Genomic DNA, 48,296 nt, shown 5'->3' with positions numbered 1-48,296 from the left:
GCCACGGCCCGCTCGGCCGCCGCGCGCTCCGCCTCGGCCCGCTCCGCCGCGAGCCGCTCGCCCTCGGCCAGCGCGTCCTCGACGAGGTCGGCCACGCGCCCGGCCGCGTCGGGCACGCCGACCCGCGCGGCCGCCTCGCCCATCTCCCGGCGCCGGCCGGCAGCCTCGGGCGCGAGCAGCGGCAGCAGGTTCTCGGCGATCCACTCCCCCGTCAGCGCCTCGTCCGCCACCAGCACGCCGCCGCCCTCGGCGACGACCGGCTGGGCGTTGAGCCGCTGCTCGCCGTTGCCGACAGGGAGCGGCACGTACACCGCGGGGATGCCGAGCGCGGCGAGCTCGCTCACCGTGCCCGCGCCCGACCGGCAGACCACGAGGTCCGCGACCGCCAGCGCCTGCTCCATCTCGGCGAGGTACTCGCGCACGTGGTACCGCTCGGCGCCGGGGACCCCGCGGACCGCGGAACGGACGTCCTCGGCCTTGCCCGCGCCGGTGAGGTGCAGCACCTCGGCGCCGGTGGCGAGGATCGCGCGGGCCTGCGCGGCGACCGCGCGGTTCACCGACAGCGCGCCCAGCGAGCCGCCGGTGACCAGCAGCGTGACCCGCTCGGGGTCGAAGCCCAGCTCCGCCGCCGCGCGCCGCCGGGTCGCGCCCGCGTCCGCCGCGCGCTCCGCCAGCAGGTCCACGATCTCCGGGCGCAGCGGCAGGCCGGTGACCTGCGCGCGCGGCAGCCGGGTCCCCGGGAAGGTCACCGCGACGGCGGCGGCGCGCCGGGCGCCCAGCCGGTTGGCGAGCCCCGCGCGGGCGTTCTGCTCGTGCACGACGACCGGCACGCCCCGCGACCGGGCGGCGAGGTAGGCGGGCGTGGAGACGTAGCCGCCGAAGCCGACCACGGCGCCCGCGCCGAGCTCGTCGATCGCAGCGCCCGCGGCGTCCACCGCCTCGCGCAGCAGCCGGGGCAGCCGCACCCAGTCGACGGTGGGCCGCCGCGGCAGCGGCACCTTCGGGACCACGAACATCTCGAGCCCGCGCTCCGGCACCAGCCGCGCCTCGAGCCCCTCGGCGGTGCCCAGGGCGGCGACCCGCAGCTCGGGGTCGCGGGCGCGCAGCTCCTCCGCCACGGCGAGCAGCGGGTTCACGTGCCCGGCCGTGCCCCCGCCGGCGAGGAGGACCGCGCGCGGACGGGGCTCGGCGCCCTCCGCCGGGCCGGTGGGGGCGTCGGGTGCGGTCACGGTGTCCTCCGGGGTCACGGGCAGGCGGGTCGGGCGCGGCGGTGGCCGCTCAGGTCGGGATGGGGCGCGCGCGGTGCCGGGTCGCGGCGGCGCGGCGGCGGTCAGGCACGGGTCCGGCCGATCACGGCGAGCGACCGGCGGACCACGCTGGGCCGCGCGGCGAGCGCCTCCGCGGCGCCCGGTTCGGTGCGGGCGAACGAGATGACGACGCCGAGCGCGACCAGCGTGGTGATCAGGGCCGAGCCGCCCGCGGACACCAGCGGCAGCGGCACGCCGATGACCGGCAGCAGGCCGACGACCACGCCCATGTTCACCAGCGCCTGGCCGATGATCCACGCCGCGACGCCGCCGGTGACGATCTGGGCGAACGGGTCGCGGTGCCGGGCGATCACCCGGAACATCGCGAACGCCAGCACGCCGAACAGCGCGAGCACCAGGAGCGTGCCGATCAGGCCCAGCTCCTCGCCGATGATCGCGAAGATGAAGTCGTTGTGCGCCTCGGGCAGGTACGACCACTTCTCCCGGCTCTGGCCCAGGCCGAGCCCGAACCAGCCGCCGGTGGCGAGCGCCTGCAGGCCGTGCTTGGTCTGGTAGCAGCCTGCGGTGACGTCGCACGTGCCGCTGAAGAAGTTGAGGATGCGGCCGACCCGGTTCGCGCTGCCGATCGCCAGGGCCGCGACCACGACGCCCGCGAGCACGCCGGCGCCGACGAAGATCCGCATCGGGACGCCGGCGACGAACAGCGCACCGGCCACGAGCAGGATCATGATCATCGCCGTGCCGAGGTCGTGCCCGAGCAGCACCAGCCCGATCGCGCCGCCCGCGATCGGGATCGCCGGGACCGCCGCGTGCTTCCAGTCGTCGAACATCGGCTGCTTCCGGACGAGGATCATCCCGAGCCACACCACCAGGGCGAGCTTGAGCGCCTCGGACGGCTGGGCGGAGAACCCCGGCAGGTAGATCCAGCCCTGGTTGCCGCCCTTGCTCCGGCCCAGCGGGGAGAAGACCAGCAGCTGGGCGACGACACCCAGGCCGAGCAGCGGCCACGCCAGCCTCTTGTAGGTGGCGGGTCGGATGCGCGAGGCGAGCCACATGAGCGGCAGCCCGATCATCGCGTACTGCGCCTGCCCGAAGAAGACGGTGTACGGGGACTTGCCCGACGCCAGCGAGTCCACGGACGACGACGACAGCACCATGACCAGCCCGAGGACGAGCAGCAGCAGGCTGGCGCCGACGAGCAGGTAGTAGCTCGTCACCGCGCTGTTCCACTGCCCGAGGCGGGAGGGGCGCCGCTCGGCGGCGCGCGGGGCCGGGGCGTCCGTCGTCTGTGCCATCGGCGCCGGGGTCACCCCCTCGGGTGCAGGGCGCGCACCTCGACGGCGAACGCCTCGCCGCGGGCGGCGTACGAGGCGAACTGGTCCATCGAGGCGGACGCGGGTGCGAGCAGGACCGTGGTGCCCGCTGCCGCGCGGGTCTCCGCCAGGCGGCGGGCCTCGGTCACGGCGCGGGACATCACGGACCCAGTGTCACCGGGATCCACGCGGACGACGGGGACCTGCGGCGCGTGTCGGGCGAGCGCGTCGGCGAGCGGCGCCGCGTCCACCCCGATGAGCACGACGGCGTGCAGCCGGTCGGCGCGGCGGGCGACGAGCTCGTCGAACGTCGCGCCCTTGGCGAGACCGCCGGCGACCCACACGACGCTGCCCTCGGCGAACGAGGCGAGCGAGGCGGCCGCGGCGTGCGCGTTGGTGGCCTTGGAGTCGTCGACGTACCGGATCCCGTCGACCTCGGCGACGGTGGCGATCCGGTGGGCCCCGGGCGCGTAGGCGCGCAGGCCCGCGCCGACGGCCTCGGGCGGCACGCCGTGCGCGAGGGCCAGCGCCGCGGCGGCCAGGGCGTTCTGCACCACGTGCGGCGCCAGCCCGTCCGGTCCCGCCAGGTGCGCCAGGTCGTCGAACGTCGCGAGCTCGGCCGCGTGCGTGTGGCGCAGCGTCGCGAACCCGCGGTCGACGAGCATCCGGTCGACCAGCCCGACCTGCCCGACCCCGGGCGAGCCGAGCGTGAACCCGACCGCCACCGCGCCGTCGGCGACCTCGGCCTCGCGGACGAGGTCCTCGGTCGTGCGGTCGGCCGCGTTGTACACGCAGGCGACCTCGACGCCGGAGTAGATCCGGCCCTTGTCGGCCGCGTACGCGTCCAGGGAGCCGTGCCAGTCGAGGTGGTCGGCGGCGACGTTGAGCACCGCGGCCGCCTGCGCGGCCATCGACTCGGTGTGGTGCAGCTGGAACGACGACAGCTCGACCGCCAGCACGTCGAGCGCCGGGTCGGTCGCCGCCAGGACCACGGGGGTGCCGACGTTGCCGACCGCGGCGGTGCGCCGCCCCGCCGCCTGCAGCACGGACGCGAGCATCTCGACCGTCGTGGTCTTGCCGTTCGTGCCCGTGACGGCGAGCCAGGGCGCCGGGCCGTCGCCGGTGTCCCGGTCGACGCGCAGCCGCCAGGCCAGCTCGACCTCGCTCCACACCGGCACGCCGGCCGCGCGCGCGGCGGCGAGCAGCGGGTGCGCCGGCGGCCAGCCGGGCGAGGCGACGACCACGTCGACCCCCGCGAGGCCGTCCCCCGCGAGGAACGCGGCCACGTCCCGGACGTCGGCGTCCTCCGCCCGGTCGTCGACGGTCGTCACCCGCGCGCCGAGGCCGGCGAGCACGTCGCGCGCGGCGCGCCCGGACACGCCGAGCCCCGCGACGACGACCCGCGCCCGGCCCAGACCCTCGGCCCCACTCAGGTCGGCAGCCACGGTCAGCCCGTCACCCACTCCGCGTAGAAGATCCCGATGCCCAGCGAGACGAACAGCCCGGCGATCAGCCAGAACCGGATGACGATCGTGACCTCGCCCCACCCCGACAGCTCGAAGTGGTGGTGCAGCGGGGCCATCTTGAACACCCGCTTGCCGGTCATCTTGAAGAAGCCGATCTGGATGACGTCCGACAGCACGATGATGACGAACAGGCCGCCGATGATCGCGGCCAGCACCTCGGTGCGGGTCACGATCGAGATGCCGGCGAGCGCGCCGCCGAGGGCGAGCGACCCGGTGTCGCCCATGAAGATCTTGGCCGGGCTGGCGTTCCACCACAGGAAGCCGAAGCACGCGCCCGTGACGGCCGCGGCGACCACGGCCATGTCCAGCGGGTCGCGGGTGGCGTAGCACTTGAGGTTCTCCGCGAGCCCGCAGCGCTGGTTGAACTGCCAGACGCAGACGATGACGTACGCGCCGAACACGATCAGCGACGAGCCCGTGGCCAGGCCGTCGAGCCCGTCCGTGAGGTTCACGGCGTTCGACCAGGCGGTGATGAGGAAGTTCGCCCAGATCACGAACAGGATGGCGCCGATCGTGGCCCCGGCGAACGCCAGGTCCAGGCCGGTGTCCCGGATGAACGAGATGCTGGTGGACGCGGGCGTGCGCAGCGTGGCGTCGGGGAACTGCAGCGCCAGCACCGCGAACGTGATGCCGACGAAGCCCTGGCCCACGATCTTCCACCGGGCGGACAGCCCGAGGCTGCGCTGCCGGGAGATCTTGATGTAGTCGTCGAGGAACCCGACGACGCCCAGGCCGGTCATGAGGAACAGCACGAGCAGCGCGGACGCGCTCGGCAGGTTCCCGGTGACCAGGGCCGCGACGCCGAAGCCGATCAGCGTGGCCCCGATGATGACCACGCCGCCCATCGTCGGCGTGCCGCGCTTCGTGTAGTGCGCGGTCGGGCCGTCCTGGCGGATGAACTGGCCGTACTGCTTGGTGACCAGGAAGTTGATGAACAGCGGGGTGGCGAGCAGCGCGACGACCATCGCGACGCCGCCGGCGACGAGGACGGAGATCATGCCCGCACCCCCGTGTCCGTCAGCAGGTCGCCCAGGCGCCACAGGCCGGCGCCGTTCGACGCCTTGAGCAGCACGACGTCGCCCGCGCGGAGCTCGCGCTCGAGGAACGCGGTCGCCGCGTCGACGTCGTCGACCATGACCACCTCGTCGCCCCAGGAGCCCTCGCGCTGGGCGCCGGCGAAGATGCCGAGCGCGCCGGACCCGACCACGACGGTCAGGCCGACGTTCAGCCGGACCACCTGGAGGCCGATCGCCTCGTGCTCGCGGCGCGCGTCCTCGCCGAGCTCCATCATCTCGCCGAGCACGGCCACCGACCGGCGCTCGCGCCCCGCGACCACGGCGAGCGCGCGCAGGGCGGCCCGCATCGAGTCGGGGTTGGCGTTGTAGGAGTCGTCGATGACCGTGATCCCGTCGGGGCGGTCGACGACGTGCATCCGGTGCGGGCTGATCGCGTCGGCGGCAGAGAGGCCGGCCGCGACGTCCGCGAGCGGCAGCCCGACCGCCAGCGCGGCCGCGGCCGCGCCCAGCGCGTTGTGCACGTGGTGCTCCCCCACCAGCCGCAGGGTGACCTCGGCGGTCTCTCGCGAGCCGTCGCCCTCGACCGGCGGCACCCGCCCGGCGTCCAGCGTGAAGCCGGCGCGCCCGGCGCGGTCCACCCGCAGGCCCACCGCGCGCACGTCGGCGTCCGTGGTCGTGCCGAAGGTGGCGACCGCCGCCGGTGCCTGGGTGGCCATCGCGAGCACCCGCGGGTCGTCCGCGTTGAGCACCGCGACGCCGTCCGGGGCCAGCCCGGCGACCAGCTCGGCCTTGGCGCGCGCCACGGCCTCGATCCCGCCAAAGCCCTCGAGGTGCGCGTGGCCGACGACCAGCACCACCGCGACGTCGGGCGGCGCGATGTCCGTCAGGTACGTCAGGTGCCCGATCCCGGACGCGCCCATCTCGAGCACCAGGAACCGGGTCCGCTCGTCGGCGCGCAGCACCGTCAGCGGCAGGCCGATCTCGTTGTTGAACGACTTCTCCGGGGCGACCGTCGGGCCCGCCGCCGCGCACAGCTGCGCCAGCAGGTCCTTGGTGGTGGTCTTGCCGACCGAGCCGGTGACGCCGATGACCCGCAGGTCCGTGCCGCCGGGCTCGACCGCCGCCTCGCGCAGCCGCTCGAGCACCACGCGGGCCAGGTCGCCGAGCGCCTTCTCGACGTCGTCGACCACGACCACCGGCAGCGCCGTCGGGCCGCCGTCGTCGGGGCCGTCCTGCGTCACCGGGCGGGAGCCGAGCACCAGGGTCGCGCCCGCGCGCACCGCGGCGGCCGCGAAGTCGTGGCCGTCCGCGTGCTCGCCGGGCAGCGCCACGAACAGCGAGCCGGGCTCGACCTGCCGGGAGTCGACCACGACCGGGCCGGTCACGACCGTCGCCGGGTCCAGGTCCTCGGGGTGCAGGCGCCCGCCGGTCGCCGCGGCCACCTCGGCCGCCGTCATCGCGATCACGCGGTCTGCTCCTGCGCCTCGCGCGCCGTCAGGGCGGCGTCCGCCGCCCGCAGCACGTCGCGGTCGTTGTACCGGTGGAAGACCCCGGCGATCTCCTGGGTCGGCTCGTGGCCCTTGCCCGTGATGATGATGGTGTCCAGCTCCGTCGCGAGGTCGAGGGCGTCGTGGATGGCCTGGGTGCGGCTGACGGCCTCGTGCACGTCGGCCAGCGCGGGGCGCTCCTCGCGCACCCCGTCCAGGATGGCGGCCCGGATGGACGCGGGGTCCTCCGAGCGCGGGTTCTCGTCGGTCACGACCAGCACGTCCGCGAGGCGGGCGGCGATCCGGCCCATGAGGGGCCGCTTGCCGCGGTCGCGGTCGCCGTCGGACCCGAAGACGATGATCAGCCGGCCCGGCGTGATCGGCCGCACGGCCTCCAGCGCCAGGACCAGCGCGTCCGGGGTGTGCGCGTAGTCGACCAGGCACAGCGGACGCGGGCTCGCGCCGCCGCGGCGCTCGATCACGCGCTCCATCCGGCCGGGCACGCCCGACGCGGTGCCGACGGCGTCGATCGCGACGTCCAGCGGCACGCCGGCGCGGTGCGCGAGCACGATCGCCAGCGCGGCGTTCGACACGTTGACCAGGCCCGGCAGCGGGCTCGCGGCCCGGTGCCCCGCGCCGTCCGGGCCGCGCAGCGTGAAGGTGGAGCCCACGCCGTCCAGGCCGACGTCGGCCTCGGTCACGGCCCAGTCGGCCGTCTCCCCCTCCGGGGCGCCGACGTGCGTCGCGACGGTGTCGACGGGGATCTCGGCCTCGTCGGCCAGCCGGCGGCCCCACTCGTCGTCGACCACGACGACGCCGCGGCGCGCGTGGCCGGCGCGGAACAGCTGGGCCTTCGCGCGGAAGTAGCCCTCCATGTCGCCGTGGAAGTCCAGGTGGTCGCGCTGCAGGTTCGTGAACCCCGCGACGTCGAGCTCCAGGCCGTTCATCCGGCCGAGCGCGAGCGCGTGCGAGGACACCTCCATGGCGGCGGCGGTCGCGCCGCGCTCCAGGCCGCGGGACAGGATCGACTGCACGACCGGCGCCTCGACCGTGGTGCGGGGGCTCTCGATGGCCTCGTCGCCGATCTTCAGCTCGACGGTGCCCATGACGATCGTCCGCTCGTGCTGCCGGCGCAGCGCGGCCTCGACGAAGTACATGGTCGTGGTCTTGCCGTTGGTGCCGGTGACGCCGACGGTGGTCAGCCTGCGGCCCGGGTGGTCGTGCAGCTCGGCGGCGAGGACACCGGCGATCGCGCGCGGGTCGTCGGTGACCAGCACCGGCAGCGCGCGCACGGCGTCGTCCGCGGACGCGGCCAGCACCTCGGCGCCGGCCCGGTCCGTGACGACCGCCACGGCGCCGGCGGCGGCGGCCTGCGCCGCGTGGGTCGCGCCGTGGGTGTGCGCGCCGGGCACGGCGACGAACAGGTCACCCGGGAGGGCGTCGCCGCTCGCCACGGTGACCCCCGAGGTCGCGAGGTCCGCCGGCAGCGCGGCACCGGCCCTGACGAGCCCGAACGCGTCGGCGAGGTCGGCGACCCGGCGGCTGTGGGGGTGCTCCGGCCGCAGCCGGCCCTGCGGGGACGTCATAGGGAGAATCTACCGCGCGGGCCACGGACCCCCGCGACCGGGGCGGACGGGCGGGCGCCCGCGGGCGCGGCGGTGCTGGTGGCGCGCACGGTGCTCACCACGTCGTCGGGAAGAGCTGCGGCTGCGTCCCGCTGGGGGCGATGCCGAGCTCGGTCAGCGCGTAGCCGGCCACGTCGGAGAACACGGGCGCGGCGACGGTGCCGCCCCACTCGGACGTCCGCGGGTTGTGCAGGATCACGCTGACGGCGATCGCCGGGTCGTCCGCGGGGGCGACGCCGATGAACGACGCGGTGATGCCCTGGGTGCCGTCGGCGGCCCAGGCCTGCGCGGTACCGGTCTTGCCGGCCACCCGGTAGCCCGGGATCGCCGCGGCGGAGCCCGTGCCCTCGTCGACCGCGCTCTCCATCATGGTGAGCACCGTCTGGGCGGTCTCGGGCGAGACCACCTGGGTCGTCTCGGCGGCCTGCGACGGGGTGAACGTGCCGTCGGGCTCGGTCCACCCCTTGACCAGGTGCGGGGTGACCCGGACGCCGCCGTTGGCGATCGTCGCGAACACGTCCGTCGCCTGCAGCGCGGTCACCGACAGGCCCTGGCCGAACAGGACGGCGTACTTGGTGCGGCCGTCCCACTTGTCGGCGTCCCGCAGCACGCCGGACTGCTCGGCCGGCAGCTCGATCCCGGTCTTGGTGCCGAAGCCGAACTTCGCCAGGTAGTCGTGCCGCACCTGCTCGGGCAGGTCCTGGCCGATCATCACGGTGCCGGTGTTCGAGGACTCGGCGAGGATGCCGGTCGTCGTCAGCTGCATCCCGGAGTGCTCGTGCGAGTCCTTGAACGTCTGCCCGTTGGCCGTCGTGTAGTTGTACGGGACCGTGTACTGCTCGAGCGGGTCGGTGATGCCGGTCTCGATCGCCGCGGCCATCGTGATGATCTTCGCGGTCGAGCCAGGCTCGAACACGTCGGACACCGCGCTGGACCCGCCCCAGAGCGTGTCGTCCGCGCCGGGGTCGTTGGGGTCGACGGTGCGGGACTCGGCCATCGCGAGCACCTCGCCGGTCTTGATCGCGGTCATCACGATCGTGCCGGAGTCCGAGCCGGTCTTCGCGACCTGCTGCTCGATCGCCTGCTGGGCCTTCCACTGGATGTCCGAGTTGATCGTCAGCTGCACGCTGCGGCCGTCGGTCGCGGCGGTCGACTCCTCGAAGCCGCCCGGGATCTGCTGGCCGCCGCGGCCGCGCTCGTACGTCGTCTCCCCCGGCGTCCCGGACAGCTCGGAGTCGAGCGTCGACTCCAGGCCCTGGGCGCCGCTCCCCTCGGAGTTGACCCAGCCCAGCAGGTTGCCCGCCAGGTTGCCGTTCGGGTAGACGCGCTCGGCCACCTGCTCGGACGTGATGCCGTTGATCCGCAGCTCGCGGACCGCCTGCCACACCTCGGGCAGCACGTTCTTCGCGACGTACTTGTAGCCGGCGTCGCCGTCCAGCGTCGCGCCGAGCTCGGCCGCGTTCACGCCGAGGATCGGGGCCATCAGCTGCGCGGCGCCGGCCGCGCCCGAGTAGGTGGTGCCGTCCTCCGTCGTCGACCAGGTCTTCACGAGGCGCTGGTTCACCACGATGTCGTAGCGGTCGACCGAGGTGGCGAGCACCTCGCCCTCGCTGTCGGTGATCGTGCCGCGCGCCGCCACGAGCTGGGAGGTGGTCAGCCGGCTCGTCAGCGCCTCCGCCGCGATCGCGTCGCCGCCGACGCCCTGCAGCCAGAGCAGCCGGCCGGAGAACACGGTGAGCAGGAGCGCGACGACCACGACCAGCACCGTGCGGCGCCGGTCGAGCATCGCGACGCTCGGGCCGCCGGGGCGGGGCGTCCACGGGCCGCGGGGGCCGCGCTGGGTCGGGACCCCGGGGGCCGGTCGCCGGGCGGGGGTCCGCACCGGGCGGGCGGGCGCGGCGGTGCGCCGGGTGGTGGGCGTGCTCACTGCCCGGCCCCGACGTCGCCCTGCACCGTCCCGTCCGACAGCCGCAGCCAGCCGGTCGACCCGGCGGGCACCATGCCGAGGCCGGTGGCGGCCTCGGCGAGCTTCGCGGGCGCCTTGTTCGCGTCCAGCTCGGCGGACAGCGACTGCTCGTCGCGCGCCAGCTGGGCGAGCTCGACGTCCATCGAGCGCTGCTCGTACGCACCGGCCGCGAGCTGCGTGTTCAGCAGCAGCGCCGCGAGCAGCGCGCCGGCCAGGATCGCCATGCAGGTGACGACGAACGGCACGTGCGTGCGCGCCTGCGCCGGCGGCCGGACCAGCCGGAGCCGCGGCCGCTCCGGGGCGGACCGGGGCGCGTCGGACGGCCGCGGGCGGACGCGCGGTGCGCGGGCGACCTGCTCAGCGCTCATGCGGTTCTCCTCGGTCCGTTCGGGGTGCGGGGCGTGCGGGGGCTGCGGCTGCGGTCCGGGCGGCGGGCGCCCGGACCGCCGGTACTGCCGGCGTCGCCCGGGGTGGGCCGCAGGTGCTCGGGGGTGGGGCGCAGCCGCTCGGCGGCGCGCAGCCGCACGGACTGCGAGCGCGGGTTGCGGGCGAGCTCGGCGGCGTCCGCCTCCTCCGCGCCGCGGGTGAGCAGCCGCAGGTACGGCGCGTGCGTGTCGGGGACCACCGGGAGCCCGGGCGGGGCGCTGATCTCCGCGCCCGCGGCGAACGCGCGCTTGACCAGGCGGTCCTCGAGCGACTGGTACGCCTCGACGACGATCCGGCCGCCGACCACCAGCGACTCGACGGCCGCCGGGATCGCGCGGGCCAGCACCGCGAGCTCGTCGTTCACCTCGATCCGCAGCGCCTGGAACGTGCGCTTGGCCGGGTTGCCGCCGGTCTGCCGGGCCGCCGCGGGGATGCCCGCCCGGACCAGGTCGACCAGCTCGGAGGTCCGCTCCAGCGGGGCCTTCTCGCGGGCCTGCACGATGCGGCGGGCGATCCGGCCGGCGAACCGCTCCTCGCCGTACTCGCGCAGCACCCGGACGAGGTCGGCCTCGTCGTAGGTGTTGAGCACCTCGGCGGCCGTGCGGCCGCGCGTCGGGTCCATCCGCATGTCCAGCGGTGCGTCCTGCGCGTAGGCGAAGCCGCGCTCGGCCTCGTCCAGCTGCAGCGAGGACACGCCGAGGTCCATCAGCACGCCCTGCACGCCGGGCAGGCCGAGACGCTCCACGACCTCGGGGATCTCGTCGTAGACCGCGTGCACCGGGGTGAACCGGTCGCCGAACGGCGCGAGCCGCGCCGAGGCCAGGCGCAGCGCCTGCGGGTCGCGGTCGATGCCGACGACCCGCACGTGCGGCAGCGCGGCGAGGACGCCCTCGGTGTGGCCGCCCATGCCGAGCGTCGCGTCGACCAGGACCGAGCCGGGCTCCGCCAGGGCGGGGGCGAGCAGGTCGATGCAGCGCTGCAGCAGCACCGGGAGGTGGCGGGAGGCGGCGTCGCGCTCCGGGCGGGCGGGCTGGTCGGGCAGCTCGGGCGCGTCGGGCACGGGGGTCTCCTTCCTCCGGGTGGTGCGGCTGCGTGGTGCGGGTGCGTGGTGCGGCTGCGTGGTGCGGGTGGTGCTTCGCGGGGCACGGGGGTGGTCGGGCGGCCCCTCCGCCGTCCGACCAGATCCCCCACCGGCCCTCTGACGCCGGGGAAGTGCGTCAGAGCTGCCGGGGGGAGGTCTCGCCGGGCGGTGGTGCTGGGTGGTGCGGGTGGTGCTGGGTGGTGCGGGTGGTGCTGAGTGGTGCGGGTGGTGCGGGTCAGAAGGCGCCGGGGAAGACCTCCTCCGCCGTCTCGGCGTAGCCGGCCTCCTGCTCCGCCAGGTACGTCTCCCACGCCTGCAGGTCCCAGACCTCGACCCGGGTGCCGGCGCCGATGACGGCGACGTCCCGGTCGAGCCCCGCGTAGGAGCGCAGCATCGGGGGGATCGAGATGCGTCCCTGCTTGTCGGGCGTCTCGTCCGAGGCGCCCGACAGGAACACGCGGAGGTAGTCGCGGGCCTGCTTGCTGGTCACGGGGGCCTGGCGCAGCTTGTCGTGCATCCGCGCGAACTCGTCGAGCGGCAGCAGGAACAGGCAGCGGTCCTGGCCCCGGGTCATGACCAGGCCCTGGGCGAGCTGGGGGCGGAACTTGGCCGGGAGGATCAGCCGCCCCTTCTCGTCCAGCTTCGGGGTGTGCGTCCCGAGGAAGGGCACGGAGGAGCCGAGCCCGGCCAGCGCCTGCTCGAACCCCACGTCGTCCACCTCCCCCGGACCGCGCGCACGGGCACCCCTCGGCACCCGATGGCTCCACGGTACTCCACTTCGCTCCACCCGCACGGGAGGAATTCGCGGCAGGCGGGTGAAGTTCCTGCGTCGTCGCAGGTCAGCGCCGGTGGAGCGGGGTGGAGGGTCACAAGGGCGCGGCGGGGCGTGGCACCCGGTCCGGGCCGATCCGCCGAACGCGGCGTCACCGCTCCTGCTGCGGCGTCTTCGCAGGTCAACGGGGTTGCGCGACCGGCGGAGCGCGGCGGGCGCCCTCGTCCGGGGAGGACGGTGGAGAGCCGCGGGGTGGTCCGGGTGGGGGGAAGTGGGGATTCCGGGTGCACGTTCACCTCCCGCCCGGAGTCGCCGCCGCTTAGGCTTCCCCCAGTCGACCGAGGGGGTCCCCATGCCCGTAGCAGTGCCCGGCGCGTCCGAGATGGACGAGCTCATCACCGTGACGGACCGGATGCGCGGGAGCATCGCCCGCGTCGTCACCGGCCGCCCGGAGCTGGTCCGCACCGCCGTCGCGGTCCTGCTCGCCGAGGGGCACCTGCTGCTCGAGGACGTGCCCGGCGTCGGCAAGACGACGCTGGCCAAGGCGCTCGCCCGCACGATCGACTGCACCGTCGGCCGCGTGCAGTTCACGCCCGACCTGCTGCCGAGCGACCTGACCGGCGTCACGATCTACCGCGCCGCGACCCAGGAGTTCGAGTTCCGGCCCGGCCCGGTGTTCTCGAACATCGTGATCGGCGACGAGATCAACCGCGCCTCCCCCAAGACCCAGTCGGCGCTGCTGGAGTCGATGCAGGAGGCGCAGGTCACCGTCGACGGCACCTCGTACCCGCTCCCCCGGCCGTTCCTCGTCGTCGCGACGCAGAACCCGGTCGAGATGGAGGGCACCTACCCGCTGCCCGAGGCGCAGCGCGACCGGTTCATGGCCCGGCTCACCGTCGGCTACCCGAGCGCCGAGGCCGAGCTCGCCATGCTCGACACCCAGGAGACCTCGGACCCGCTGGCGCACGTCACTCCGGTCACCGACGCCGACCAGGTCACCCGCCTCATCGACACCACCCGGCACCTGTACGCCTCGCCCGCGGTGAAGCAGTACGTGGTCGACCTCGTCTCCGGCACCCGCGACGACCCGGCCCTGCGGCTCGGCGCCTCCCCGCGCGCGGCGATCCAGCTGCTCCGCGCGGCCAAGGGCCTCGCCGCGGTCGACGGCCGGGACCACGTGCTCCCCGACGACGTGCAGCAGCTCGCCGAGCCGGTGCTGGCGCACCGCGTCATCCTCAGCGCCGAGTCGCGGCTGTCCGGGCGCAGCGGCCAGGACGTGATCGGCGACCTCGTCGCCCGCGTGGCCGTCCCCGCGCCGGCCCGCACAGCGGTGCGCGACCGGACCGCGGCGGGCTGATGCGCCTGCGCCCGACCCGACGCGGCGTGGGCCTCGTGGTCCTCGGCCTGGCCGTGGGCGCGACCGGCACCGCCTTCGGGTCGACGGACCTGCTGACGATCGGCACGCTCCCGGTGCTGCTGGTGGTGCTCGGGATGCTCGCGGTCGGCGTCGTCGACCCCGGCCGCGGCCAGGGCCTGCGCACCCGGCGCACCGTCCAGCCGGACCCGGTGCACGTCGGCCGCACCGCCGACGTCCAGGTCGAGGTGGGGCTCGCCCGCGGCGCGTCCCGCGCGCGGCTCACCGACCTCCAGCTGCGCGAGCAGGCCGCCGTCGAGCTGTCCGGCGGCCGGCCGCTGCGCGCGACGGTCGCTCGCGAGCCCCGCGCCGTCCGGCTGCGCTACCCCGTGCAGGCGACCCGCCGCGGCCGGTGGGCGCTCGGCCCGCTCGTCGTGACCCGCACCGACCCGTTCGGCGTCGCCCGGGTCCGCGCCACCCTCGGCGTGCGGGAGACCGTCACCGTGTGGCCCTCGGTCGTCGACCTGCCGGTCCCGCGCGAGCTGCTGGTCGCCGAGCCCGAGCGGTCCGTCGTCGGCGCCCGGTCCCCCGCCCCCGACGACGCCGCGCTCCGCGACTACCGGGTCGGCGACGACCTGCGCCGCGTGCACTGGCCGAGCAGCGCCCGCCGCGGCGAGCTGGTCGTCCGGTCCGACGAGCGCGCCGGCATGCGCCCGGTCACCGTGCTGCTCGACCAGCCCGCGCCCGGCGACGCCCTCGAGTGGTGCATCTCGCTGGCCGCCTCGGTCGCGCTCGCGACCCACGCCGCGGGCCACCCCACCCACCTGCTGACCGGCACCGCCGCCGACGACCCGCACGCCGCCCGGCTCGAGGCGCCCGGCCGCCAGCAGCTGCTGGACTCGACCGTCGACCTGGCCGGGCAGCCCGACGCCGCGGCCGCGGAGGCCGCGCTGCTCGCGGAGATCCGCGGGCTGGACGACGCGGACGGCGGCTCGGGTCTGGTGATCGCCGTGCTCGGCCCGCAGGGCCCCGCCGGCCGCGCCGCGCTCGCCGGGGTGAGCCAGACCCGCCCGGGCTGGGCGCTCGTCCGCGGCGCGGACGACGACGAGCGGGCGACCGCGACCGCCCGCCAGCTGCGCCGCGCGGGGTGGCGCGTCGTGCAGGCCGAGCCCGGCGCCGACCTCGAGGCCACCTGGTGGCGGCTGACGGGTGGTGCGGCGTGAGCGGCGGGGCCGCCCTGCGCCGCGGGTGGCGCTCCCCCGCCGCCACCGCGCTGACCGCCGTCGCGACCTGCACCGCGCTCGGCTCGCTGTCCGGGCTGCTCGCCGGCGGGACCTGGGTGCTGCACGCGGTGCTCGCCGTCGCCGGCGCCGCGCTCGTCGTGGGCGGCACCCGCAGCCTCACCCGCTCCACCTGGCTGCCGTCGCTCGTCGGGCTCGTGGTCTCCGCGTACGCGCTGCTGGCCTTCTACGCCACGCCACCGGGCGGCAACCCGCTCCTGGTCGGGCCCGGCACGATCCAGCACACCGGTCAGCTCGTGCAGCAGGCGGCCCAGCTCATCGAGACCTCGGTCGTGCCGATGGCGGTGTGGCCGCCCGTCGAGCTCATCCTCGTCGGCGCCGCGGTCCTGGTGTTCCTCGCGGCGGACCTGCTCGCGGTCGGGTGCGGCATGCCCGCGCTCACCGGCATCGCGTACGTCGCCATGTGGACCCCGGCCGTCGTCCTCGGGTTCCCCGGCAGCACCTGGGCGCTCGCCGCGACCGGGTTCTGCTACCTGCTGCTCCTGGCGCTCGCGCAGCCGCCGGTGTCGCGCGACCGCACCGGACGGCGCGCCGGCGTCGTGCTGGCCGGCGCCGCGGGGCTCGTCGCCGTGACGCTCGCCGCCGGCCCGGCGGTGTCCGCCGTGCCCGCGTGGTCGTGGGTCGACCTGCCGGACGTCGGGACCGGCGCGGTCGGCCCGGTCCGGCTCGCCGACGACCTCGACCTGCGCGAGAGCCTCCGCGACCAGTCGTCGCAGGTCGTGCTCAGCTACACCGTCGACCGCGTCGACGAGGAGGCCGAGGGGCCCGCCGCCACCGCGTCGCTGATCGGGCCGCTGCGGTCGTTCACCCTGCGCGACTTCGACGGCCGGTCCTGGCAGCGCGAGCCCGCCGACGACCTGGCCGAGTGGGACCCGGACGGGCTGCTCGCCTCCGACCCGTCGCTGGTCGGCGCGGCCCCGGACGGCGCCCGCGGCACCCTCACCGACGTCCAGGTCCGGATCGGCGCCCTCCGCGAGCAGCGCCTGCCCGTGAGCACCTTCCCGCGCACGGTGCGGATCGACGGGCCGTGGACCTACGACGCCGCCCGGGACGAGGTGGTCAGCCGCAGCCGCACCGAGGCGGGCAGCGGCTACGAGATGCTGGTCGAGGTCCCCGACCTCGGCCCGGACCTGCTGCGCGCCGCGACCGGCGACGTGCCCGAGGACGTGCAGACCTACCTCGAGGTGCCGGAGACCGAGCACGCGGACGACCTGCGCGCCCTCGCCGTCGAGCTCACCGCCGACGCGGCCACCCCCTACGACCAGGCGCTCGCCCTGCAGACCTACTTCCGGGACGGCACCCAGTTCCGGTACGACACCTCGATCGAGCCGGGCGACAGCGACGACGCCGTGTGGGACTTCCTGCAGAGCCGCCGCGGGTACTGCGTCCAGTTCGCGACCTCGATGACGGTCCTCGCGCGCACCCTCGGCATCCCGGCTCGGCTCGGGGTCGGCTTCCTGCCCGGCGAGCTCGGCACCGACCGCACCTACCGGGTCACCGGCGCCGACGCGCACGCCTGGCCCGAGCTGTACTTCCCCGGCACCGGCTGGGTCCGGTTCGAGCCGACCCCCGCGGTGCAGACGGGGCCGCCGCCGTCCTGGAGCAACCCGTTCAGCGCCGCCGCCCCGACGACCGCCCCGACCGCCGGCGCCCCGCAGACCACGAGCACACCGAGCGCCGCCGCCACCACCGCCGCCCCGCAGGACCAGGGCGGGCTGCCGGGTGTGGTCGCGAACCCGCGCACCCGGGGTCCGCTGATCGCCGTGGTCGCCCTGCTGGTCGTGGCGACCGCCCTCGCCGCCGTGCTGGCGCTGCGTCGACGTCGCCGGCCCGCGCTCCGGCTCGCACCCGAGGTCGCCTGGCGACGGCTCCGCGACCGGCTCCGGCGCGCCGGCATCACGTGGCCGGACTCCCGCACGCCACGGCAGGCGGTCGCGGCGATCCGGTCCCAGGTCCAGGCGCGCCGCGGCCGCCCGCTCGGCCCGGAGGCCGACCGCGCGCTGGTGGCGCTGGCGGCCGCGCTCGAGCGCGAGCGCTACGCCCCCGACCCGGTGGACGACGACCCGGAGGAGCTCCAGGCGTGGGTCGCGGCCGTGCTGACCGACGTGAGCACCCGCGCCCCGGGCGACCGCCCCGCCGCGGGCCCGCGCCCGGCCGAGGCCTGAGGCGGGCGAGCCGGCCGCCCTCACGCGCCGCGCCGCCACCCGCGGACCCGCGCCGCTCCAGGCCCGCCCCTCCACCTGCGGACCCGCGCCGCTCCAGGCCCGCCCCGCGCCGAGACCCGCGCCGCGCCCAGCCCGCATCTTCACGCGCCGCGCCCACGACGACCGCGCCGGCGCCTGAGACAGGTCCGCCCGCCGAGATCAGCGGTTTGGCGCGAGATCGGTGGTTCAACGCACCGATCTCGGGTCGGAGTACCGATCTCGCGGCCGACGGCGTCGCGGGCGAGCGCGTCCTGAGCGTCGGGGGCGGCGCGCGACGTGCGCCCGACGGCGCGTTCGGTGGCTGCCGCCGAGTTCGGTGCCCGCAGCCACCGAACCCGGCGGGTACCACCGAACCGGCGACCATGAGCGTCCGGGGCGCGGCGGAGACGACGCGGGCGTTCCCGTGCGCGAGCGGACCGCGCGAGCGGACCGCGCGGCAGGAGAGCGCCCACGCGCGGACCGTGCAGCAGAAGACCAGGCACGCGCGGACCGCGCACGAGAAGACCGCCCACGTGCGGACCACGCGCGGCGGCACGCCGCGGGCCCGCCCCTCGCGGAGCGGGCCCGGGTGCGGCGGTACCGCGGGATCAGGCGGGCGTGCCCAGGGTCGTCAGCGACCCTGGTCGCGCCGCTTGTCCCAGCGGTCCTCCATCCGGGACATGAAGCCCTTCTTGGCCTTGGGGGCCGCAGGGCGCGGTGCGGTGCTGCCGTCGGCCCGGACGACGCCGACCGGCCCGCCACCGCGACGCGGGCGCGTGAACGCGATCGCGACGGAGGCGAACATGACGACGAAGCCCAGCACGCCGAGCCACACCTCGGACGCCGCAGCGCCCACCACCAGGAGCAGCAGCCCTACGACGGCACCGATGCCGCCCAGGACGTACCGCAGGACCGGCTTTCGCCCACGCGATGTCAGCGTGTTCGCGAGCCGGGGATCATCAGACGTGAGCTGACGCTCCATCTGCTCCAGTACACGTTGTTCGTACTCGGAGAGAGGCATTCCAACCCCCGTGCTCCGCCGTCGGGACTTCTTCACCTCAGGATAGATGGCCGGTGGCGAAGTCGGAAGTCGAGCGCTCCCCCGCGGCGGGTGACCCTGCCGACACCTCGCGCGCGGACCGTCCCACGGTGGGCGTCCCGGCGCCGATCGCGGCCCGTCCGAACCGGGCGCGGACGAGGTCCATCGCCCGCTCCGCCTCGCGCCGGGCGTCCGGGTCGGAGCCGGTCACCTCGTCGAGCGTGGGCTGCCGGATGACGTCCGCGGCCGGCATCAGGCCCTCCGCGCGGACGCCGACCAGCCGCACCGGGAGCCCGCCGAGGTCCGCGGCGGCGAGGAGGTCGCGCGCCACGAGGTAGAGCTCGCGCCCGACGTCGGTCGGCTGCGCGAGGGTGCGGGACCTGCTGAGCGTCCGGAAGTCCGAGGTGCGGATCTTCACGGCGACGGTCCGGGCGACGAGCCGCTGCGCCCGCAGCCGCCCCGCGCACCGGTCGGCGAGCTCGAGCGCCTTGCTCTCCACGACCCGCATGTCCCGGACGTCCACGGCGAAGGTCTCCTCCGCGCCGATGCTCTTCTCCTCGCGGCCCGGCGTCACGGGACGGGGGTCCCGTCCCCAGGAGAGGTCGTGGAGGTGCGCGCCGGCGACCTTGCCGACCGCGCGCTGCACGACGGCCACGTCGCTGTCGGCGAGCTCGGCCACGGTGCGGATGCCCCAGCGCTCGAGCGCCGCGGCCGTCCGCTCGCCCACGCCCCACAGCGCGCCGACCGGCAGCACCCGGAGGAAGTCGACGGTCGCGGCCTTGGGCACGAGCAGCACGCCGTCCGGCTTGGCGTGCCCGGACGCGAGCTTGGCCACGAACTTGGTGGCCCCGATGCCGACGGAGCACGTGATGCCGTGCCGCGCCTGCACCCGCTCGCGGATGAGCGCGGCGATCCGGGTCGGGCTGCCGAGCCGGCGCCGCGCCCCGCTCACGTCCAGGAACGCCTCGTCGACGCTGACCTGCTCGACGATCGAGGTCACGTCGTGCAGCACCTGCATCACGCTGCGCGACACCTCGGTGTAGGCGGCGTGGTCCGGCGGGACGACGATCGCCTGCGGGCACCGGCGCAGGGCCACCGCCATCGGCATGGCCGAGTGCACCCCGAACGCGCGCGCCTCGTACGTCGCGGCGAGCACGACGGACCGCTCGGAGCCGCCGACGATCACCGGCTTGCCCCGCAGGTGCGGCCGCCGCGCGAGCTCCACGGAGGCGAAGAACGCGTCCATGTCGACGTGCAGGATCGAGCACCCGTCCTCCTCGGTGCCCCAGTCGCGCTTCGCGTCCTGCGACCGCGGGCCCCGGCTCATCCGGCGCGCGCCGCCTCGACCTCGACCGCGGCGCTCTCCAGCTCGGCGCGGACCAGGTCCAGGAAGTCCTCCGCGTGGCACAGCACCTGCTCGGCGCGCTCGGCGGACACCGCGTCGAACCGCCCGGCGTCCACGGCTGCCCGCAGGCCCGCGCCCGCGGCGAAGTAGGCGGACCAGCGGCCCATCTCCGGGGCGACCCGGTCGAGCAGCTCCCACACCGTGCGCGGCCCGCGGCGCGCCGACAGCGGCTGCCGCTCGGCGAGCACCGCCGCGCCGGCCCGCAGGGCGGCGAGGTGCGCGTGCGTGAACTGCTCCCAGGGCTCCGAGGAGAACTGCGCGGCGACGAGCTCCGCGTCCGCGCGCTGCAGCAGCTCGGCCGTGCGGCCCGACAGCCCGGGCGCGGCACTCCGCAGGGCACGAAGGGTCTTGACCGGCATCGCGCACCTCCCTCTCTCGACAGTCCCAGTATCGAACACCTGTTCGAACGCGTCAACCCGTACGGTGGGCGGATGGCGTCCCGTGGCCGGTCCGGCCGATCCAGCAGGTCGGACAGGGCCACGAAGGCCTCCCGGCCCGACTCAGAGTCCCACCGACCACCGACACGCGGCGGGCGCGGCGGCTCCGCCGGACCCGGGCAGCCGTGGCCCGACGGCCCGGTCCCCATCGCCACCGGCACCGCCGAGGTGCAGCGCTCGCCGGACGACCCGGACGCGGTGACCCTCCTGGTGAACGGCGTGCCGAGCTCGCACCTCGACCTGGCCGACCCGGAGCGCCTCGACTTCGAGTACATGCAGCAGATGGCGGCGGTCCTGGACCACCTCCCGACGACGGACGGCCCGTTCCGCGCCGTGCACCTCGGTGCCGCCGGCTGCGCGATGGCGCGCTGGGCGCACGCGCGGTTCCCCGGCGCCCGGCAGGTCGCGGTCGACCTCGACCCGGTCCTCGTGGCCCTGGTCCGCGACTGGTTCGACCTGCCCCGGTCCCCCGCCCTGCGCCTGCGGGCCGGCGAGGCGCGCGCCGAGCTCGGCACGCTCGCGGACGCCAGCGCGGACGCGGTGGTGCGGGACGTGTTCGCCGGCGACCGCACGCCCGCTCACGTGACCACCGAGGAGTTCGCGCGGGACGTCGCGCGGGTGCTGCGCCCCGGCGGCGTCTACCTGGCGAACTGCGCCGACCGCCCGCCGCTCGCGCTGGCCCGCGCCGAGGCCGCGACGCTCGGCGCGGTGTTCCGGCACGTCGGCGTCGTCGCCGAGCCCGCGGTGCTGCGCGGCCGGCGGTACGGGAACCTCGTGCTCGTCGGCACGGACGACCCGGCGCTGCTCGCGGACGCCGGGCTGGCCCGCGACCTCCGCTCGCTGCCGGTGCCCGCACGGCTGCTGGTCGACGAGGAGCTCGCCGCGTTCGTCGGCCGCGCCGCCCCGCTGCGCGACGCCGCGCCGGAGCTGGAGCCGGACCCCGGGGAGCCCGACCCGGGCGCCTGACCCCGGACGCGACCGAGGCCGCACCCCCGGAGGGGATGCGGCCTCGGCGTGCGGACGGCCCGCGAGGGGCTGCCGTCACGAGGTCAGAGCGGGCGGACCTTCTCCGCCTGCGGGCCCTTCGGGCCCTGGGTGATCTCGAACTCGACGCGCTGGCCCTCGTCGAGCGAGCGGTAGCCCTGGGAGTCGATGGCCGAGTAGTGCACGAAGACGTCGGCGCCGCCGCCGTCCTGGGCGATGAAGCCGTAGCCCTTCTCGGCGTTGAACCACTTGACAGCACCCTGTGCCATGTTCTTGTCCTTCTGTCCATCCGGTGACGGTGCCGGGAACTCCCCGGACCGTGCCGCAATGCCTATCCCGCGTCCTGCACCGGGTGGACCAGCCGGATGGCTGGAAGGTGCCGCGCGGGCGTCCCCGGAGGGGCCCGACCGGCGCCGGTCAAGCGTCAGTACGTCACTGCAACACGGCGATCCTCTCACGCAGGTCATCGCGACGCCACGGTTCTTCAAGGCCCGATGGGGCGTGGATCACAACGATCCGGTCACGAGCCGATCACAGGACGACCACCCCGACCGACCGGTCGGGAGGCGTTCAGACCGCGAGCCCGGGGTGCGCGCGGCGCGCGCCCCGCCTGCCGAGGAGCATCGCGGCGACGCCCAGCACCCACGGCACCGCCACCCACGCGAACGCCGACCGGAACGCGTCGAGGTCCCGCGCGCCGGCGCCGCCCGACGACGCGTCCAGCACGACTCCCACGACCAGCATCGTCGCGAGCGCCCCGACGAACCCGCCGGTGTTGACGAACCCGGTGGCGGTGCCCAGCCGCCGCGGCGGGGTGCAGGACCGCGCCACGTCGAACGCCACCAGCGACGTCGGACCGCCGACCGCCACGACGACCACGAACACGCACAGCACCGCGTACGGCACCGGCGCCGTCGGCAGGGTGACCGACAGCCACGCCAGGCCGATCGCCGCCGACGTGCCGAGCGCCAGGGGCATCCGCGCGCGCGGGTGCCGGCCCACGACGACGCCGATCACGGGCCCGGCGACGACCGCGGCGACCACGTTGAGCGTCAGCAGCGCGCTCGCCTCGCCCGGGGTGCGGCCCTGCCCCTCGACGAAGAACGCGAACCCCCACAGCAGCACGACGACGTGGTTGCTGAACTGGCCCGAGAAGTGCATCCAGAACGCCAGCCGGGCCCCGGGGTCGCGCAGCACCGCGCGCAGCGCACCGGGCTCCCGCGGCGCCCGGGCCCGCGCGGGCCGCCACCGCCGGCGCAGCAGGCCGACCCGCCACCACGGCGCGGCCGCCGCGGCGCCCGCGGCGAGTCCCGCCGCGACGTCCGGCTCCGCGGTCTCCCCGGCGGGTGCGTCCGGGTCCGCGAGCGCCCCGCCGGGCACGTCGGCCTCCGCCGGCGCGTCCCGCACGACCGCCACCACCGCGATCGTCGCGACCACGCCCACGGCCGCCACGGACAGGAAGGTCGTCCGCCAGCCTTCGGCGTGCAGCAGCGCGACGACGGGCACCGCCGACAGCACCTGCCCCAGCTGCCCGAGGCTCCCGGTGAGCTGCGTCATCACGGGCACGCGTCGGGCGGCGAACCACGCGGGGACGAGCCGCACCACCGAGACGAACGTCAGCGCGTCCCCCGCGCCGACCAGCACCCGCCCGGCCAGCACCCAGCCCGCCGAGGGCGCGAGCGCCAGCACCGTCTGCCCGAGCGCCATCCCGGCCGCGCCCGACGCGACCAGCACCCGGGGCCCGTACCGGTCGAGCAGGACGCCGACCGGCACCTGCAGCAGCGCGTAGACGACGAGCTGGGCCACGGCCATCGTCGCCAGCAGGGCGGACGAGACGCCGAACAGGTCGGTCACCTCGAGCGTGGCGACGCCCAGCGACGACCGGTTCATGATCGCGACGACGTACGCGCCGACCGCGACGGACCAGACGAGCAGGGCGCGGCGGTCGGAGGTCACGTGGAGCCATTCTGCCGGTCCGGTGCGCGCGCCCCGACCAGGCGCCGGTCACACACGGGGCCCGGCCCCGGGGGTCAGTACCCCGGGTTCGGCCCCTTCTCGTCGCCCTGCTGGGCGAGGAACCGCTCGAACTCGGCGCCCAGCTCGTCGGCCGTCGGCAGCTCCGCGGTCTCGGCGAGCAGGCTCGGCCGCCCGATGTTGCGGGCGAACGCGTCGTACTGCTGCTCGAGCGCGTGCACCACCGTCTGCACCTCGGGCTGGTCCTCGACCTGGCGCTCGACCTCCAGCATCGTCTCGGACGCGGCCTCGGTCAGCGCCCCGAGGTCGAGCTCGAGGCCGGCGGCGCGCTGCACGTGCTCCAGGCCCGTGATCGACGCCTGCGGGAACGGCGACTGCGCGAGGTAGTGCGGGACGTGCACCGCGAAGCCCATGGCGTCGTGCCCGGACTGGCCGAGCCGGATCTCCAGCAGCGTGCCCGCGGAGGCGGGGACCTGCACCGTGCCGAACCACGACGTGTAGTCCGCCACGAGCTCCGGCCGGTTGGCGTGCGCCGTCACCGACAGGGGCCGGGTGTGCGGGATGCCCATGGGGATGCCGTGCAGGCCCACGGTCAGCGGCACGTCGAACCGCTCGACGATCTGGCGCACCGCGGCGGCGAACCTCTCCCACTGCACGTCCGGCTCGACGCCGTGCAGCAGCAGGAACGGCACCCCGGAGGTGTCCTTCACCAGGTCGACGGCGAGCTCGGGCTCGTCGTACTCGTCCCAGTGGTCGCCCTCGAAGGTGGCGGTGGGGCGGCGGGAGCGGTAGTCGAGGAGCTGGTCGACGTCGAAGGTGGCCAGGCGCTCCGTCGGGAGCTGCTCGGTCAGGTGCTCGGCCGACAGCCGCCCGGCGCCGCCGGCGTCCACGAAGCCGCGCACGGCGTGCACGAGCACCGGCCCGCTGCCGCCCGCGGTCCGCGCCTCGACCTCGGCGGCGACCGCCGGGTCGACGGCGTAGATCTCGCTCGGGTCCAGCATGGGGTCCTCCCTGGGGATCAGTCCGTGCGCCGCCCGGGGGGCGGCGTCCTGAGGGTCACAACACCGCGGGCGCCCCGCCTCTTCCCGACCGGCCGGACGATCTTCGCGCTGGCAGGGACCCCGGCGACCGCCACCCGGTCGGCCGTCACACGGCCGTCCCGGAATGGTGGAGAATGGACGGCCGCTCCGGCCGCCCGACCCCGTGTCGACGCCGGCCGGGCGCGGCGCAGGACGGTGGCGCCACCCGGGGGTCCGGGCGCCACGGGGACGACCGACGGGAGCACGCGTGACCGGGATCGAGGCGCAGCTGGCGGCCGAGCAGGAGGTCGTCGACGGCCTGTACGCGCGGCTGGACGAGCTGCGGGCGGCCACCCGCGAGCGGCTGGCGGAGGTCCGCCGCGTCGGCCCCTCCGGCTCGCCCCAGAACCGCTCGGAGCGGGACGCGTTCGCCACCCTCTACGAGGACCGGCTCGCGCGGCTGGAGGCCGTCGAGGACCGGCTGGCGTTCGGCCGCCTGGACCTGTCCGACGGCGGCCGCCGGTACATCGGCCGCATCGGCCTGAACGACGACGAGCACGCGTCGATCCTCACCGACTGGCGCGCGCCCGCCGCGCAGTCGTTCTACCGGGCGACCTCGGCGAACCCCGACGGCGTCGTGCAGCGCCGGCACCTGGTGACCCGCGGCCGCCGCGTCACCGGCCTGGAGGACGAGGTCATCGACCTCGACGTGCTCGCCGACGAGGAGGCCGCGGCCCGGCTGGGCGCGCTGTCCGGCGAGGGCGCGCTGCTGGCGGCGCTGGCCGCGCGGCGCACCGGGCGGATGGGCGACATCGTCGCGACGATCCAGGCGGAGCAGGACGCGATCATCCGCGCCGACCTCGCGGGCGCGCTCGTCGTGCAGGGCGGCCCGGGCACCGGCAAGACCGCCGTGGCGCTGCACCGCGCCGCCTACCTGCTCTACGCGCACCGCCGCGTGCTCGAGCGCTCGGGCGTGCTGCTGCTCGGGCCCAGCCGCACCTTCCTGCGGTACATCGACCAGGTGCTCCCCTCCCTCGGCGAGACCGGCGTCGTGTCGACCACGGTCGGCGAGCTGTTCCCCGGGATCGTCGCGACGGGCACCGAGGACGACGTCGTCGCCGAGATCAAGGGCCGCCCGGTGTGGCGGAAGATCGTCGAGCGCGCCGTCCGGCAGCGGCAGCGCGCCCCGCAGCAGCCGACCGTCGTGACGATCGACGGGCACCGGATCGTGGTGAAGCCGTCGGACGTGCGCGGCGCGATCAACCATGCCCGCCGCGGGCACCGGCCGCACAACCAGGCGCGCGTGACGTTCGTGCGCGACATGCTGGGCCGGCTCGCGGAGCAGTACGTCAGCCAGCTCGGCTGGTCGGTCGCGCCGGACGAGCGCGGCGAGATCCTCGAGGAGCTGCGCACGACCCGCGAGATCCGGATCGCGCTGAACCTCGCGTGGATGCCGCTCACCCCGCAGGGCCTGATCTCGGGGCTGCTGTCGAAGCCCGCCCGCCTGGACGCCGCCGCGCCGGAGCTGTCCGCGCACGAGCGCGCCGCCCTGCTCCGGGACGCCGACGCCCCGTGGACCGAGGCGGACGTGCCGCTGCTGGACGAAGCGGCGGAGCTGCTCGGCGAGGACGACCAGGCCGCCCGCGCGCAGGCGAAGCACGACGCGGCGCAGCGCGCCCAGGAGCTCGACTACGCCCGGCAGGTGCTGGAGCAGTCCGGCACCGGGCTCGTGTCGGCCGAGCTGCTCGCGGACCGGTTCGCCGCGACCGGCCCGGCGCTCACCACCGCGGAGCGCGCCGCGGCCGACCGCACCTGGACCTACGGGCACGTGGTCGTCGACGAGGCGCAGGAGCTCTCCCCCATGGCCTGGCGGATGGTGCTGCGCCGGGTGCCGACCCGGTCGCTCACCGTCGTCGGCGACGTCGCGCAGACGTCGACCGCCGCGGGCACCCGGGACTGGGCGACGACGTTCGACCGCATCCTCGCGGGCGGCTGGCGGCTGTCCGAGCTCACCGTCAACTACCGGACGCCCGCCTCGGTGGCCCGCGCCGCCGAGCGCGTCGGCCGCGCGGCCGGGCTGCCGCTCACGCCGACGACCTCGGCCCGCGACGTCGACGACGCGCTGCGCACCGACCTGGTCGACGCCGCCGCGGTGCCCGAGGCGGTCGCCCGGCACGCCGCGGCCGCGCTCGACGCGGTCCGCGACGCCAGCGGCGCCGGGCGGGTGGCGGTCATCGCGGCGCCCGAGGCGCTGCCGGCGCTGGCGCGGGTGCTGCCGCAGGCGGGGTCCACGCGTGCCGGGTCGCCCGACCTGGACGCCCCGCTGACCCTGATGACGCCGACCCAGAGCAAGGGCCTGGAGTTCGACGCGGTCGTCCTGGTCGAGCCGGCCGACGTGCTCAAGGGCGGGGCGGGCGACCTGTACGTCGCGATGACCCGGCCGACGCAGGCGCTGCGGGTGGTGCACAGCCGGCCGCTGCCCGCGGGCTGGGAGCAGCCGGACGCGGGCTGACCGCGGGGCACGGGTGTCCGAGGACCGGGACCGGCTTGGAACCGCGACGCGGGAGGCGCACCATAGGCCCGTGCTACGCGCCCTGCTCCTCGAGAACCTGCACCCCCAGGCCCGCACCATCATGGAGGCGGCCGGCTACGAGGTCGTGACGCGCTCCGGCGCGCTCGACGAGTCCGAGCTGATCGAGGCGCTGCAGGGCGTGCACCTGCTGGGCATCCGGTCCAAGACCAACGTCACCGAGGCCGTGCTCGACGCCGCGCCCGACCTGGTCGCGGTCGGCGCCTACTGCATCGGCACCAACCAGATCGACCTGCACGCGGCGGCCTCCCGCGGCGTCGCGGTGTTCAACGCCCCGTTCTCGAACACCCGCTCGGTGGTCGAGATCGCGCTGGCCGACATCATCGCGCTGACCCGCCGCCTGACCGTGCTGGACAGGTCGATGCACGACGGCGTCTGGAACAAGTCGGCCGACGGCTCGCACGAGGTCCGAGGCCGCACGCTCGGCATCGTCGGCTACGGCAACATCGGCACCCAGCTGTCGGTGCTCGCCGAGAACCTCGGCATGTCCGTGGTCTTCTACGACACGGCGGAGAAGCTGGCGCTCGGCAACGCGCGCCGCGCGGAGACCCTCGACGAGCTGCTGGACGTCGCGGACATCGTCACGCTGCACGTCGACGGCCGCAGCGGCAACGCCGGCCTGTTCGGCGCGAAGCAGTTCGCGCGGATGCGCGAGGGCGCGATCTTCCTCAACCTGTCGAGGGGCTTCGTCGTCGACTACGCCACGCTGCGCGACGCGGTGCTCGCCGGGCACGTGGCCGGCGCGGCCGTCGACGTGTTCCCCGTCGAGCCCAAGCGCAAGGGCGACCCGTTCGAGTCGGAGCTGCGCGGCCTGCCGAACGTCATCCTCACCCCGCACACCGGCGGGTCGACCGAGGAGGCGCAGGAGGCGATCGGCCAGTTCGTGTCGAACAAGCTGCGCGACTTCATGCACACCGGCACCACGATGCTCAGCGTCAACCTGCCGAACCTCACGCTGGAGCACCGCCCCGGCGTGCACCGCCTCACCTACCTGCACCGCAACGTCCCCGGCGTGCTCGCCGCGGTCAACAACACGCTCGCCGAGCACGGCGCGAACATCGAGGGCCAGCTGCTGGCCACCCGCGGCGAGGTCGGCTACGTGGTGACCGACGCGGTCGCGGTCGAGCCCGCGGTGGTCGCGGCGCTGCGCGCCCGTCCGGAGACGATCCGGCTGCGCGTCGTCGACTGACCCCCCCGACCCGCCGCCCGGCGGGGTGCCCGGCCCACGCGCTAGCGTCGGGCACGTGCACCTCGCCGACGACGCCCGCCACGACCGACTCCCCCTGCGCCGCGCCGGCCGCTCCGGCCTGGACCTGCCCGCGGTGACCCTGGGGCTCTGGCAGAACTTCGGGGACGCGACGCCGTTCTCCGACCAGCGCGCGCTCGTGCTCGCGGCGTTCGACGCCGGCGTCGTGCACCTCGACCTCGCGAACAACTACGGTCCCCCGCCCGGGGCCGCCGAGGAGACCGTCGGGCGGCTGCTGGCGACCGACCTGGCGCCGTACCGCGACGAACTGCTCATCGCGACCAAGGCCGGCTACCGGCAGTGGCCCGGCCCGTACGGCGAGTTCGGCTCCCGGAAGTACCTGCTGGCGTCCCTGGACCAGTCGCTGCGCCGGCTCGGCACCGACCGGGTCGACGTGTTCTACAGCCACCGGTACGACCCGAGCACCCCGCTGGAGGAGACGATCGGCGCGCTCAAGACCGCCGTCGACTCCGGCCGCGCCCTGTACGCGGGGATCTCGTCGTACTCCGCGCGGCGCACCGCCGAGGCGCTGGCCGTCGCCGACGACCTGGGCCTGCGGCTGACCCTGCACCAGCCCTCGTACTCGATGCTGAACCGCTGGGTCGAGCAGCCCGACGACGAGGCCGGCGACCGCAGCCTGCTCGACGTCGCCGGGGAGGCCGGGCTCGGGGTCGTCGCGTTCTCCCCGCTCGCCCAGGGCATGCTCACCCGCAAGTACCTGGGCGGCGTGCCGGACGACTCCCGGGCCGCGCGGGGCGGCCCGCTGCGGGCCGAGTACCTCAGCGAGGAGAACCTGGACCGGGTCCGCGCGCTGAACGCGGTGGCGGAGGCCCGGGGCCAGTCGCTCGCGCAGCTCGCCGTCGCCTGGGTGCTGCGCGACCCGCGGGTGACGTCGGTGGCGCTCGGCGCGCGCACCCCCGAGCAGCTCCGGGAGAACCTCGCCGCGGTCGACGGCCCCGCCCTGACCGACGACGAGCTGGCGGAGATCGACCGGCACGCGGTGGACGCCGGCATCAACCTGTGGGGCTCGCGGTCCTCCGACCTCTGACACTCACTGGGAACTCGCCGCCGTTGCCTCGGGCTACGCTCACGTAACCTACGCATCCGTAGGTTACGGTGACCTCGTGACAGACTTCACGCGACCGTGGCACACCTCCTACGCGCCGGGCGTCCCGGCCGTCGTCGACGTGCCCGACGAGCCGCTGACCGCCGCCCTGGACCGCGCCGCCGCGGCCTGGCCCGACCGCGTCGCGGTGGACTTCATGGGCGGGACGACGACGTACGCCGAGCTGGCGGGTGCCGTGGCGCGAGGCGCCGCCGTGCTCCGCGGTCTCGGCGTGCGCGCCGGTGACCGGGTCGCGATCGTGCTGCCCAACTGCGCCTCGCACGTCGTCGCCTTCTACGCCGCGCTGCGGCTCGGCGCGGTCGTGGTCGAGACCAACCCGACGTACACGTCCGACGAGCTGGCGCACCAGCTCGCCGACTCCGGCGCCACCGTCGCGCTCGTCTGGGAGAAGGCCGTCGCACCCGTGCTCGCGGGGCAGGACCGCACGTCGGTCCGGACCGTCGTCGCCGTCGACGTGTCGGCCGACCTGCCCGCCGCCAAGCGCCTCGCGCTGCGGCTCCCCCTGCCGGCCGCCCGCCGGACCCGGACCGCCCTGCGCGCCGCCCTCCCGGCCGGCACCCCGGTGTGGCACCGGCTGGTCGCGGAGGCCACCGCGCTCCCCGCCGGGACCCCCGGGCCGACGGCCGACGACGTGGCGCTGCTGCAGTACACCGGCGGCACCACCGGCACGCCCAAGGCCGCCGTGCTCACGCACCGGAACCTGGTCGCGAACGCGGTGCAGGGCCAGGCCTGGACCCAGGCCGAGCCGGGCACCGAGACGATCTACGGCGTGCTGCCGTTCTTCCACGCGTTCGGCCTGACGCTCTGCCTCACCTACGCCACCCGCGTCGGCGCGACCCTGGTGGCCTTCCCGAAGTTCGACCCGGCGACCGTGCTCGCCGCGCAGCGGCGCCGCCCCGGCACCTTCCTGCCGGCCGTGCCGCCGATGCTCGACCGCCTCGCCGCGGCCGCCGAGGCGAAGAAGGCCGACCTGTCGTCCTTCCGGTACGCGATCTCCGGCGCGATGTCGCTGTCGGCCGAGACCGCCGCCCGGTGGGAGCGGCTGACCGGCGGCCTCGTCATCGAGGGCTACGGCATGACCGAGACCTCCCCCGTCGCGCTCGGCAGCCCGCTGTCCCCCGCCCGCCGGCCCGGCGCGCTGGGCCTGCCGTTCCCGAGCACCGACGTCCGCGTGGTCGACCAGGAGGACCCGACCCGCGACGTCGCCCCGGGTGAGCAGGGCGAGCTGCTGATCCGCGGCCCGCAGGTGTTCTCCGGCTACTGGAACCGGCCCGAGGAGACCGCCGGCCAGCTGCTGCCCGGCGGCTGGCTGCGCACCGGCGACGTCGTCCGGCTCGACGACGACGGCTTCGTCGTCCTGGTCGACCGGATCAAGGAGATGATCGTCACCGGCGGCTTCAAGGTGTATCCGTCGCAGGTCGAGGACAAGCTCCGCGGCATGCCGGGGGTCCGGGACGTGGCCGTCGTAGGCCTCCCCGGCGGCGACCTCGGGGAGAAGGTCGTGGCCGCGATCGTCACCGAGCTCGGCGCGCACGTCGACATCGCGGCGGTGCGGGAGTGGTGCGGCGAGCGGCTGGCCCGGTACGCCGTGCCGCGTGAGCTCGTCATCCTCACCGAGCTGCCGCGGTCGCAGATCGGCAAGGTGCTGCGCCGGGTGGTCCGGGACGACCTGCTGGCGTCGTCCGCGGTCTGACGCCCGCCGCGCGCCCGACGAGGCCGCACGACGAGGGGCCCCGCACCGGAGAACCGGTGCGGGGCCCCTCGTCGTCGCGGGCGCTCAGCCCTGCGCGACCGGGAGCGTCCGCTCCCACCAGTCGAGCACGTGCTCGAACCGCACGAGCCGGTGCTGCGGGCGGCCCGACCGGGTCAGCTCGTGGCCCTCGCCCGGGAACAGCAGCAGCTCGGCCGGCACCCCGCGGCGCTTCAGCTCGACGAACCAGCGCTGGCCCTGCTCGACCGGGCACCGCCAGTCCTGCTCCGAGTGGATGACGAGCGTCGGCGTGGTCACGCGGGACACGTGCGCCATCGGCGACTGCGCCGCCACCTTCGCGCGGGACTCCTCGTCGTCGCCGTCGCCCAGGTACTCCAGGCCGAAGAACCAGCCGATGTCGCTCGACCCGACGAAGGACACCGGGTCGAGGAACCCGCGCTCGACGATCGCGCCGACGAACCGGTCGGTGCGGGTGGTGAGCCACGCGGTGAGGTAGCCGCCGTAGGAGCCGCCCATCACGCCGACCCGCTCGCCGTCGAGCGCCGGGTCCTCGAGGGCCGCGTCGAGCAGGGCGAGGACGTCGTCCGTGTCGACCGTGCCGAAGCCGTGCTGGATCGCCTTGCCGTGCGCCGACCCGTAGCCGGCCGCGCCGCGCGGGTTGCCGTAGACGACCGCGTAGCCGGCCTCGGCGAGAGTCTGCACCTCGTCGAACAGGCCGACCGTGTACTGGGCGTACGGGCCGCCGTGGATCATGAGGATCGTCGGGTGCGGGCCGGCGAACCGCTCCGGGTCCGGGGTGACGAGCCAGCCGTGCACCGGGTAGCCGTCGGGCGCGGTCGCGGTGACCTCGCGCGGCTCGCGGACCCGGCCGGTGGCGCGCAGCGGTGCCGACCAGTCGGTGAGGGCCCGGGTCTCCCCCGCGGCCAGGTCGACCGCGTGCAGGTCGCCGGACGTGACCGGGCCGGCCGCGGTGACCACGGCGACCGGTGCGTCGGTCGCCGCGGCGACGCCGTGGGCGACGAGGCCGGTGAGCAGGTCACGGGTCGAGCCGTCGGCGCGGTGCTCGCGCAGGACGACCGTGCCGCGGTGCAGCACGCCCGCGAGCACGCCGTCGGCGGTCACGGCGAACGTCCCGGGGTCGAGGTCGACGGCCTCGGCGTCGGTCAGCCGCTCCGGGGCGCCCGCGGGGGTCGGCGCGGCGTCGCCGGCGGCCAGCGGGAGGCGGAACAGCCCGGTCTGGGTCGCCACGAACTCCCGGCCCGACGTGCCCATGTCCTGGGCGAGCAGCCACAGGGCCGCACCGTCCGCCGACGGCAGCACGGCGGCGACGGCGAGCGTGCTGCCGGCGTCCGCGTCGGTGAGCGGGACGAGCGCGCCGTCGGCGTCCGGCGCGGTGTCCACGACGACCGCGTCCGAGCGCAGGTCCTGGTCCTTGCCGGTGTGCCGGGCCGCGACGGCGGCGACGTACCGGCCGCCGGGGAACCACGCGATCTGCTCGACGTCGGTGTCGCCGGACGTGATCTGACGGGCGGCGGGCTCGTCGTCCGCACCCGGCTGCGCGGCCCGTGCGTCGGGGTCGGCGGGCACGTCGACCACGAACAGCTGGCGGCGCTTGTCGCGCGTGAAGCCGACGCCATCGTTGCGGTACGGCAGCTCGGTGATGTGCCGGGGACGCTCCGCGCCGGAGTCGCCGTCGCCGTACCGGCCCTCCTCGGGCACGCGCGCGACGAAGGCGAGGGCCGAGCCGTCGGGCGAGAAGCGGGCGGACTGCACGCCCAGCGGGGCGTCGGTGAGCCGGACCGGCTCGCCGCCGGCGGCCTCGACCAGGAACAGCTGCGGGCGGCCCTTCGGCTCGGCGCGCAGGAACGCGACCCAGCGACCGTCCGGGGACACCTGGGGGTCGGTGTCGCGGTGGCCACGGGTCAGGCGCTGCGGCGGGGTCGCGCCGTCGGTGGCCACCCGCCAGAGCTGGCCGGTGTACTCGTCGGACTCGAGGTCCGGGGCGGTGCGGGCGACGACGGCGAAGGAGCCGTCAGGGGCGACCGCGGGGGTTCCGGGAGCGTGCAGGAGCGCGAGGTCAGCTGGGATCACGCAGCCGACGTTAATACGCTCGGGGCCCCCGCGGGGCCGGAGCCGCCGCCGCGGGGCCCGCGCGAGCCGGTGCGAGCCGGTGCGGGACGGGCCCGGACGGGTCCGTGCCCGGGCTCGGAGCGGACCACGGGCCGGTCCGGGCCGCCGGGCGACGCCTCAGGCGGTCGGGGCGTCCTCGGCCGGGGCGGGCGACGACGCGGCGCGGGCGGCGTCGGCCGCCTCGTTCTCCGCGCGCAGCACGGTGATCGCCGCCTCGAAGTCCTCGAGGCTGTTGAACGCCTGGTAGACGCTGGCGAACCGCAGGTAGGCCACCTCGTCCAGGTCGCGCAGCGGGCCGAGGATCGCGAGACCGATCTCGTACGCGTCGAGCTCGGCGCTCCCGCTCGCGCGCAGGTTCTCCTCGACGCGCTGGGCGAGCACCGCGAGGTCGTCGTCGCTGACCGGGCGGCCCTGGCAGGCCTTCCGGACGCCGTTGACGATCTTCTCCCGGCTGAACGGCTCCGTGGCGCCGGACCGCTTCACCACGGACAGGCTCGCGGTCTCGATCGTGGTGAACCGTCGGTTGCACTGCGGGCACTGGCGCCGGCGCCGGATCGACAGGCCGTCGTCCGACGTGCGGGAGTCGACGACGCGGGAGTCGGCGTGACGGCAGAACGGGCAGTGCATGGACGCCTCCTCCGGGATGTGGTGCACGCGTCGGGCCGGCGACCGCGGCGACGCGCGCCCGCCCGGACGACCGAGACACGGTAGGGCCCCGGGAGCGGGCGGTGCAAGGCGGATCCGCGGAGGGGTGAACGCGCAGTTCAGCGCCCCGGGAAAGCGGTGCCCGGACAGACGACGAGGGTGGCCGCTGCTGCGGCCACCCTCGTGGGGACGCCCCCGTCCCGTCTCGTCCGGACGACTCGCCTCGTCCGGACGGTTGCTGCACGCCTCTGCGCCCGGCCCGAGGGCCAGGACGACGACGCGTCCCTCGCGGCGAGCCCCCCAGCCAGCCGTTCGAGGTGGCACCACAGTAGAGGCGCGCCGGCCAATTACGCAAGCACAGAGTGCCGTAATCCGTTCGAGACCTCCATGCCCGGTTGACCAGCAGCTTCGGAACCCCGTCGCGCTGCGATGAGACCGTCGCTCACCGCCGCCTGGCTGTGTCCGACGGGACGTCAGGAGCCGGCGGGAAGCAGCAGGACCTGACCGGCCTGGAGCGAGGCGTCCGCCAGACCGTTGAGCTCCTGCAGGCCGAGGACGACGTCCCGCACATCCTCCCCCGGCCCCGCCACGCTCGCGGCGATCGCCCACAGCGTCTCGCCCGACTGCACGGCGTGCGTCGTCACCTCGGTGGCGCGCTCCGGGGCCTCGGCCACCGCGCGGCCGCCCACGAGGCCGCCGAGCACGACCGCCAGGCCCAGGAGGGTGACGACGACGCGACCGCGCCGCGTCAGGTGGAGGCGGCCCTCGCCACCTGCGGCGACCGGCCGACGCGCATCCCCGTCGCGTCGGGCGGGCGCCTGCCGGCGCGCCGGACGGGCGATCCCCGGGTGTGCTGCGATCGCGCTCATCCCCACCACTTCCCTCCTGGGCCGCCGGGCGACCCGAGTCGAACACCTGTTCGTTCGAACGCTTGTACGATGGAACCACACCCCACCGACGATGTCGAGACACGATCGAACAGGTGTTTGATCCCGTCCGTCCGTCCCCCTACGCTCGGTGACGTCGGGTACAGCGCACCACGAGGCACTGACACGCCCGCCCGACGGACCGCCGCGGACCCACCTGCAGGCGGCTGACCTGGGCGGACGGGACGGGAGCGGGACATGGCGAGCGACGGGACGGGCACCGCGGCGGGCCTCGGCGAGGTGGCCGTGGCCGAGCTCGGGGACGGCGACGGCCTCACGCCGCGCCAGCGGCTGGTCCTCGAGACGGTGCGCGCGTCGGTCGAGTCGCGCGGCTACCCGCCGAGCATGCGGGAGATCGGCGACGCCGTCGGCCTCACCAGCCCGTCGAGCGTCAAGCACCAGCTCACCGCGCTCGAGCGCAAGGGCTACCTGCGCCGCGACCCGAACCGGCCGCGCGCGATCGAGGTCGTCCAGCCGGACGACTCGCGCGGCGTCGCGCCGCTCCCCGGCGTCGCCGGCATCATGGGGATCGGCGACGCCGACTCCGCCGCGCGCGAGGGCGCGCCCGAGGCGGCGTACGTGCCCGTGGTGGGGCGGATCGCCGCCGGCGGCCCGATCCTCGCCGAGCAGCTCGTCGAGGACGTGTTCCCGCTCCCCCGCCAGCTCGTGGGCACGGGCGAGCTGTTCCTGCTCAAGGTCGTCGGGGACTCGATGGTCGACGCCGCGATCTGCGACGGCGACTGGGTCGTGGTCCGCCGGCAGCCCGTCGCCGAGAACGGCGAGATCGTCGCCGCGATGCTCGACGGCGAGGCGACGGTCAAGACGCTCAAGCGCGCGGACGGCCACGTGTGGCTGCTGCCGCAGAACCCCGCGTACTCGCCGATCGACGGCGACCACGCGCAGGTGCTCGGCCGCGTCGTCTCGGTGCTGCGCTCCCTCTGACGCGGCACCGGCCGGGCGCGACCCGGCCGGCGGTCAGACCTCCCCGTGCAGCGCGGTGAGCGCGCGCTGCACGTCCGCGGCGTCGTTCCAGACGTGGAACGCCAGCCGCACCCGCCCGGCGCGCCCGGCGACCCGGCAGCCCGCCGCCACCAGAGCTCCGCGACGCCGCCCCTCCGGGTCGGGCAGCGTCACGATCGCGCTGCCACCGGGCCCGAGCCCGAGACCCGCGCGGAAGGCGTCGGCGAGCCCGACGGCGTGCGCCTGGACGGCGTCCCGGTCCGCACCCGCGAACACGTCCAGCGACTCGGCGGCGCCGAGCCACGCCTGCCACGCCGGCGACACGTCGAACCGCCGCGCGTCCCCCGCCAGCCGCATCTCGGGCCCGTAGCAGGACGCCCAGGGGTCGTCGCCCGCGTACCAGCCCGCGTGCACGGGGACCAGCGCGTCCTGCGCCTCCGCCCGCACGGTGAGGAAGCCCGTCCCGCGCGGGGCGCACAGCCACTTGTACGCCGCGGTCACGCTCACGTCGTACCGGGACGCGTCGACGCGGCGCCACCCCGCTGCCTGGGTGAGGTCGCACAGCGTCCGGCTGCCCGCCGCCCGCGCCGCCGCGAGCACCGCGTCGTCGTCGAGCACCGCGCCGGTCGCCGACTGCACCAGCGAGTAGGCGACCAGGTCGACACCCGGCACGACGGCCTCGGCCAGCCGGTCCGCGGGCACGTGCTCGACCCGCAGCCGGCCCTGCGCGAGGAAGGGGAACACCACCGAGCTGAAGTCGCCGTCGACGCACAGCACGCGCGCGCCGTCCGGGAGCGACGCCGCGACCACCGCGGCCATCGCCGAGACCTGCGACCCGATCGCCACCCGGTCGGCGGGCACGTCCACCAGCGCCGCGAACCGCTCGCGCGCGGTCACCACCGCCTGCTCGTACCGCGCCACGTCGAGGCCGCCCGACGACCACCGGTCCACGTCCTCGCGCAGCGCGCGGGCGGTGCGACGGGGTGCGACGCCCGCCGTGGCCGCGTCGAGGTGCCCCGGAACCGGGTCGAAGTCGGATCGGAGATCGTCGAGCGTGCGCATGGTTCCAGGCTCACCGATCGGCACGCATGCGAGCAACGACCAGTTCATCATCAACCCATGCGGCGCACTTATGCTTCGGCGCATGGTCTCCCGGAGCCTCGACGCCGCCGCGCTGCGCCTCGTCCGCGCCGTCCAGGACACCGGCAGCGTCACCGCCGCCGCGCGGGAGCTCGGCCTGACGCAGCCGGCGGCGAGCCAGCAGCTGCGTGCCGTCGAGCGGCTGGTGGGCACGCCGGTCGTGGTGCGCGCCGGGCGCGGGGTCCGGCTGACCGAGGCCGGTCAGGTGCTCGCCCGCAACGCGTCGGCCGTCCAGTCCGCGCTGGACGCGACCCTGGAGGAGGTCGCGGCCGTCGCCAGCCTGCGCGCCGGCCGGGTCCGGGTCGCCGCGTTCCCCTCGGCTGCGGCCACGCTGCTCCCGAGCGCGCTCGCCGCGCTGCGCACCGCCCACCCGGGGATCGGGGTCACGCTCGTGGAGGCGGAGCCGCCGGAGGCGCTGGCCGAGCTCGCCGCCGGCCGGGTGGACGTCGCCGTGACGTTCCGCGACGCGCTGCCGGACCCGCGCCCGGCGGACGACGACCGGCTGCGGCGCGTCCCCCTGCTGCGGGACGAGGTGCTCGTCGTGCTGCCCGCGTCCGACGGCCGCGCCGCCGGCGAGCCGGTCGACCTCGCCGGCCTGGCCGACCGGCCGTGGATCGCGGGCTGCCCGCAGTGCCGCGCGCAGCTCGTCGGCACCTGCGCCCGCGCCGGCTTCGCCCCGCGGGTCGACTTCGCGACCGACGACTACCTGGCGGTGCTCGGCCTGGTCCGGGCCGGGCTCGGCGTGGCGACCCTGCCGGGCCTGGCGCTGGCCGCGCTGCCGCACCCGGGCGTCACGGTGCACCCCGCCCGGCCCGGCGCCGCGCGGCTCGTGGAGGCCGTCGGCGAGGCGGGCACCGCGCGGGTGCCCGCCGTGGTCGCCGCGCTGGCGGCGCTGCGCGAGGCCGCGACGGCGGTGCGGCACCCGCACGTGCGGGTGCCGCGTCCGCGCACCGCCTAGAGCCCGAACCGGCGGGCGACCGCGCGCAGCTGCTCGCCCGAGCGGCGGAGCCCCGCGAGCTCGTCGGTCGACATCGGGACCTGCAGCCGCTCGCCGACGCCGGAGCGCCCGACGATCGACGGGACCGACAGGCAGACGTCGCTGATCCCGTGGTAGCCGTCGAGCAGCGACGACACCGGCAGGATGCGGCGCTCGTCCTTGACGATCGCCTCGATGATCCGCGAGCCCGCGAGCGCCACCGCGTAGTTCGTCGCGCCCTTGCCGGCGATGATCCGGTAGGCCGAGTCGACGACCTCGCGGGCGATCGACTCGCGGACCTCGTGGGTGAGCGGCACGTGGCCCTCGATCGCGTTCCAGTCGAGGATCGGCACGCCGCCGATGGTCGCCGAGGACCACAGCGGCAGCTCGGTGTCGCCGTGCTCGCCCGCGATGTAGGCGTGCACGTTCTGCACGGCGACGCCGGTGTACTGCGCGATGAGGTACCGCAGCCGCGAGGAGTCGAGCACCGTGCCGGACCCGAACAGCTGCGTCGGCGGCAGGCCGGAGAACTTCAGGGCGGCGTACGTGACGATGTCGACCGGGTTCGTCACCATCACGTACACGGCGTTCGGCGCGACCTCGACGAGCGAGGGCAGGATCTTCTTGACCAGGGCGATGGTCGCCTCGGCCAGGTCGATCCGGGTCTGCCCGGGCTTCTGCTTGGCGCCCGCGGTGATCATGACGACGTCGGCGTCGGCGCACGCGGCGATGTCGTCCGACCCGATGACCTCGGCCATCGGCATGAACTGGATGCCGTGCCCGAGGTCCAGCGCCTCGGCCTCGACCTTCGCCTTGTTGATGTCGTAGAGCACGACGCTGCGGGCCGCGCCGCGCATGAGCGCCGCGTAGGCCATGGTCGACCCGACCGCGCCCGCGCCGACGACCGCCAGCTTGGTGGTGCGGCGGGGCTGCAGGGGCGTGCCCACCAGACCCAGCTCGTCGCCCTCGACGTCGTCGATCTGCTCGCTCACGGCGGTCCTCCCGTACGTGCTGCCCGTGCTCGCGCGCCGGTCGGCGCGCTGGTCACGAGGCTAGCGGGCCCACCCGCCCGGGCGCGCCCCGGGCGGGGGCCCCGGGCGCGTCGCGGGGCCGCGGACGCCCTGGTCAGGCGGTCGGCGCGGGCGCCGCGAGCCGGCGGAGCGCCCCCAGGGCCACCTCGCGGTCGGTCGTCCGCCAGAACGCCGGCAGCGACCGCGTGAGGAACTCCCCGTACCGGGCCGTCGACAGCCGGGGGTCGAGCACCGCGACGACGCCCCGGTCCCCCGTCGACCGGATCAGCCGCCCCGCGCCCTGGGCGAGCAGCAGCGCGGCGTGCGTCGCCGCCACCGACATGAAGCCGTTGCCGCCGGAGGCCGCCACCGCCTCCGACCGGGCCGACTTCACCGGGTCGTCCGGCCGCGGGAACGGGATGCGGTCGATGATCACGAGCTGGTTCGACCGCCCCGGCACGTCGACGCCCTGCCAGAGCGACAGGGTGCCGAACAGGCAGGTCGGCTCGTCGGCGGCGAACTGCTTCACGAGCGTCGGGAGCTGGTCCTCGCCCTGCACGAGCACCGGGACGTCGAGCCGCTCGCGCATCGCCTCGCCGACCGCGACCGCGGCCCGGCGGGAGGAGAACAGGCCGAGCGTGCGGCCGCCCGCGGCGGTGATCAGCGCCTCGATCTCGTCGAGCTGCGCGTCGGTGGCGGGCTCGCGCCCCGGGGGCGGCAGGCGGCGGGCGATGTAGAGGATGCCCTGCCTCGGGTAGTCGAACGGGCTGCCGACGTCGACGCCGTGCCACGGCAGCGACGCGGGGGCCGGGCTCGCCGCCGGCTTCGGCACGTCCAGCGTGGTGCCCTCGCTGCCGCCCGGCGCCGACACCGCGACGGTCGCTGCCGTCGCGGTCGCCGCGGCCGCCTCGCCCGCGCCCTCCAGCCCGATGCTGCGGGCCATCGACCGGAACTCGCCGCCGAGGCTCAGCGTCGCCGAGGTCAGCACCGACGCGCGCCCGGACAGCAGGTGCGTCCGGATCAGCCCGTTCACGGCGAGCGGCGCGGCGTACAGCCGGGTGGCGCCGTCGCGCTCGGCGCGGGAGCACCACAGCACCGTGTACCGCTGGTCGTCGGCCTCGGCGGCCATCCGCTCGGCGACCTCGAACAGGGCGAGCACGGACGACGTCGCGATCTTCAGCCCGCTGTCCGCCGGTGCTGCCTCGCCCGCCGCGGGCTTCTCGGGGCGCAGCGCCGACAGCAGGCCGCGCGCCGCGTCGCGCACCATCGCGACCGCCTGCCGGGTGCCCTCCGGGAGCCCCTGGGTGAACCGACCCTCGGGCAGGTGGATCAGCGCGGCGCCGAGGGCGGTCGCCGCCGAGTCGAGCTCGGTGGTCGCGATGCCGCCGTGCCGGCGCGCCATCCGGCCCGCGTGCTCGACGCTGCCGACGGACAGCTCGGCCGTGGACTGGGCGGTGACCCGGTCGGCGAGCTCGTGTGCCTCGTCGACGACCAGCACCTGGTGCTCGGGCAGCACGTGCGGCGAGCCGGACGCCGCCACGCCGAGCATCGCGTGGTTCGTCACCACGACGTCGGCGGACCGGGCGGCGGCGCGGGCGCGCTCCGGGAAGCACTCCTCGAGCAGCGGGCAGCGCTGGCCCAGGCACTCCAGCGACGTGACCGACACCTGGCGCCACGCCCGGTCGGTCACGCCGGGGACCAGGTCGTCGCGGTCGCCGGTCTCGGTCTCCTCGGCCCACTCCCGCAGCCGGACCACCTGCGCGCCGAGCGACTCCTTGCCCGCGTCCTCGCCGTCGGCGGGGTCGGTCGTGGACGGGTGCTCGGCCGCGCCGCGGTCCCCGAGGTCGAACAGCATGCCCTGGTCGTCCGGCGGGTAGCCGCCCGACGTCTTGTGCACGCACACGTAGTTGTGCCAGCCCTTGAGCAGCGCGATCCGGGGCTTGCGGGGCAGCTCGGGGGCGAGCGCGTCCGCGACCAGCGGCAGGTCGCGGGTCATCACCTGGCGCTGGAGCGCGAGCGTCGCGGTCGACACGACCACCCGCTCGTCGGCGACCACGGCGTGCCGCACGGAGGGCACCAGGTACCCGAGCGACTTCCCGGTGCCGGTGCCGGCCTGGACGAGCAGGTGCTCGCCCTTCTCGACCGCCTCGGCGACCTGGTTCGCCATCCGGCGCTGGCCCTCGCGGGGCGAGCCGCCGAGCGCCGCGACCGCCACGTCGAGCAGGTGGTCGACGTCGGGAGCGGGATCGGGCACCCGGACAGGGTAGTCGGGCGCGGGGACACCTCCGGCACGCGGAGGGTCCCCGCGCGGGGCCTCAGCCGCGCTCGACGGCCGCTGCGGCGAGCTCGGTCGCCAGCGCCTGGTCGACCCGGCCGCGGAGCGCGGTGCCCTGCGGCGTGTGCTCCTCGGCGTCGATCTCGCCCGTCTCGTGCACCCGGTGCACCAGGTCGCCGCGGTCGTACGGGATCACCAGGTCGACCGTCACGCCCGGGCGCGGCAGCTGGTCGGCGATGACCGCCTGCAGCTCCTCGATGCCCTCGCCGGTGTGCGCGGAGACCACGACGGCACCGTGCTCCCGCGAGCGCAGCCGGGCCACGGCCTCGGGCTCGGCCAGGTCGGCCTTGTTGAGCACGATGATCTCGGGCACGTCCATGGCGCCCGGGATGTCGGCGAACACGTGCCGCACCGCGGCGATCTGCCCCTCCGGGTCCGGGTGCGACGCGTCGACGACGTGCAGCACCAGGTCGGCGTCGGCGACCTCCTCGAGCGTCGACCGGAACGCCTCGACCAGCTGGTGCGGCAGGTTCCGGACGAAGCCGACGGTGTCCGCGAGCGTGAACACGCGGCCGTCCGCGGCCTGGGCGCGCCGCACCGTCGGGTCCAGGGTGGCGAACAGCGCGTTCTCCACCAGGACGCCGGCGTCGGTGAGCCGGTTGAGCAGCGAGGACTTGCCCGCGTTGGTGTACCCGGCGATCGCGACCGACGGGATCGCGTTCTTCTTCCGGGACGCCCGCTTGGTGGCACGGGCCGGCTCCATCGCGGCGATCTCGCGGCGCAGCTTGGCCATCCGGTCGCGGATGCGGCGGCGGTCCAGCTCGATCTTCGTCTCACCGGGTCCGCGCGAGCCCATGCCGGCGCCGGCGCCGCCGACCTGGCCACCGGCCTGCCGGGACATCGAGTCGCCCCAGCCGCGCAGGCGCGGCAGCAGGTACTCGAGCTGCGCGAGCTCGACCTGGGCCTTGCCCTCCCGGGACTTGGCGTGCTGGGCGAAGATGTCGAGGATCAGCGCGGTGCGGTCGACGACCTTGACCTTCACCACGTCCTCCAGCGCGCGGCGCTGGGACGGGGCGAGCTCGCCGTCGACGACCACGGTGTCCGCGCCGACGGCCAGCACCACGCCCGCGAGCTCCGCCGCCTTGCCGGAGCCGAGGTACGTGCCCGGGTCGGGGTTCTGCCGGCGCTGCAGCAGGCCGTCGAGCACCTGCGAGCCCGCGGTCTCGGCCAGGGCGGCGAGCTCGCGCAGCGAGATCTCGGCGCTCTCCTGGGTGACGCCCCCGCCGCCCCAGAGGCCGACCAGCACGACGCGCTCGAGGCGCAGCTGCCGGTACTCGACCTCGGTGACGTCCTGGAGCTCGGTGGACAGCCCCGCCACCCGGCGCAGCGACGTGCGCTCCTCCAGGTCGAGCTGCTCGCCGTCGTAGGTGGTGTGGACGGTCGCGCCGTCGTGGACCGCCGTGCCCGCCCGCGCGAGCACGCGTGCCACGACGTCGTCGGCGACCCGCTGGGCGTCGCGCGCGGCCTGCTGCGCGTCCACCTCGGTCTCCGGGACGTCCTGCTCGCGAGTCGTGGGGTTCTGGGGGTCGTTCACGCGGTTCCTTCGCTGTCGGCGGCGGGCGGCCGTCGTCGGCGGCCCGGGTACCAGTGTCGCGCGCCGCGGGGGCGGGCGCGAGGCTATTCGCCACGGGCGGACGGTGCGCCGGGGCGGGCCGGTAGGGTCGCGGCGTGACCGGCACCGAGCACTACTTCACCGCCGAGCCCGCCTCCCCCGACGAGCGCCGGGCCCGCACCGTGCACCTCGCGGGCCGGGACGTCGAGGTCGAGACCGCCGGCGGCGTGTTCTCCCCCGACCACCTGGACGGCGGGACCGAGGTGCTGCTGCAGCACGTGCCCGACCCGCCCCGCGACGGCGACCTGCTCGACCTCGGCTGCGGCTGGGGGCCGGTCGCGCTCAGCCTCGGCCTGCTCGCCCCGCACGCGCGGGTGTGGGCCGTCGACGTGAACGAGCGGGCACTCGACCTGACCCGGCGGAACGCGGCGCGGCTCGGGGTCGACGGGCTGACGGCGGCGCGACCCGAGGACGTGCCCGACGACGTGCGGTTCGCCGCCATCTGGTCGAACCCGCCGATCCGGGTCGGCAAGGAGACGCTGCACGCGATGCTGCGGCAGTGGCTCCGCCGGCTGGTCCCGGGCGGCGAGGCGTACCTGGTGGTGGCGAAGAACCTCGGGTCGGACTCGCTGCTGCGCTGGCTGGCGACGGAGCTCGACGGGGCCGCGGCGGTGGACCGGGTCGCGACCGCGCGGGGGTTCCGGGTGCTGCGGGTGGTCGCGGCGGGCTGAGGTTCAGCCCTCGCGCACCGCCGCGACCGCGGCGCGGGCCTGCGCGAGCGACGGCACGCCGGTCACGGTCAGGGTCGGGAAGCCAGCGGCGTCGAGCAGCACCGTCGTCGGGGTCTCGGTGACGGCGAACCGCTCCGCCAGGTCGGCCCGGTGCGCGACGTCGACCTCGACGTGCGCGACGCCGTCCTGGGTCGCCACGACCCGCTCCAGCACCCGGCGGGTGGCCCGGCACGGTGCGCAGAAGCCGGACGACAGCTGGAGGAACGTCGCGTCGCGGCCCAGGGGGCGGCGCAGGTCCTCGGCCGTCAGGGCGGCGGCGGTCGACGTGTCGGTCACGCGGGGTGCAACGCGGCCGCGGGCCGGGGTGTTCCGTCGCCGGACGGGGACGCGGGCGCGGTCAGCGGGACAGCGCGGCCGGGTCGACGTCGAGGTCCGCGACGAGGACCGCCGGGCCGGCGAGCTCGACGTGGCCGTCCGGCAGGGCCGCGACCCGCACGGTCCCGCCGGGCACGTCCACCAGCCAGACGTCCGGCGCCTGCGGCCCGGCCCACGCCCGCACCGCGAGCGCCGCGGCGCACGCGCCGGTGCCGCAGGACCGGGTCTCGCCGACGCCGCGCTCGTGCACGCGCATCCGCACCCGGCCGACGACCGTGCCGTCCGGGAGCCGCTGCTCCCCGAGCGGGACGACCAGCTCGACGTTCGTGCCGTGCGGCGGCACCGGGTCGACCGCGGGGGCCCGGGTGAGGTCGGCGGCGGCCAGCTCGGCGTCGTCCGCGAGCGCCAGCACCGTGTGCGGGTTGCCCAGGTCGACGCTGAGCGCGGGGCGCGGCACCGGCAGGCCCGGGACGTCCACCTGGGCGTCCGCGCCCGCGGCGGCCGCCTCGGGCCCGCCCGGCAGCCGCCACTCCCCCATGTCGACGGCGTACCAGGTCTCGCCCGCGGGGCCGGCGGCCTCCCGGACGCGCCGCACGCCGGCGCGGGTGCCCAGCACGAGCTCGCCCGCCGCGGGGTCCCACAGGCCGAGCGCGCGGGCGTACTCCGCGACGACCCGCACGCCGTTGCCGCACATCTCCGCGATCGACCCGTCGGCGTTGCGGTAGTCCATGAACCACGTGGCGGCCGGGTCCTCCGCGAGCACCGCGGCGCCCTCGGGCAGCTCCGCGCTGGCGACGAGCCGGATGACCCCGTCGCCGCCGATCCCCGCGCGACGGTCGGCGAGCGCGCGGACCAGGTCGGCGTCCAGCGCGATCCCGGTCCGGCCGTCGAGCAGCACGAAGTCGTTCTGCGTGCCGTGGCCCTTGGTCACGCGCAGCGCCGCGACCGTGTCGGGCAGGGCGCGGGCGGCCGGGGACGCGGCGGGGGCGGTCATGACCCCAGACTACGGCGCGGCGCCGGGTCGTCCGTGGCGAGCCCCAGCTCCCCGGCGTCGGCCGCCCGGACGAGCGCGAGGGCCCGGTCGACGAGATCCGGGTCCTGCGCGTCGAGCCAGTGCACCCGCGGGTCGCGGCCGAACCAGCCCATCTGCTTGCGGGCCAGCCGCCGGGTGCCGGCGACCACCTGGGCGCGGGCCTCGTCCTCGGAGATCTCGCCCCGCAGGGTGGACAGCACCTCGGCGTAGCCGACGGCGCGGGAGGCCGTGCGGCCGATGCCGCGCCCGACCAGGCCGCGCACCTCGTCGACGAGCCCGGCGGCCCACATCCGGTCGACCCGCGCCTGCACCCGCTCGTCGAGCTCGGCGCGGTCGCAGTCCAGGCCGATCTGCACGGCGGGGACCTCGTAGTCGTGACCGGGCAGGTTCGCCGAGTACGGCCGCCCCGTGAGCGCGATGACCTCCAGCGCCCGGACGATCCGGCGGGCGTTGCGCGGGCCGATGTTCTCCGCGGCGACCGGGTCGGCGGCGGCGAGCTCGGCGTGCAGGGCGCGGGCGCCCTCGGTCTCGACCCGGGCCTCCAGCGCGGCGCGGACCTCCGGGTCGGTGCCGGGGAACTCGATCCGGTCCAGCAGGGACCGCACGTACAGCCCCGACCCGCCCACCACCACCGGCCGGCGGCCGCGGGCGGCGATGTCGGCGAGCGCCGCGCGGGCGTCGCGCTGGTACGCGGCGACCGTGGCGTCCTCGTGCGGGTCGAGCACGTCGAGCAGGTGGTGCGGGACGCCACGGCGCTCCGCGACGGCGAGCTTGGCGGTGCCGATGTCCAGGCCCCGGTAGAGCTGCAGCGCGTCGGCGTTCACGACCTCGCCGTCCAGGTGCTCCGCGAGGGCGACGCCCAGGTCGGACTTGCCGGTCGCGGTCGGGCCGACCACGGCGACGACGACGGTCAACGGGGCTCCTCGGGGTGGTGCGGGACGGGACGGTAATGCGGGGCGCGGACGGTCGAGCCGGCGTAGGCGACGGGGTCGGCGGGCGCCGCGGGGGCCGCGGGGTCGGCGAGCCGCCAGGCGGCGACGACGTGCTGGGCGCCCGCCACGACCTCGGGGTGCACGGTGGCGGCCTCGGCGAGCGCGCCCGCGGGGAGCAGCGCCAGGGCGGTCCGCCACGGGGCCCGGCCCGAGACGGCCAGGTCGCGCGCGCCGTCGGCCCCGAGGTCGTCGAGCGCGCGGGCCAGTGCGGCGGGCCCCTCGGCGAGGGCGGCGAGCAGGGCGTCGTCCACGGCGGGGGCGCGCGGGTCGTCCGCGAGCGGGGCGTCGGGTCCGTGCCGGGCGCTGAGCGACCCGACGACCACGACCGCGCTCGGGGCGGCGGAGGAGTCGTGGGCGGCGACGACGTGGTCGGCGGCGCGGTCGATCTCGACCACGTCGACCGGCGCGGCCACCCCGGCGGCGCGCAGCAGCACGAGCGCGACCGACGCGGGCACGTCCGCGCGCGGGGCGCCGTCGAGGGCGGGCGGCGCGAGGTCGGGCAGGTCGAGCCCCGCGCCACCGAGCCCGGGCGCGACGGGGTGCGGCAGGAACCGGCCGCGACGCGCCGGCGCGATCACGACCACCCGCCCGACGCCCGGGTCCCCGTCGTCCCCTCCGGCGAGGTCCGCGAGCGCCGCCACCGCCGCGTCCCGCAGCCCGGCGGCGGGGTCGGCCCGCCCGGCGGCCCCGGGGACGAGCAGGGCGGTGTCGGGCAGGAACACCACGGCCAGGCTCACCCCGGCACCGTATCCCGCCGAGCCCCGCCCCTCCGCAGCCCGTCTCGCCGAGACTGCAAAGTCGGGCTGTCGGCCTGGGCCGGCACACAGTCGAGAGGTGCAGACTCGGCGATGAGGCTCGCGGAGGCGGGGTCAGGTGGTCAGGGCGCGGGCCAGGTCGTCAGCGCGGGCGTCCTGGCCCGAGCGGCGCAGGACGTCGACCAGGGCGTTCGCCACCTCGCCGTGCGGGGCCCGCTGGCGCGCGGCCTGGAACCCCTCCATCGCCGACTCCAGGTGCCACACCGCGTCCTCGACGCGGCCGAGGTCGTCGTGCAGCCGCCCGGCGAGCCAGAACGCGTGCGCGGCGTCCGCGAGCGCGCCGAGGCCGGCGTAGGCCTCGGCCGCCGACTGCGCGCGGGTGGCAGCGGCGGCGCTGCGCTCCGGCCCGCCGAGCGTCGCCAGCAGCCGGGCGGCCGCGTCGTCCAGGTCGGCGGCGGCGCGGCGGTGCTCGGCCTGCTCGCGGGCGACGAGCTCCGGGGCCCGGTCGTCGTCGCCCGGTGCAGCGTCCGCCGTCAGCCGGAGCAGCAGGCCGTCCGCCTCCGCGAGCACGGCCTCGGCCTGGCCGGTCACCGCGGCGGCGCCGGCCCACGCGACGACCACCGGCGCCACGACCGTGGCGGGGACGTCCGCGGCCCGGAGCCGGGCGACCGCCGCGGCGTAGCCGGAGGCCGCGCCGTCGTCGTCGCCGAGCACCTGAGCGCAGTGCGCGGCCTCCGCGTAGCCGAAGCCGGACTCGGTCAGCAGGCCCGCGCCCTCGAACGCGACCGCGGCGTCGAGGTAGGCACCGGCCGCGGACTCCAGGTCGCCGGTCCCGGCGAGGCGCTCGGCCTCCGCGACCAGCGCCGCCGGGTCGGCCGGGGCGGCACGCCGCGCGTCGGCGGGAGCCGCGCCGTCCGCGCTCGTCCCGGCACCCGCCCCGTCGCGCGCCGCGGCGGCGCCGCCCGACCCGCCCGCGGCCGACACCGCGCCGCCGCGCGCCGCCAGGCCCCGCGGGAGCACGTCGAGGTCCAGCGTGTCCGCAGCCGGCTCCGTCGCCCACGCGCGGGCCACCGACTCGCTCTCGGCGCCCGTCCCGTTGCGGGCGTCGAACTGCTTCGCCAGCGCCGTCGCCTCGGACCGCAGCCAGTCGTCGAGCTCGGCCACGGTCGTCGCCGGCACGGCGGTCAGCCGCACCGGGAGGTCGCCCCGCCCGGCCGAGCGCAGGACGTGCGTCGCCGCGCCCACCAGCCGCGCGAACGCCAGCCGCGAGTACGGCGTGTCCCCGCCGGTGAGGTACTGCTGGTCCGCCTCGATCGCCCGGACGGCCCGCTCCGCCTGCCCGCCGCGCGCCAGCAGCCGCACCCGGCGACCGCGGGCGCCGACCATGTCGGACTCGGCCTCCGCGAGCGCCGCGACGGCGCGCCGGTGCGTCCGGGCGGCGTCGCGCGGCCGGCCCTGGTCCAGGTAGGCCTCCGCGAGGTACGACAGCATGTCCGCGGGCTCGGACGCGCAGGACGGGTCCTCGGCGAGCGTCTGCTCGATGATCCGGATGCCCTCCTCGGCCCGGTCGGTGCCGATGAGCCACGCGGCGCGGTCGCCGGGGTCGCACGCCTCGCACTGGGAGAAGTCGTCGCGCGGGGTGGCGATCCACGCCTGGTACGCGGCCTCGACGTCGGCGGCGCCGCGCTGCCGGGCCCACGCGAACCGCTCGTAGGCGACCGCGTCCATGCCGTTCCCGGCCAGGGCGTACCGGCGCTCCATGTCCGCGAGGGTGCGGTCGATCTGCTCGGCGGGCACCGTCGGGAAGTCCGCGAGCCCGGAGATCATCCACTTGAACGACCAGAACAGGCCGTGCCGGTCGTGCGCGTCGAAGTGCTCGGGGTGCTC

Annotated in this window: 39 protein-coding genes (1 of these 39 only partly in view); 11 read left to right on the top strand and 28 right to left on the bottom strand. The window is 76.3% G+C overall.

The window, feature by feature from the left end:
* The 10 genes from murG to mraZ all read right to left on the bottom strand — a co-directional run.
* On the bottom strand, nucleotides 1–1,229 hold a 1,229-nt coding region (murG, locus tag KVT14_RS05010; RefSeq protein ID WP_217614650.1), incomplete at its 3' end, for an undecaprenyldiphospho-muramoylpentapeptide beta-N-acetylglucosaminyltransferase.
* 101 nt (nucleotides 1,230–1,330) lie between these two features.
* A complete protein-coding gene (gene ftsW, locus KVT14_RS05005) occupies nucleotides 1,331–2,563 on the bottom strand; it encodes a putative lipid II flippase FtsW (RefSeq protein ID WP_217614649.1) in 1,233 nt (410 codons plus the stop codon).
* A gap of 11 nt (nucleotides 2,564–2,574) precedes the next feature.
* Nucleotides 2,575–4,026 carry a UDP-N-acetylmuramoyl-L-alanine--D-glutamate ligase gene (murD, locus tag KVT14_RS05000; RefSeq protein WP_308160898.1) on the bottom strand — a complete coding sequence of 484 codons (1,452 nt, stop codon included), beginning with the start codon at nucleotides 4,024–4,026 and terminating at the stop codon, nucleotides 2,575–2,577.
* Nucleotides 4,027–4,028: 2 nt separating this feature from the next.
* Complete coding sequence (gene mraY / locus KVT14_RS04995; RefSeq protein ID WP_147793787.1) at nucleotides 4,029–5,105, bottom strand: phospho-N-acetylmuramoyl-pentapeptide-transferase; 1,077 nt, start codon at nucleotides 5,103–5,105, stop codon at nucleotides 4,029–4,031.
* On the bottom strand, nucleotides 5,102–6,589 hold the full coding sequence (gene murF, locus KVT14_RS04990; protein ID WP_217614648.1) for a UDP-N-acetylmuramoyl-tripeptide--D-alanyl-D-alanine ligase: 1,488 nt from the start codon (nucleotides 6,587–6,589) through the stop codon (nucleotides 5,102–5,104). Before murF ends, mraY begins: the two co-directional genes overlap by 4 nt.
* Entirely contained in the window at nucleotides 6,586–8,196 is a 1,611-nt protein-coding gene (locus KVT14_RS04985; RefSeq protein WP_217614647.1) for a UDP-N-acetylmuramoyl-L-alanyl-D-glutamate--2,6-diaminopimelate ligase, read from the bottom strand. Before KVT14_RS04985 ends, murF begins: the two co-directional genes overlap by 4 nt.
* A 94-nt stretch (nucleotides 8,197–8,290) precedes the next feature.
* Nucleotides 8,291–10,162, bottom strand: coding sequence for a penicillin-binding protein 2 (locus tag KVT14_RS04980; RefSeq protein ID WP_308160897.1), 1,872 nt, complete (start codon nucleotides 10,160–10,162; stop codon nucleotides 8,291–8,293).
* A complete protein-coding gene (locus KVT14_RS04975) occupies nucleotides 10,159–10,569 on the bottom strand; it encodes a hypothetical protein (protein WP_217614646.1) in 411 nt (136 codons plus the stop codon). The genes KVT14_RS04980 and KVT14_RS04975 overlap by 4 nt, the downstream gene beginning before the upstream one ends.
* Entirely contained in the window at nucleotides 10,566–11,687 is a 1,122-nt protein-coding gene (rsmH, locus tag KVT14_RS04970) for a 16S rRNA (cytosine(1402)-N(4))-methyltransferase RsmH (protein ID WP_308160896.1), read from the bottom strand. The genes KVT14_RS04975 and rsmH overlap by 4 nt, the downstream gene beginning before the upstream one ends.
* A gap of 256 nt (nucleotides 11,688–11,943) precedes the next feature.
* Nucleotides 11,944–12,378 carry a division/cell wall cluster transcriptional repressor MraZ gene (gene mraZ / locus KVT14_RS04965; protein ID WP_147796856.1) on the bottom strand — a complete coding sequence of 145 codons (435 nt, stop codon included), beginning with the start codon at nucleotides 12,376–12,378 and terminating at the stop codon, nucleotides 11,944–11,946.
* A gap of 454 nt (nucleotides 12,379–12,832) precedes the next feature.
* Here mraZ and KVT14_RS04960 point away from each other — a divergent pair, with 454 nt between their 5' ends.
* From KVT14_RS04960 to KVT14_RS04950, 3 genes are read left to right on the top strand one after another with little or no spacing between them, the layout of a single operon-like run.
* Entirely contained in the window at nucleotides 12,833–13,837 is a 1,005-nt protein-coding gene (locus KVT14_RS04960) for a MoxR family ATPase (protein WP_217614645.1), read from the top strand.
* Nucleotides 13,838–13,863: 26 nt separating this feature from the next.
* Complete coding sequence (locus KVT14_RS04955; protein WP_308160895.1) at nucleotides 13,864–15,057, top strand: DUF58 domain-containing protein; 1,194 nt, start codon at nucleotides 13,864–13,866, stop codon at nucleotides 15,055–15,057.
* Nucleotides 15,054–17,300, top strand: coding sequence for a DUF3488 and transglutaminase-like domain-containing protein (locus tag KVT14_RS04950; protein WP_217614643.1), 2,247 nt, complete (start codon nucleotides 15,054–15,056; stop codon nucleotides 17,298–17,300). The genes KVT14_RS04955 and KVT14_RS04950 overlap by 4 nt, the downstream gene beginning before the upstream one ends.
* Nucleotides 17,301–17,949: 649 nt before the next feature.
* Here the strand turns inward: KVT14_RS04950 and KVT14_RS04945 are convergent.
* Genes KVT14_RS04945 through KVT14_RS04935 form a run of 3 tightly spaced genes read right to left on the bottom strand, consistent with a single transcriptional unit; the run spans nucleotide 17,950 to nucleotide 20,121 of the window.
* Nucleotides 17,950–18,339 (bottom strand): DUF3040 domain-containing protein, encoded by a 390-nt coding sequence (locus KVT14_RS04945; RefSeq protein WP_147793791.1) that lies wholly within the window; start codon nucleotides 18,337–18,339, stop codon nucleotides 17,950–17,952.
* Nucleotides 18,340–18,376: 37 nt separating this feature from the next.
* A complete protein-coding gene (dinB, locus tag KVT14_RS04940) occupies nucleotides 18,377–19,684 on the bottom strand; it encodes a DNA polymerase IV (RefSeq protein WP_217614642.1) in 1,308 nt (435 codons plus the stop codon).
* Entirely contained in the window at nucleotides 19,681–20,121 is a 441-nt protein-coding gene (locus KVT14_RS04935) for an SAV_6107 family HEPN domain-containing protein (protein ID WP_217614641.1), read from the bottom strand. Before KVT14_RS04935 ends, dinB begins: the two co-directional genes overlap by 4 nt.
* A gap of 246 nt (nucleotides 20,122–20,367) precedes the next feature.
* Here KVT14_RS04935 and KVT14_RS04930 point away from each other — a divergent pair, with 246 nt between their 5' ends.
* Nucleotides 20,368–21,165: a fused MFS/spermidine synthase gene (locus KVT14_RS04930; protein WP_308160894.1), complete on the top strand. Its 798-nt coding sequence runs from the start codon at nucleotides 20,368–20,370 to the stop codon at nucleotides 21,163–21,165.
* A gap of 83 nt (nucleotides 21,166–21,248) precedes the next feature.
* Here KVT14_RS04930 and KVT14_RS04925 read toward each other — a convergent pair whose 3' ends face one another.
* The 3 genes from KVT14_RS04925 to KVT14_RS04915 all read right to left on the bottom strand — a co-directional run bounded on the left by KVT14_RS04925 (nucleotide 21,249) and on the right by KVT14_RS04915 (nucleotide 24,158).
* A complete protein-coding gene (locus KVT14_RS04925; RefSeq protein WP_146952335.1) occupies nucleotides 21,249–21,452 on the bottom strand; it encodes a cold-shock protein in 204 nt (67 codons plus the stop codon).
* A 301-nt stretch (nucleotides 21,453–21,753) separates the two neighbouring features.
* The gene (locus KVT14_RS04920; RefSeq protein ID WP_217614639.1) at nucleotides 21,754–23,139 is read right to left on the bottom strand and encodes a nitrate/nitrite transporter; all 1,386 of its coding nucleotides are present in this window, start codon (nucleotides 23,137–23,139) and stop codon (nucleotides 21,754–21,756) included.
* A gap of 74 nt (nucleotides 23,140–23,213) precedes the next feature.
* Nucleotides 23,214–24,158, bottom strand: a complete 945-nt coding sequence (locus tag KVT14_RS04915) for a proteasome assembly chaperone family protein (RefSeq protein ID WP_217614638.1) — start codon at nucleotides 24,156–24,158, stop codon at nucleotides 23,214–23,216.
* 286 nt (nucleotides 24,159–24,444) lie between these two features.
* Between KVT14_RS04915 and KVT14_RS04910 the strand changes: the two genes are divergently transcribed.
* The 4 genes from KVT14_RS04910 (at nucleotide 24,445) to KVT14_RS04895 (ending at nucleotide 30,831) form a co-directional block, all read left to right on the top strand.
* Nucleotides 24,445–26,688, top strand: coding sequence for an AAA family ATPase (locus tag KVT14_RS04910; protein ID WP_217614637.1), 2,244 nt, complete (start codon nucleotides 24,445–24,447; stop codon nucleotides 26,686–26,688).
* Nucleotides 26,689–26,758: 70 nt separating this feature from the next.
* Nucleotides 26,759–27,955, top strand: coding sequence for a phosphoglycerate dehydrogenase (gene serA, locus KVT14_RS04905; protein ID WP_217614636.1), 1,197 nt, complete (start codon nucleotides 26,759–26,761; stop codon nucleotides 27,953–27,955).
* Nucleotides 27,956–28,010: 55 nt separating this feature from the next.
* Entirely contained in the window at nucleotides 28,011–29,060 is a 1,050-nt protein-coding gene (locus KVT14_RS04900; RefSeq protein WP_217614635.1) for an aldo/keto reductase, read from the top strand.
* A 76-nt stretch (nucleotides 29,061–29,136) separates the two neighbouring features.
* Nucleotides 29,137–30,831: an AMP-binding protein gene (locus KVT14_RS04895; protein ID WP_217614634.1), complete on the top strand. Its 1,695-nt coding sequence runs from the start codon at nucleotides 29,137–29,139 to the stop codon at nucleotides 30,829–30,831.
* 84 nt (nucleotides 30,832–30,915) lie between these two features.
* Here the strand turns inward: KVT14_RS04895 and KVT14_RS04890 are convergent, their stop codons facing one another.
* The 3 genes from KVT14_RS04890 to KVT14_RS04880 all read right to left on the bottom strand — a co-directional run bounded on the left by KVT14_RS04890 (nucleotide 30,916) and on the right by KVT14_RS04880 (nucleotide 34,493).
* On the bottom strand, nucleotides 30,916–32,940 hold the full coding sequence (locus KVT14_RS04890; protein ID WP_217614633.1) for a S9 family peptidase: 2,025 nt from the start codon (nucleotides 32,938–32,940) through the stop codon (nucleotides 30,916–30,918).
* 156 nt (nucleotides 32,941–33,096) lie between these two features.
* The gene (nrdR, locus tag KVT14_RS04885) at nucleotides 33,097–33,606 is read right to left on the bottom strand and encodes a transcriptional regulator NrdR (RefSeq protein ID WP_217614632.1); all 510 of its coding nucleotides are present in this window, start codon (nucleotides 33,604–33,606) and stop codon (nucleotides 33,097–33,099) included.
* Nucleotides 33,607–34,097: 491 nt separating this feature from the next.
* A complete protein-coding gene (locus tag KVT14_RS04880) occupies nucleotides 34,098–34,493 on the bottom strand; it encodes a LysM peptidoglycan-binding domain-containing protein (protein WP_217614631.1) in 396 nt (131 codons plus the stop codon).
* Between the two features lie 255 nt (nucleotides 34,494–34,748).
* On the opposite strand from KVT14_RS04880, the gene lexA reads away from it, so the two are divergent.
* On the top strand, nucleotides 34,749–35,492 hold the full coding sequence (lexA, locus tag KVT14_RS04875) for a transcriptional repressor LexA (protein WP_217614630.1): 744 nt from the start codon (nucleotides 34,749–34,751) through the stop codon (nucleotides 35,490–35,492).
* Between the two features lie 33 nt (nucleotides 35,493–35,525).
* Here lexA and KVT14_RS04870 read toward each other — a convergent pair whose 3' ends face one another.
* Nucleotides 35,526–36,572 carry an aminotransferase class V-fold PLP-dependent enzyme gene (locus tag KVT14_RS04870; protein ID WP_217614629.1) on the bottom strand — a complete coding sequence of 349 codons (1,047 nt, stop codon included), beginning with the start codon at nucleotides 36,570–36,572 and terminating at the stop codon, nucleotides 35,526–35,528.
* Nucleotides 36,573–36,654: 82 nt separating this feature from the next.
* Here KVT14_RS04870 and KVT14_RS04865 point away from each other — a divergent pair, with 82 nt between their 5' ends.
* Nucleotides 36,655–37,608 carry a LysR family transcriptional regulator gene (locus KVT14_RS04865; RefSeq protein ID WP_217614628.1) on the top strand — a complete coding sequence of 318 codons (954 nt, stop codon included), beginning with the start codon at nucleotides 36,655–36,657 and terminating at the stop codon, nucleotides 37,606–37,608.
* Here KVT14_RS04865 and KVT14_RS04860 read toward each other — a convergent pair.
* From KVT14_RS04860 to hflX, 3 genes are all read right to left on the bottom strand, one after another.
* Nucleotides 37,605–38,573 carry an L-lactate dehydrogenase gene (locus tag KVT14_RS04860; RefSeq protein ID WP_217614658.1) on the bottom strand — a complete coding sequence of 323 codons (969 nt, stop codon included), beginning with the start codon at nucleotides 38,571–38,573 and terminating at the stop codon, nucleotides 37,605–37,607. The genes KVT14_RS04865 and KVT14_RS04860 overlap by 4 nt on opposite strands.
* A 178-nt stretch (nucleotides 38,574–38,751) precedes the next feature.
* Nucleotides 38,752–40,890, bottom strand: coding sequence for an ATP-dependent DNA helicase (locus KVT14_RS04855; RefSeq protein ID WP_308160893.1), 2,139 nt, complete (start codon nucleotides 40,888–40,890; stop codon nucleotides 38,752–38,754).
* A 61-nt stretch (nucleotides 40,891–40,951) separates the two neighbouring features.
* On the bottom strand, nucleotides 40,952–42,451 hold the full coding sequence (hflX, locus tag KVT14_RS04850; RefSeq protein ID WP_147796860.1) for a GTPase HflX: 1,500 nt from the start codon (nucleotides 42,449–42,451) through the stop codon (nucleotides 40,952–40,954).
* Between the two features lie 188 nt (nucleotides 42,452–42,639).
* Between hflX and KVT14_RS04845 the strand changes: the two genes are divergently transcribed.
* On the top strand, nucleotides 42,640–43,254 hold the full coding sequence (locus KVT14_RS04845) for a class I SAM-dependent methyltransferase (RefSeq protein ID WP_217614627.1): 615 nt from the start codon (nucleotides 42,640–42,642) through the stop codon (nucleotides 43,252–43,254).
* 3 nt (nucleotides 43,255–43,257) lie between these two features.
* Here the strand turns inward: KVT14_RS04845 and KVT14_RS04840 are convergent, their stop codons facing one another.
* From KVT14_RS04840 to KVT14_RS04820, 5 genes are all read right to left on the bottom strand, one after another.
* Complete coding sequence (locus tag KVT14_RS04840) at nucleotides 43,258–43,590, bottom strand: thioredoxin family protein (protein ID WP_308160892.1); 333 nt, start codon at nucleotides 43,588–43,590, stop codon at nucleotides 43,258–43,260.
* Nucleotides 43,591–43,651: 61 nt separating this feature from the next.
* The gene (gene dapF / locus KVT14_RS04835; RefSeq protein WP_217614626.1) at nucleotides 43,652–44,623 is read right to left on the bottom strand and encodes a diaminopimelate epimerase; all 972 of its coding nucleotides are present in this window, start codon (nucleotides 44,621–44,623) and stop codon (nucleotides 43,652–43,654) included.
* Nucleotides 44,620–45,576: a tRNA (adenosine(37)-N6)-dimethylallyltransferase MiaA gene (gene miaA, locus KVT14_RS04830; protein WP_217614625.1), complete on the bottom strand. Its 957-nt coding sequence runs from the start codon at nucleotides 45,574–45,576 to the stop codon at nucleotides 44,620–44,622. The genes dapF and miaA overlap by 4 nt, the downstream gene beginning before the upstream one ends.
* On the bottom strand, nucleotides 45,573–46,391 hold the full coding sequence (locus tag KVT14_RS04825; protein ID WP_217614624.1) for a hypothetical protein: 819 nt from the start codon (nucleotides 46,389–46,391) through the stop codon (nucleotides 45,573–45,575). Before KVT14_RS04825 ends, miaA begins: the two co-directional genes overlap by 4 nt.
* A 132-nt stretch (nucleotides 46,392–46,523) precedes the next feature.
* Nucleotides 46,524–48,296, bottom strand: the 3' portion of a protein-coding gene (locus KVT14_RS04820; protein ID WP_217614623.1) for a hypothetical protein. The gene runs 228 nt beyond the window's last position; 1,773 of the gene's 2,001 nt are visible here — the last part of the coding sequence; the start codon falls outside the window, past its right edge; its stop codon occupies nucleotides 46,524–46,526.

It is taken from the genome of Cellulomonas sp. GbtcB1, assembly GCF_019091725.1.
In the GTDB taxonomy this organism is placed as follows: Bacteria; Actinomycetota; Actinomycetes; order Actinomycetales; family Cellulomonadaceae; genus Cellulomonas.
Note: the sequence above shows the minus strand (reverse complement) of the source record. Positions and strands in the feature narration are given on the sequence as shown.

Coding starts and splice junctions, on each gene's coding strand:
- ftsW (WP_217614649.1), bottom strand. CDS start 2,563: ATGGCACAGACGACGGACGCCCCGGCCCCGCGCGCCGCCGAGCGGCGC.
- mraY (WP_147793787.1), bottom strand. CDS start 5,105: ATGATCTCCGTCCTCGTCGCCGGCGGCGTCGCGATGGTCGTCGCGCTG.
- KVT14_RS04985 (WP_217614647.1), bottom strand. CDS start 8,196: ATGACGTCCCCGCAGGGCCGGCTGCGGCCGGAGCACCCCCACAGCCGC.
- KVT14_RS04975 (WP_217614646.1), bottom strand. CDS start 10,569: ATGAGCGCTGAGCAGGTCGCCCGCGCACCGCGCGTCCGCCCGCGGCCG.
- KVT14_RS04960 (WP_217614645.1), top strand. CDS start 12,833: ATGCCCGTAGCAGTGCCCGGCGCGTCCGAGATGGACGAGCTCATCACC.
- KVT14_RS04945 (WP_147793791.1), bottom strand. CDS start 18,339: ATGCCTCTCTCCGAGTACGAACAACGTGTACTGGAGCAGATGGAGCGT.
- dinB (WP_217614642.1), bottom strand. CDS start 19,684: ATGAGCCGGGGCCCGCGGTCGCAGGACGCGAAGCGCGACTGGGGCACC.
- KVT14_RS04935 (WP_217614641.1), bottom strand. CDS start 20,121: ATGCCGGTCAAGACCCTTCGTGCCCTGCGGAGTGCCGCGCCCGGGCTG.
- KVT14_RS04925 (WP_146952335.1), bottom strand. CDS start 21,452: ATGGCACAGGGTGCTGTCAAGTGGTTCAACGCCGAGAAGGGCTACGGC.
- KVT14_RS04915 (WP_217614638.1), bottom strand. CDS start 24,158: ATGCTGGACCCGAGCGAGATCTACGCCGTCGACCCGGCGGTCGCCGCC.
- nrdR (WP_217614632.1), bottom strand. CDS start 33,606: ATGCACTGCCCGTTCTGCCGTCACGCCGACTCCCGCGTCGTCGACTCC.
- KVT14_RS04880 (WP_217614631.1), bottom strand. CDS start 34,493: ATGAGCGCGATCGCAGCACACCCGGGGATCGCCCGTCCGGCGCGCCGG.
- lexA (WP_217614630.1), top strand. CDS start 34,749: ATGGCGAGCGACGGGACGGGCACCGCGGCGGGCCTCGGCGAGGTGGCC.
- KVT14_RS04870 (WP_217614629.1), bottom strand. CDS start 36,572: ATGCGCACGCTCGACGATCTCCGATCCGACTTCGACCCGGTTCCGGGG.
- KVT14_RS04865 (WP_217614628.1), top strand. CDS start 36,655: ATGGTCTCCCGGAGCCTCGACGCCGCCGCGCTGCGCCTCGTCCGCGCC.
- dapF (WP_217614626.1), bottom strand. CDS start 44,623: ATGACCGCCCCCGCCGCGTCCCCGGCCGCCCGCGCCCTGCCCGACACG.